The organism is Streptomyces sp. NPDC003456, assembly GCF_042878735.1.
Taxonomy (GTDB): domain Bacteria; phylum Actinomycetota; class Actinomycetes; order Streptomycetales; family Streptomycetaceae; genus Streptomyces.
The window spans coordinates 1,005,672-1,061,646 of the sequence record NZ_JBIAOK010000002.1 but is presented as its reverse complement, the minus strand read 5'-3'; the positions used below and the strand labels follow the sequence as shown (position 1 = coordinate 1,061,646).

The 55,975-nt window shown below is 73.8% G+C and carries 47 protein-coding genes (2 of these 47 only partly in view); 27 read left to right on the top strand and 20 right to left on the bottom strand.

Features of this window, described 5'->3' with window-relative positions; translation table 11 throughout:
• The 10 genes from ACFYWG_RS10200 to ppk2 form a co-directional block, all read left to right on the top strand.
• Positions 1–466 carry the 3' portion of a hypothetical protein gene (locus ACFYWG_RS10200; RefSeq protein WP_389200494.1) on the top strand. Its footprint begins 113 nt before the window's first position, so only the last 466 of its 579 coding nucleotides appear in the window; its start codon lies off the left edge, out of view; it ends in the stop codon at positions 464–466.
• Positions 463–2,052, top strand: coding sequence for an FAD-dependent monooxygenase (locus ACFYWG_RS10195; RefSeq protein ID WP_385420997.1), 1,590 nt, complete (start codon positions 463–465; stop codon positions 2,050–2,052). Before ACFYWG_RS10200 ends, ACFYWG_RS10195 begins: the two co-directional genes overlap by 4 nt.
• Before the next feature lie 130 nt (positions 2,053–2,182).
• On the top strand, positions 2,183–3,064 hold the full coding sequence (locus ACFYWG_RS10190) for a universal stress protein (RefSeq protein ID WP_385420995.1): 882 nt from the start codon (positions 2,183–2,185) through the stop codon (positions 3,062–3,064).
• 154 nt (positions 3,065–3,218) lie between these two features.
• A complete protein-coding gene (locus ACFYWG_RS10185) occupies positions 3,219–3,722 on the top strand; it encodes a hydrogenase maturation protease (RefSeq protein WP_376333087.1) in 504 nt (167 codons plus the stop codon).
• Positions 3,719–6,007 (top strand): carbamoyltransferase HypF, encoded by a 2,289-nt coding sequence (gene hypF / locus ACFYWG_RS10180; RefSeq protein ID WP_389200491.1) that lies wholly within the window; start codon positions 3,719–3,721, stop codon positions 6,005–6,007. The genes ACFYWG_RS10185 and hypF overlap by 4 nt, the downstream gene beginning before the upstream one ends.
• Before the next feature lie 5 nt (positions 6,008–6,012).
• The gene (locus ACFYWG_RS10175) at positions 6,013–6,270 is read left to right on the top strand and encodes a HypC/HybG/HupF family hydrogenase formation chaperone (protein ID WP_376333123.1); all 258 of its coding nucleotides are present in this window, start codon (positions 6,013–6,015) and stop codon (positions 6,268–6,270) included.
• A 144-nt stretch (positions 6,271–6,414) separates the two neighbouring features.
• Positions 6,415–9,111: a GNAT family N-acetyltransferase gene (locus ACFYWG_RS10170; protein WP_389200489.1), complete on the top strand. Its 2,697-nt coding sequence runs from the start codon at positions 6,415–6,417 to the stop codon at positions 9,109–9,111.
• A 40-nt stretch (positions 9,112–9,151) separates the two neighbouring features.
• A complete protein-coding gene (locus ACFYWG_RS10165; protein WP_389200487.1) occupies positions 9,152–9,874 on the top strand; it encodes a CBS domain-containing protein in 723 nt (240 codons plus the stop codon).
• A gap of 15 nt (positions 9,875–9,889) precedes the next feature.
• Complete coding sequence (locus ACFYWG_RS10160; protein WP_383503859.1) at positions 9,890–10,393, top strand: flavodoxin domain-containing protein; 504 nt, start codon at positions 9,890–9,892, stop codon at positions 10,391–10,393.
• A gap of 89 nt (positions 10,394–10,482) precedes the next feature.
• Positions 10,483–11,286: a polyphosphate kinase 2 gene (gene ppk2, locus ACFYWG_RS10155; RefSeq protein WP_383503860.1), complete on the top strand. Its 804-nt coding sequence runs from the start codon at positions 10,483–10,485 to the stop codon at positions 11,284–11,286.
• Between the two features lie 55 nt (positions 11,287–11,341).
• Here ppk2 and ACFYWG_RS10150 read toward each other — a convergent pair whose 3' ends face one another.
• The 4 genes from ACFYWG_RS10150 to ACFYWG_RS10135 all read right to left on the bottom strand — a co-directional run bounded on the left by ACFYWG_RS10150 (position 11,342) and on the right by ACFYWG_RS10135 (position 17,064).
• Complete coding sequence (locus ACFYWG_RS10150) at positions 11,342–12,247, bottom strand: universal stress protein (RefSeq protein ID WP_389200484.1); 906 nt, start codon at positions 12,245–12,247, stop codon at positions 11,342–11,344.
• 117 nt (positions 12,248–12,364) lie between these two features.
• Positions 12,365–13,435, bottom strand: a complete 1,071-nt coding sequence (locus tag ACFYWG_RS10145; protein WP_383503862.1) for a zinc-dependent alcohol dehydrogenase family protein — start codon at positions 13,433–13,435, stop codon at positions 12,365–12,367.
• A gap of 209 nt (positions 13,436–13,644) precedes the next feature.
• The gene (locus ACFYWG_RS10140; RefSeq protein ID WP_385420984.1) at positions 13,645–16,020 is read right to left on the bottom strand and encodes a glycoside hydrolase family 65 protein; all 2,376 of its coding nucleotides are present in this window, start codon (positions 16,018–16,020) and stop codon (positions 13,645–13,647) included.
• A 171-nt stretch (positions 16,021–16,191) separates the two neighbouring features.
• Entirely contained in the window at positions 16,192–17,064 is an 873-nt protein-coding gene (locus ACFYWG_RS10135; RefSeq protein ID WP_383503864.1) for a universal stress protein, read from the bottom strand.
• Between the two features lie 419 nt (positions 17,065–17,483).
• Here ACFYWG_RS10135 and ACFYWG_RS10130 point away from each other — a divergent pair, with 419 nt between their 5' ends.
• Genes ACFYWG_RS10130 through hypE form a run of 8 tightly spaced genes read left to right on the top strand, consistent with a single transcriptional unit; the run spans position 17,484 to position 24,820 of the window.
• Positions 17,484–18,647 (top strand): 4Fe-4S dicluster domain-containing protein, encoded by a 1,164-nt coding sequence (locus tag ACFYWG_RS10130; protein ID WP_389200481.1) that lies wholly within the window; start codon positions 17,484–17,486, stop codon positions 18,645–18,647.
• Positions 18,644–19,102 carry a Crp/Fnr family transcriptional regulator gene (locus tag ACFYWG_RS10125; protein WP_383503866.1) on the top strand — a complete coding sequence of 153 codons (459 nt, stop codon included), beginning with the start codon at positions 18,644–18,646 and terminating at the stop codon, positions 19,100–19,102. The genes ACFYWG_RS10130 and ACFYWG_RS10125 overlap by 4 nt, the downstream gene beginning before the upstream one ends.
• A complete protein-coding gene (locus ACFYWG_RS10120; protein WP_389200478.1) occupies positions 19,099–19,917 on the top strand; it encodes an FAD/NAD(P)-binding protein in 819 nt (272 codons plus the stop codon). The genes ACFYWG_RS10125 and ACFYWG_RS10120 overlap by 4 nt, the downstream gene beginning before the upstream one ends.
• A 1-nt stretch (position 19,918) precedes the next feature.
• Complete coding sequence (locus ACFYWG_RS10115) at positions 19,919–20,677, top strand: oxidoreductase (protein WP_389200476.1); 759 nt, start codon at positions 19,919–19,921, stop codon at positions 20,675–20,677.
• On the top strand, positions 20,674–22,005 hold the full coding sequence (locus tag ACFYWG_RS10110) for a Ni/Fe hydrogenase subunit alpha (RefSeq protein WP_385420979.1): 1,332 nt from the start codon (positions 20,674–20,676) through the stop codon (positions 22,003–22,005). Before ACFYWG_RS10115 ends, ACFYWG_RS10110 begins: the two co-directional genes overlap by 4 nt.
• 18 nt (positions 22,006–22,023) lie before the next feature.
• A complete protein-coding gene (locus ACFYWG_RS10105) occupies positions 22,024–22,689 on the top strand; it encodes a CBS domain-containing protein (RefSeq protein WP_389200474.1) in 666 nt (221 codons plus the stop codon).
• Positions 22,686–23,786 carry a hydrogenase formation protein HypD gene (gene hypD, locus ACFYWG_RS10100; protein WP_383503868.1) on the top strand — a complete coding sequence of 367 codons (1,101 nt, stop codon included), beginning with the start codon at positions 22,686–22,688 and terminating at the stop codon, positions 23,784–23,786. The genes ACFYWG_RS10105 and hypD overlap by 4 nt, the downstream gene beginning before the upstream one ends.
• Positions 23,786–24,820 (top strand): hydrogenase expression/formation protein HypE, encoded by a 1,035-nt coding sequence (gene hypE / locus ACFYWG_RS10095; RefSeq protein WP_383503883.1) that lies wholly within the window; start codon positions 23,786–23,788, stop codon positions 24,818–24,820. The genes hypD and hypE overlap by 1 nt, the downstream gene beginning before the upstream one ends.
• 203 nt (positions 24,821–25,023) lie before the next feature.
• Here the strand turns inward: hypE and ACFYWG_RS10090 are convergent, their stop codons facing one another.
• Complete coding sequence (locus tag ACFYWG_RS10090; RefSeq protein WP_389200472.1) at positions 25,024–25,743, bottom strand: CBS domain-containing protein; 720 nt, start codon at positions 25,741–25,743, stop codon at positions 25,024–25,026.
• Positions 25,744–25,966: 223 nt separating this feature from the next.
• Between ACFYWG_RS10090 and ACFYWG_RS10085 the strand changes: the two genes are divergently transcribed.
• Positions 25,967–26,419, top strand: coding sequence for a universal stress protein (locus ACFYWG_RS10085; protein WP_376333034.1), 453 nt, complete (start codon positions 25,967–25,969; stop codon positions 26,417–26,419).
• Positions 26,420–26,571: 152 nt separating this feature from the next.
• On the opposite strand, the gene ACFYWG_RS10080 is transcribed toward ACFYWG_RS10085, so the two are convergent.
• Both ACFYWG_RS10080 and ACFYWG_RS10075 read right to left on the bottom strand, forming a co-directional pair.
• Positions 26,572–27,228, bottom strand: a complete 657-nt coding sequence (locus tag ACFYWG_RS10080) for an OsmC family protein (protein WP_383503870.1) — start codon at positions 27,226–27,228, stop codon at positions 26,572–26,574.
• Between the two features lie 120 nt (positions 27,229–27,348).
• Positions 27,349–28,221, bottom strand: coding sequence for a pyridoxamine 5'-phosphate oxidase family protein (locus tag ACFYWG_RS10075; protein WP_383503871.1), 873 nt, complete (start codon positions 28,219–28,221; stop codon positions 27,349–27,351).
• 229 nt (positions 28,222–28,450) lie between these two features.
• On the opposite strand from ACFYWG_RS10075, the gene ACFYWG_RS10070 reads away from it, so the two are divergent.
• The 3 genes from ACFYWG_RS10070 (at position 28,451) to ACFYWG_RS10060 (ending at position 30,968) form a co-directional block, all read left to right on the top strand.
• Positions 28,451–29,125, top strand: a complete 675-nt coding sequence (locus ACFYWG_RS10070; RefSeq protein ID WP_383503872.1) for a CBS domain-containing protein — start codon at positions 28,451–28,453, stop codon at positions 29,123–29,125.
• A 69-nt stretch (positions 29,126–29,194) separates the two neighbouring features.
• Positions 29,195–29,779: a hypothetical protein gene (locus tag ACFYWG_RS10065; protein ID WP_383503873.1), complete on the top strand. Its 585-nt coding sequence runs from the start codon at positions 29,195–29,197 to the stop codon at positions 29,777–29,779.
• 244 nt (positions 29,780–30,023) lie between these two features.
• Entirely contained in the window at positions 30,024–30,968 is a 945-nt protein-coding gene (locus tag ACFYWG_RS10060; protein WP_389200469.1) for a universal stress protein, read from the top strand.
• Between the two features lie 70 nt (positions 30,969–31,038).
• Here ACFYWG_RS10060 and ACFYWG_RS10055 read toward each other — a convergent pair whose 3' ends face one another.
• The 11 genes from ACFYWG_RS10055 to ACFYWG_RS10005 form a co-directional block, all read right to left on the bottom strand.
• Complete coding sequence (locus ACFYWG_RS10055) at positions 31,039–31,923, bottom strand: universal stress protein (protein ID WP_389200467.1); 885 nt, start codon at positions 31,921–31,923, stop codon at positions 31,039–31,041.
• Positions 31,924–32,008: 85 nt separating this feature from the next.
• Positions 32,009–32,449 (bottom strand): pyridoxamine 5'-phosphate oxidase family protein, encoded by a 441-nt coding sequence (locus tag ACFYWG_RS10050; RefSeq protein WP_376333009.1) that lies wholly within the window; start codon positions 32,447–32,449, stop codon positions 32,009–32,011.
• Positions 32,450–32,603: 154 nt separating this feature from the next.
• Entirely contained in the window at positions 32,604–33,467 is an 864-nt protein-coding gene (locus ACFYWG_RS10045) for a universal stress protein (RefSeq protein WP_383503876.1), read from the bottom strand.
• Between the two features lie 5 nt (positions 33,468–33,472).
• Positions 33,473–34,495 (bottom strand): alcohol dehydrogenase AdhP, encoded by a 1,023-nt coding sequence (gene adhP / locus ACFYWG_RS10040; protein WP_376333004.1) that lies wholly within the window; start codon positions 34,493–34,495, stop codon positions 33,473–33,475.
• A gap of 39 nt (positions 34,496–34,534) precedes the next feature.
• Positions 34,535–35,440 carry a universal stress protein gene (locus ACFYWG_RS10035; RefSeq protein WP_383503878.1) on the bottom strand — a complete coding sequence of 302 codons (906 nt, stop codon included), beginning with the start codon at positions 35,438–35,440 and terminating at the stop codon, positions 34,535–34,537.
• Positions 35,441–35,592: 152 nt separating this feature from the next.
• Positions 35,593–36,222, bottom strand: a complete 630-nt coding sequence (locus tag ACFYWG_RS10030) for a hypothetical protein (RefSeq protein ID WP_389200464.1) — start codon at positions 36,220–36,222, stop codon at positions 35,593–35,595.
• A 328-nt stretch (positions 36,223–36,550) separates the two neighbouring features.
• Positions 36,551–38,308 (bottom strand): GAF domain-containing protein, encoded by a 1,758-nt coding sequence (locus ACFYWG_RS10025; protein WP_383503880.1) that lies wholly within the window; start codon positions 38,306–38,308, stop codon positions 36,551–36,553.
• Positions 38,309–38,578: 270 nt separating this feature from the next.
• Entirely contained in the window at positions 38,579–39,277 is a 699-nt protein-coding gene (locus ACFYWG_RS10020; protein ID WP_376332994.1) for a response regulator, read from the bottom strand.
• Positions 39,278–39,369: 92 nt separating this feature from the next.
• Positions 39,370–40,131, bottom strand: a complete 762-nt coding sequence (gene pflA, locus ACFYWG_RS10015; protein ID WP_376332991.1) for a pyruvate formate-lyase-activating protein — start codon at positions 40,129–40,131, stop codon at positions 39,370–39,372.
• On the bottom strand, positions 40,128–42,386 hold the full coding sequence (gene pflB / locus ACFYWG_RS10010) for a formate C-acetyltransferase (protein ID WP_389200461.1): 2,259 nt from the start codon (positions 42,384–42,386) through the stop codon (positions 40,128–40,130). Before pflB ends, pflA begins: the two co-directional genes overlap by 4 nt.
• A gap of 213 nt (positions 42,387–42,599) precedes the next feature.
• A complete protein-coding gene (locus tag ACFYWG_RS10005; RefSeq protein ID WP_383511498.1) occupies positions 42,600–43,541 on the bottom strand; it encodes a universal stress protein in 942 nt (313 codons plus the stop codon).
• A 227-nt stretch (positions 43,542–43,768) separates the two neighbouring features.
• Between ACFYWG_RS10005 and ppdK the strand changes: the two genes are divergently transcribed.
• From ppdK to adhE, 3 genes are all read left to right on the top strand, one after another.
• Positions 43,769–46,465: a pyruvate, phosphate dikinase gene (gene ppdK, locus ACFYWG_RS10000; RefSeq protein WP_385420947.1), complete on the top strand. Its 2,697-nt coding sequence runs from the start codon at positions 43,769–43,771 to the stop codon at positions 46,463–46,465.
• A gap of 56 nt (positions 46,466–46,521) precedes the next feature.
• Positions 46,522–47,166, top strand: coding sequence for a CBS domain-containing protein (locus ACFYWG_RS09995; RefSeq protein ID WP_389200458.1), 645 nt, complete (start codon positions 46,522–46,524; stop codon positions 47,164–47,166).
• 205 nt (positions 47,167–47,371) lie between these two features.
• Entirely contained in the window at positions 47,372–50,032 is a 2,661-nt protein-coding gene (gene adhE, locus ACFYWG_RS09990) for a bifunctional acetaldehyde-CoA/alcohol dehydrogenase (protein ID WP_389200456.1), read from the top strand.
• A gap of 266 nt (positions 50,033–50,298) precedes the next feature.
• Here adhE and ACFYWG_RS09985 read toward each other — a convergent pair whose 3' ends face one another.
• Both ACFYWG_RS09985 and ACFYWG_RS09980 read right to left on the bottom strand, forming a co-directional pair.
• Positions 50,299–52,683 carry a phosphoketolase gene (locus ACFYWG_RS09985; RefSeq protein ID WP_389200454.1) on the bottom strand — a complete coding sequence of 795 codons (2,385 nt, stop codon included), beginning with the start codon at positions 52,681–52,683 and terminating at the stop codon, positions 50,299–50,301.
• 198 nt (positions 52,684–52,881) lie between these two features.
• Positions 52,882–53,811 (bottom strand): aldo/keto reductase, encoded by a 930-nt coding sequence (locus ACFYWG_RS09980; protein WP_389200452.1) that lies wholly within the window; start codon positions 53,809–53,811, stop codon positions 52,882–52,884.
• Positions 53,812–54,273: 462 nt separating this feature from the next.
• Between ACFYWG_RS09980 and ACFYWG_RS09975 the strand changes: the two genes are divergently transcribed.
• A complete protein-coding gene (locus ACFYWG_RS09975) occupies positions 54,274–55,071 on the top strand; it encodes a DUF427 domain-containing protein (protein WP_383500814.1) in 798 nt (265 codons plus the stop codon).
• A 131-nt stretch (positions 55,072–55,202) separates the two neighbouring features.
• Positions 55,203–55,975, top strand: partial view of a multicopper oxidase family protein gene (locus tag ACFYWG_RS09970; RefSeq protein ID WP_389200450.1) — the beginning only. The gene runs 856 nt beyond the window's last position; 773 of the gene's 1,629 nt are visible here — the first part of the coding sequence; its start codon is at positions 55,203–55,205; its stop codon lies off the right edge, out of view.

The following is a 55,975-nucleotide window of genomic DNA, read 5'->3' as shown; positions in this document are numbered from 1 at the left end:
CGTGGGATCGACAGTCCGCTTCGCCGACGGCTCCTCGGCGCGGGTGTACCGCGAGACCCGCCTCGGCAGCGGTCTGGCCGCGGATCCGTGCACCTTGGTCGTCGTGTTCCGCCTCCGGCTGATCCGGGGCCGGGGGCACGCCTTCTTCCGGGCGGAGAGCTGGCTGAACACACCGCTGTTCGTCGGCTTCCCGGGCTTCACCTCCAAGTTGTGGCTGACGGACGACGAGCACGGCCGCTACCGCGGCGTGTACGAGTGGGACGGCCCGGAACGCGCCGAGCGGTACGCGCGCGCCCTGTGGCGGGTGCTGGCCCTGGTCAGCGTCCCCGGCTCGATCCGGTACACCGTGCTGCCCGGGCTGCGCCGCGACGCCGTCCTCGCGGACCCCGGCCTGGCCGGCACCGCGGCCCCCGACGAGGAGGTCCCCGCGTGGGCCCGGCCGGCGGGCGACGGAACACGGCGATGAGCCCGGACGTCCTGGTCGTCGGGGCGGGGCCCACCGGTCTGACCCTCGCGCTGGAGGCCCACGACCACGGTGCCCGGGTCCGCATCGTCGAGCGGCGGCCCGACGCCTTCCGCCCCTCCCGGGCCCTGATCGTGCATCCCCGCACCCTGGAGGTGCTGCGCCCCCTCGGCGTCACCGGCGCCGTGCTGGAGCGGGCCGACACCGCTCCGACCGTGCTCCTCCGGCTCGGTCCGCGCAGCGTCGAGACGGCGCTGGCCGACTTCGACCTGCCCGGAACGGCGTTCCCGCACCTGAGCCTCGTGCGCCAGGCGGACGTCGAAGCCGTGCTGACGCGGGCACTCGGCGACCGGGGAGTGCGGGTGGAACGGGATACCGAACTGCTCGGCGCCCGTGACGAGGGCGACGGCGCGAAGGCCGTCCTGCGGACCCCGGGCGGCGTGGAGGAGGTCCGCTGCCGCTACCTCGCCGGCTGCGACGGCCCGGCCAGCACGGTGCGCTCCGCCGCCGGCTTCGGGTGGCGCGGCAGGCCGTACCGGGTCGAAGTCGTCCTCGCCGACCTCGACCTGACGAGCGCCTCCGGCCGGTCCCTGGTTTCCGGCGCCCAGGTGTTCCCCGCGCGTGAGGGACTGGTGCTCCTCTTCCCGCTCGGCGAGCAGGCCGCCTGGCGACTGCTGGCGACACGGAGGAGCGCCGGCGGCACCGCCGAGGACTTCGGGCAGCCGGGTGACGCCGTCGCACGGGACGAGCTCCAGGAGCTGCTGACGGACGCGGGCACGCGGACCCGGATCGAGAACCTGGCGTGGTCCGCGCGAGTCCCCCTGCGGTGCGGTCTGGCGCGGCGCTTCCGCATCGGACGGCTGTTCCTGGCCGGGGACGCGGCCCACAACTACTCGCCGGCCACCGGCCAGGGCATGAACGCCGGCGTCCAGGACGCGGTCAACCTCGGCTGGAAGCTCGCGCTGGCGTCGCAGCGGGCCGGAGGGGACTCCCCCACCCGAGCCGACGGCGACCCGCTGCTGGACTCGTACGAGCAGGAGCGCAGGCCGGCCGCCCACCACCGGCTCCTGCTGACGCACGCGGCGTTCTGGGCGGAGGCGTCCTCCGGGCGGATCCCGTCCTGGCTGCGTGGTGCGGCCGCCCCGTACGCGGCTCCGGTCGTGCCCGCGCTGCTGCGGCGGCGCCGCCTGGTCGCCGAAGCCGTACGCGTGGTGTCGCAGCTGCGGGTGACGTACCGGCGCAGCCCTCTGTCGGTGCAGGGAACGCCCGTGCTGCGCGGCGCCCCCCGCCCGGGCGACCGCGTCCCGGACGCCGCTGTCGACGTGGCCGGCTCCCCCGGGCGGCTGCACGAGCTGCTGGCGCACCCGGGTGCGCACCTGCTGCTGCAGCGCGACGCCGCTGCCCCGCCGCCGGCACCGACCGGGTCCTACGTCTCCGTCCTGCGCCTGACGAGCAGCCCGGGCCGCGGCATGGTGGCGGTCCGCCCGGACGGACACGTCGGCTTCCAGTGCGGTGGCGCGGATGCGGCGGGGCTGATCCGCTGGCTCCGGCTGGCCGGCCTCGATCCGTCGGCCCCGGACCGGGAGTGACGGGGCCCGCCGGTTCCGGACCCGTCCGGCTTCTGGCGGCCACGGCCGGCCGTCGCCGCGCCCTGGAGGCAGGAGGGCCTCGCCGGGGTGAAGCTGGAGAGGTGGAACCGGCTTCGGCGGCGAGGGAGTCATGGTGCCTGGTCTGGTGATCGTGGGGGTGGACGGTTCGGCGTCGGGGCTGGCCGCGACCGAGCAGGCAGCCCGGGAGGCACGGTGGCGCCGGGCCGAACTGCGCGTCGTCCACGCGTTCGTCCTGCCCGCGCCGTTCGCACGGTCGGCGTCGTCCACCGGGCTGCCGGAGTCCGAGCTGCGCGGTGCGGCCGAGCAGCACGTGGACGAGGCGGTCGAACGGGCCCGGGCGGTGGCGCCCGGCGTCGCCGTGCACCCGGTCGTGATCGACGCCGAGCCCGTGACCGTCCTGGAGGCACAGTCACGGGGTGCGGACCTGGTGGTCGTCGGCTCCGGGGGCCGAGGCGGCTTCGCGGGGCTCCTCACGGGCTCGAAGGCGGTGCACCTGGCCGCACACGGTGCGTGTCCCGTGCTCGTCGTGCGCGAGGCGTCGCAGGCCGACGGCCCGGTCGTGCTCGGAGTGGACGGCTCGGTCACCGGGGCGAAGGCCGTCGACTTCGCCTTCACGGAGGCGGCCCTGCGCAAGGCACCGCTGGTGGCCCTGCACTGCTGGACCGTGTGGAGTCCCACGGCGCCCGCGCCGCCGGCCGCCTCGGGGTCGCCGGTGGATCCCTCGGAGGCGCTCGCCGAGAGGGCGGAGATCCTGCTGCGGGAGGCACTGGCCGACGCCCGGGAGCGGTACCCGGGTGTGACGGTGCGGGGCGAGGCGGTGCACGGCGGGACGAGGGAAGCCCTCATCAGGGCGAGCCGGTCGGCTCAGCTCGTGGTGGTCGGCGCGCGCGGGCGCGGCGGGTTCGCCGGGCTGCTGCTGGGTTCGGTCAGCCAGGCGGTGCTGCATCACGCTCACTGCCCGGTCGCGGTGGTGCGGGGCATGCACCCGTGAGGTGCGCGCTGGACGGCTTCTCCGGCCGGAGGAGTCCTCAGCCGGCGACCCGCTCGCCGCTGCCCGCGCTCCACCAGCCTCATGGGCGCTCCGCCCGGTGCATCGGGGCCCTTCGGCCCTGGATCGGCGCGCGGGCAGGGCCCAGCGTGGAGTCATGGGGTCAGGACGAATCGTCGTGATCGGCGTCGGGAACGAGTTCCGGCGCGACGACGGTGCGGGCCGGGCGGTCGCCGCTCTGCTGGCGGAGCGGGCCACCACCGGGGCCCTCCCGCCGGGCACCGTGGTGTCGGTGTGCGACGGGGACCCGGCCCGGCTGATCGGGTTGTGGGAAGGCGCCGGGCTGGCTGTGGTCGTGGACGCCGCGTACGCGCAGCCGGCGACTCCGGGCCGGATCCACCGCATCTCACTGGGCGACGAACGGCCGGGGCGGGCCGCGACGACCAGCTCGCACGGGCTCGGTCTCGGTGAGGCCGTCGACATGGCCCGTGCACTGGGGCGGTTGCCGGGGCGCCTCGTCGTGTACGCGGTGGAGGGCTCGGACTCGTCCCTGGGCACCGGCCTGACGCCTGCCGTGGCGGACGCCGTCGACATCCTCGCGGACGCGATCGAGGGCGAGCTGCTCCGTCACCGTGCCGCGGAGACGGGGAGCGGGCGATGACCGTACGGGGTTTCCGTGTCTTCGGGGTCGTGCAGGGTGTCGGCTTCCGCCCCTTCGTGTACCGCACCGCCCACGCCCTCGGACTGGACGGCTGGGTCGCGAATGTGGCGGGCCATGTGGAGGGCGAGGTCGCCGGCGACTCCCGGGTCATCGACGAGTTCGCCGCCCGCCTCGGCACGCAGGCACCGCCCCTGGCCCGCGTGCGGCGGGTCGAACTGACCGGCGCCGACGACAGCCCGGGCGCGGGATTCCGGGTCCGGGAGAGCACGTCCTGCCGCGCGTCCGGCCGCACGGGCAGCCCGGTTCGGGAGATCCCGCCCGATGCCGCGATCTGCGACGCCTGTCTGCGGGAGCTGTACGACCCCGCCGACCGGCGCTACCGCTATCCGTTCATCAACTGCACCGACTGCGGCCCCCGGGCGACGATCATCGAGGATCTCCCCTACGACCGTGCCCGCACCACCATGCGGCACTTCCCGCTGTGCCGCGACTGCGCCGCCGAATACGCCGACCCCGGCAACAGGCGCTTCCACGCCGAGCCGGTCGCCTGCCCCGCGTGCGGGCCCCGGATCGCCTACGGCGGCCTGAGGGGCCCGGCTGCCCTGCGGGCCGCTGCGCAGGCGCTCTCGGCGGGAGCCGTCGTCGCGCTGAAGGGACTCGGCGGTTACCAGCTGGTGTGCGACGCCACGGACAGCGAGGCCGTGGCGGCGCTGCGCGAGCGGAAGCACAGGCCCGCCAAACCGTTCGCGGTCATGGTCCGCGACATGGAGGCGGCCGTCCGGCTGGCCCGCGTCAGCCGCACCGAGCGGGCGGTGCTCGTCTCGCCGGCACGTCCGGTGGTGCTGCTGGCGCCGCGGCGCGAGCACCTCATCGCGCCCGAGGTCGCCCCCGGAGTCCCGCGCACCGGCCTCTTCCTCCCCACGACCGGCCTGCACCACCTCCTGCTGGACGAGGTGGACCGCCCCCTGGTGGTGACGAGCGGCAACCTCGCGGACGAGCCGATCGCCGTCGGGGAGGCCGAGGCGTTCGGTGCGCTCGCCTCCGTCGCCGACGGGTTCCTCACCCACGACCGGCCCATCCGGGCCCGTTACGACGACTCGGTGGTGCTGATCGGGGGCCGGCAGCGCATCACCGTCCGCCGGGCCCGCGGGCTGGCGCCCGCGCCCCTCCCCCTCACCGTCCGGACGCCGCTGGCCGGGGTGGGCGCCCAGCTGAAGCACACGTTCACGCTCGCGGGAGACGGGCGGGCGTACCTGGGGCCGCACACCGGCGACCTGGCCGACGCGGCGACGTACGAGGCCTTCCTGCGGTCCTGGGCCGACCTGAAACGGCTGACCGGGATCGAGCCGGTCGCGCTGGCGCACGACCTGCATCCCGGCTACCTGTCCACTCAGTGGGCGCAGGAGCAGGACCTGCCGCGCATCGGGGTCCAGCACCACCACGCGCACGTGGCCGCCGTCGCCGCCGAGCACGGGGTGAGCGGCCCCTTCCTCGGGGTCGCCTACGACGGTCTCGGCCTCGGCGACGACGGCACCCTGTGGGGCGGTGAGATCCTGCTCGCCGGGCTGAGCGGCTACCGCCGGGTGGGCAGGTTCGCGACCGCACCCCTGCCCGGCGGTGACGCGGCCGTGCGCCACCCCTCCCGTGCCGCCCTGGGCCACCTCCTGGACCCCGAGCCCTTGGGCACACCCCTCCCCTCCCCCGCGCTCGTCCGCCGCGCCACCGAGCAGCTCGACCGGGATGAGGCCGCCGTGGTGCGGGCGATGGTGGCCCGCCGGGTCAACTGTCCCCGGGCGTCCAGTGCGGGACGCCTGTTCGACACGGTGTCGGCGCTCCTGGGGACGGCGGCCGGTCCCGTCAGCTACGGAGGCGAGGCGGCCGTCCGGCTGGAGGCCATGGCGGGGGCGGCGCACGCCGTGCCGCTGGCCCACCGGGTGGTCCGGGTGCGCGGCCTGTGGGTGTACGACTCGGCCGTCACCCTCACCGAGCTGCTGGAGCGGCTGGCCGACGGCGAAGAGGCGCGGGACCTGGCTGCCGCCTTCCACCTCACGCTCGCGCGTGTCACGGCCGACCTCGTCGCCCGGGCCGTCGAGGGCGGCGCGCCCCGCACCGTCTGCCTCGGAGGGGGCTGCTTCGTCAACGGCCGCCTGCTGGCGGAGGTGCGGCGCCTGCTGCGCTCCCAGGGGCTGCGGGTCCTGGTCGGGCACGAGGTGCCGGTCGGTGACGGCGGCATCAGCTACGGCCAGGCCGCGGTGGCGGCGGCCCGGCTCGGAACGGAGAGGTGAGCACGATGTGCCTGGGCATCCCCGGTCAGGTCCTGCGCGTGCGGGAGGAGAGCGGACTGCGGATGGCGACGGTCGACTTCGGCGGGGTACGGCGCGAGGTCTGCCTCGCCTACACACCCGGTGCGGGCGTCGGCTCCTACGTCGTCGTGCACGTCGGTTTCGCCATCACCGAGATCGACGAGGCCGAGGCGCGGCGCACGCTCGACGTGCTGCGGGCCATGGCCGACGCCGTCGAGACCGAACTCGGCGAGCCCCTGCCCTGAGCCGCCGTCCCGGGCCGTCGGACACGGGCCGGTCGGACACGGGCCCGGGCCGGTGGACCCGCCGGCGTGCCCGACCGGCCCATCGATCCCGCGCCGCGCGCGAGCGAGGCTGAGTGGTGCGGACCTGCCGACGAAAGGCACGCCATGACCGTCATCCCGGCATCCGGCGAACGGGTGCACGCTCTGCTCACCGACGGTACGACGGTGTGCGTCCGGCCGGCCCGGCCGGACGACCAGGAGCCCGTCCTCCAGCTGTACGCGGACATGTCGCAGGCCGACCTGCGCCTGCGCTTCTTCTCCGTGAGCCGCCGCTCCGCCGAGCAGGCCGCCGCGCGACTCGCCCGGCCCCCGGAATCCGGCTACCACGCGCTGGTGGCCGAGCACGCGGGCCGGATCATCGGGATCGCCGAGTATCAGACCGAACCCGGAAGCACCGAGCGGTCCGCCGAGGTCTCCGTGGCGGTCTCCGACGGACGCCACCACCGCGGAGTGGGCACGCTCCTGCTGGAGCACCTCGTCTCCGCCGCCCGCGCGCGGGGGGTCACGACCTTCACCGCGGTCGCACTCGCCGAGAACCACGACATGCTCAAGGTCTTCTCCGACCTGGGTCTGCGCACCGACCGGCGGTTCGACGGGCCCGAGGTGCACTGCGTGATCCCCCTGGACGAGACCGAGGACTACCTCCGGCGTGTCGAACTGCGCGGGCAGGCCGCCGACGTGGCCAGTCTCGTGCCGCTGCTGCGGCCCCGGTGCGTCGCGGTCGTCGGGGCGGGGCGCCGGCCGGGATCGGTGGGCCGGGCCGTGCTGCACAACCTGACGACCGGCCGCTTCCCGGGTGATCTGTACGCGGTGAACCCGACGGCGACGTCCGTCCACGGCGTCCGCTCCTACCCGTCGGTGGGTGCCCTTCCCCAGGTTCCCGACCTGGTGGTCGTCGCCGTCCCGGCCGCGGCGTGCGCGCAGGTCGCCGAGGAGTGCGGGCGATCGGGTGTCCGAGCGCTGCTGGTGGTCTCCGCCGGTCTCGACGCCCGTCAGGCGCGAGACCTGCTCGCCGCCTGCCGCAATCACGACATGCGTCTGGTGGGCCCCAACTGTCTGGGGCTGGCCAACACCGAGGAGGGGGTGCGTCTCGACGCGACCTTCGCCGCCGCCCACCCCGCACCCGGCAGCGCCGGCGTCGCCGTGCAGTCCGGTGGCGTCGGCATCGCCCTGCTGGGCGGTCTGGCACGACTCGGCATCGGCGTGTCCAGCTTCGTCTCGCTCGGGGACAAGTACGACGTCAGCGGCAACGACCTGCTGCAGTGGTGGGAGTCCGACGAGCGGACCGAACTGGCCCTGCTGCACCTGGAGTCCTTCGGGAACCCGCGGGCCTTCTCCCGTACCGCGCGCCGCGTCACCCGCCGCATGCCCCTGCTGACCGTCGACGCCGGCCGCACCGAGGCGGGCCGCCGGGCCGCCGCCTCCCACACCGCGGCTGCCGCCACGACGACGATGACCCGGCGTGCCCTGTTCCTCCAGGCCGGGATCACCGCCACCCGCACCGTCCCCGAACTGCTGGAGGCCGCGGCCCTGCTGCACGCCCAGCCGCTGCCCGCCGACGGCCGGGTCGCCGTGGTCACCAACGCGGGCGGCGCGGGAGTGCTGGCCGCCGACGCCTGCGCGGAGGCCGGACTGGTCCTGCCGCCGCTGCCGCCCGGGCTCGTCGACGACCTGAGGAGCCTGCTGCCACCGGGGGCGAGCACCGCCAACCCCGTCGACGCGACGGCGGCCGTCTCGGAGGGACAGCTGCGCTCCTGCGTGGACCGGCTGGCCGCCCACGACGGCATCGACGCGATCCTCGTCGCGCTGGTCCCGACCGCCGTCGCGGCGGCCACCGGCGACGATCTGGTCCGCGCCGTCACCCGTGCGCCGGCGCGGCGCTCCCGCACGACCGCTGCCGTCCTGCTCGACCAGGAGGTGCCGGTGCGGCTGCTGCCGACGGACACGGGCCGGTTGCCGGCCTACGCCGATCCGCAGGCGGCGGCCCGCGCCCTCGCCCACGCCGTGGAGCGTGCCCGCCGGCTGGCCCGGCCGCCGGGCACCGTCCCCGCCCTGGACGGCGTCGACACGCCACGGGCGCGGAGCCTGGTGGACCGGTTCCTGCGGAAGCGTCCCGACGGCGGGTGGCTGGACCCGCGCCTGTGCGCCGAACTGCTCGGCTGCTACGGCGTCCCGCAGGCGCCGTGGGCCTGGGCCGAGACCGAGGACGAGGCGGTCCGGGCCGCCGACCGGCTCGGAGGTGCGGACGGGCGGGTCGTCCTGAAGGCGCATTGGCCGGGCCTCGTGCACAAGACGGCCCACCACGCGGTCCACCTGGACGTGCGCGGCGAGGCACAGGTGCGCGCCGCCTTCCGGGACTTCGATGTCCGCTTCGGTCACGTCATGACCGGGGTGGTCGTCCAGCCGCTCGCTCCGCGCGGCATCGAACTGTTCGCGGGCGTGGTGCAGGACGAGGTGTTCGGGCCGCTGGTCCTGTTCGGTCTCGGTGGGACGGCGACGGAGGTCCTGGCCGACCACGCGGCACGGCTCGCCCCGCTCACCGATCTGGACGCGCGCGACCTGATCACCGCACCGCGTTGCGCACCGCTGCTGTTCGGGCAGGACGGCTCCCGCCCCGTCGACGTCACCGGGCTGGAACACCTGCTGCTGCGGCTCTCGCGCCTGGCGGGCGACCTGCCCGCACTCGCGGAGCTGGACCTCAACCCCGTCCTCGCACGGCACGAGGCCGTCACCGCCCTCGACGCGCGGATCCGGCTCCTGCCGCGCCGCGCCCACGACCCCTATCTGCGCAGGCTCCGCTGAACCCGAACGTCCGGGTGTGGACCGAAGGAGGCGCAAGACCATGAAGCACAGCAAGGTCGGTGCGCTCATGACGGCCGAGGTCGTTCGCGCCGAACCCGGGACGTCGTTCAAGGAGGTCGCCCGGCGACTCGCCCGGCACGGAATCAGCGGTCTGCCGGTGGTGGACGACGACGAGAAGGTCCTCGGTGTCGTCTCCCGAACGGACGTGCTGCTCAGGCAGGCCGAGGTTGCCGGCCCGTACGGGCCCGCGGGCGGGCGGCGCCGGCTGCCGGGGGCGGGGGCCCGCCGGAGCGGGGCACGCGCGCGTACGGCGGGACAGCTCATGTCCACGCCCGCCGTCACGGTCCGCAGCGACGCGACCGTGGTGGAGGCCGCCAGGATCATGGCCCGGCACGACGTCGCGCGACTGCCGGTCGTCGACGACGAGGAGCGCCTCGTCGGGATCGTCTCCCGCCGCGACCTCCTGCAGGTGTTCATGCGCCCCGACGCGGAGATCCGGGACGCGATCCGGCACGAGGTGCTGGGCCGGGCGCTGTGGCTGCCGGCCGACGCCGTCGACGTGGACGTGCGCGAGGGCGTCGTCACGCTGAGCGGGCAGCTCGAACGCCGGGTCGAGAGCACCGCGGCGGTGGAGATGTGCCGGCACCTGGACGGGGTGGTCGCCGTCGTCGACCACCTCACCCACCGCTTCGACGACTCCCGGTCGTCGCCCGGCGAACCCGCCCTGCACGTGATCCCCCACCACTGGCAGCACAAGCCGTGAGGAGGCTCGACGATCATGGACAAAAAGGTACTGGTGGCCTACGGCTCCACCAACGGATCGACGGCCGAGATCGCCGGCCGTGTCGGTGAGGTCCTGGCCGGCCGCGGCCTGGACGTGGAGGTGCGGGCCGCCTCGGAGGTCACCGATGTCGCCGGCTACGACGCGGTCGTCCTCGGCGGAGGCCTCTACGCGGGCCGCTGGCAGCGCGATGCCCGGCGCTTCGCCCGGAGGTACCGCACGGCGCTCGCCGCACGGCCGGTGTGGCTGTTCAGCAGCGGCCCGCTGGACCCGTCGGCGTCCGAACGCGACATCCCTGCGGCGCCGGGGGTGCAGCGCGTGGCCGACCGCATCGGTTCCCGGGGCCACATCACGTTCGGAGGCCGCCTGGAAGGCGAGGTCAAGGGCCGCCTGGCCCGGATGATCGTGAACTCGGGGAAGGGCGGCGACTACCGGGACTTCGACCGGATCAGCGCCTGGGCGGCCGGGGTCGCCCGGGAGCTGACCGTCCCCGCGGAGTGACCCGGCCGAACGGCCCGCCGTGCGTTGCCGCCCGTCCGACAGTACGGTGCCTGCACGGTGTCGCGACCAAGCCCCGAGCGGGAGACGGCATGACGGACAGCAAGGCGGCGAAACTGCCCCGCAAGACCTACGAGAAGGAACTGACCCGTCTGCAGATGGAGTTGGTGAAGCTCCAGGAGTGGGTGCGTGCGCAGGGCGCACGGCTGGTCGTCGTCTTCGAGGGGCGGGACGCGGCGGGCAAGGGCGGCACGATCCAGCGGGTGACCGAGCACCTCAACCCGCGTGTCGCGCGGATCGCGGCGCTGCCCAGGCCCACCGAGCGCCAGCGCAGCCAGTGGTACTTCCAGCGCTACGTCGAGCACCTGCCCGCCGGCGGGGAGATCGTCCTGTTCGACCGGTCCTGGTACAACCGGGCGGGCGTCGAGCACGTGATGGGCTTCTGCACGCCGGAGGAGTACCGGCTCTTCCTGCGCCAGTGCCCGCTCTTCGAGCGGATGCTGGTGGAGGACGGCATCCTGCTGCGCAAGTACTGGTTCTCGGTCAGCGACACCGAGCAGCAGGAGCGCTTCCGCAAGCGCCTCGAGGACCCGCTGCGCCGCTGGAAGCTGTCGCCCATGGACCTGGAGTCCATCACCCGCTGGGAGGCGTACTCGCGCGCCAAGGACGAGATGATGGTGCACACCGACATCCCGGAGGCTCCCTGGTACGTCGTCGAGAGCGACGACAAGCGGCGAGCCCGGCTCAACATGATCGCGCACCTGCTGGACACCGTGCCGTACCACGAGGTGCCCCCGCCGGTGCTGGAACTGCCCGACCGGCCGCCCTCGACGGGATACCGGCGTCCTCCGCGCGATCTGCAGGCCTACGTCCCCGACCACGCGGCACACCTGTGAGGGGGCGGCCTCCCGGGCCGCCCCCTGTCGATGCCACGCCGCCCGCCGGGCCGGGTCAGCCGTGGGCCACCACGGCGACGGGGACGACGGCGTGATGCAGCACGGCGTGCGCGACGGGGCCGATGTGCACCCCGAGAGGGCTGCGCCGTGTCCGCCGCCCCACCACGACCAGCGAGGCGTAGCGGGAGGAGCTCACGAGCTGGTCCGCGGCGCTGCCGGCGCGGGAGGCCTCGATGACCTCGACCGCCGGGTACTTCTCCCGCCAGGGACGCAGTGCCTCGCTGAGGTCGGCCGCGTACTCCCGGGCGAGTTCGTCGCGGACACTCACGTGGTCGGACAGGCCGTGCAGGGTGTACGGCGGGGGTGTCCAGGCGTGCAGGACGCGCAGGGAGGTGTCGCGGCGGGCCGCCTCCTCGAAGGCGAACGCGACGACCGTGTCGTCGGGGCTGCGCGTGTCGAGCCCCAGCAGCACGGGACGGAACCGCGTCGCCGCGGACGGTATCCCGGCCGGATCCATGGCGTGCTCGTCCGCCGCCTGCTCTCCCGAGCGCACCAGCACCACCGGTGTCTCGGTCCGCGCGATGACGGCCTGTCCGACGGATCCGATCATGAACCCGCCGAGCCCGCTCAGTCCCCGGGACCCGAGGACCAGCAGTTCGGCGTCCCTGGCCACGTCCACCAGCACGTCGCCCGGTACCCCGTTCAGCCGGATCGCGCTCACGTCGACTCCCGGGTGACGCGCCGCCAGCCCTTCGGCGGCTCCGCGCGGAACCTGCTCGCTCCAGTGCTTGAGGGTCTGCGTCCCGAGCAGCGGTGCCTGCGCCATCGGTTGCGCAACCGGCTCCCAGACGTGCACCAACCGCAGGGACAGCCCACGCAGATCGGCCTCACGGGCCGCCCATTCGGCGGCCGCCCGGCTCTCGGAGGAGCCGTCGAGGCCCACGATGATGTAGCGCAACATGCTGTCCACCTCCTGACTCGCTTCCCACCTTCAGCTTCGCGCCGGGCGGCGGCCGCGGGGCAGGGGTCGCAGGTCCCGCCCCGGGACCGTTCGGCCCCATGGGCGAGGGCCGGTCGCTCACGCGGCCGGGACGGCCAGTTCGTCGTGCGGCTTGCCGCCCAGGACGACCTTCAGCGCGCCGGTGTCGGCGGCGCGGGCGAAGACCTCGTACGCCTCCTCCATCTGGTCGAGGGCGAAACTGTGCGTGACCAGATCGGTGGTCGGCATCCGCCCGGAGGCCGCCATCCTCAGCAGCGTCGGGGTGGAGGACGTGTCCACCAGACCGGTGGTGATGGTCACGTTCTTGATCCACAGGTCTTCGAGGTGGAGGGCCGCGGGCTTGCCGTGGACGCCGACGTTGGCCACGCGTCCGCCGGGCCGGACCATGCGCGTGCACATCTCGAAACTCTCGGGCACGCCCACCGCCTCGATCACCACGTCGGCACCGATACCGCCGGTGAGATCGGCGACCAGTTGCTCCGGTTCGTCGCGCACCGGGGCGACGGCATCGGCACCGAACCGCCTGGCGGCCTCCAGCCGCGCGTCGGCGAGGTCCACCGCGATGATCCGTTCCGGCGAGTACAGGCGGGCGGTGATGATCGCGGCCAGCCCGATGGGGCCGGCACCGACGACGGCGACCGTGTCACCGGGGCGTACAGCGCCGTTGAGCACGCCCACCTCGTACGCGGTGGGGAAGATGTCCGCGAAGAGCACCGCGTCCTTGCTCTCCAGTGCGCCGGGCAGCGGGTGCACGGAGAGGTCGGCGTGCGGCACCCGGACGTACTCCGCCTGTGTGCCGTCGATCAGGTGGCCGAGGATCCAGCCTCCACCGCCCCGGCACTGCCCGTAGGCGCCGTCCTTGCAGAAGCGGCAGCGGCCGCAGGCCGTGATGCAGGAGACGAGGACCCGGTCTCCCGGCCGGACCGTGCGCACGTCGCTGCCGGTCTCGACGATCTCCCCGACAGCCTCGTGGCCCAGCACCGTCCCGGGGGGTACCTCCGGCACGTCGCCTTTCAGGATGTGCAGATCGGTTCCGCAGATCGTGACGGTGTCGACCCGCACGATGGCGTCGGTGGGGTCCTTGATCCCCGGGTCCGGAACGTCTTCCCAGGCGGACTTCCCGGGGCCGTGGAAAACGTAGCCCTTCATGTCCGTTCCTCCTCGGTCTCCGGCCCTTCGTTCATCGTCGGCGAACCGCTGGGGCGGGCACGGAGCACATGGGGGATGCCCCATGAACCCATGTTCGGCCAGAACCGCGGCCACCGCTCGGGCCGGGTGACCCCGGGGCGGGGCCGTCCGGCCCCTGCCGTCGGCACGGGACACCGCGAGCCGGCGCGGAAGTCCGCACGGGGGCGGACTCACGCCCCGTCGGCGAGCAGCAGGTGGCTCGTCTCGCCGGGGCCGACGCCCACGGCCCGGTCGGGCAGCCGCACGTCGATGGGCGCGCCGCTGGACGCCGGGACGGCGATCTCCAGCCGTCCGCTCTCCAGCCGCACCTTCACTCCCCAGTGCCCCTGGTACTGCAGCGAGAAGCCGTACGACGACAGCTCGGGCAGCGGCACCGGGTCCAGCCAGAGCGCCCCCTGACGCGTCTCCAGCCCGGTCAGGCCGCGCTGGACGAGGTCGAGGGTGCCGGCCATCGCCCCGAGGTGGATGCCCTCGCCCGTGGTGCCGCCCTGCAGGTCGGCCACGTCGCCCCGGAGCGCCTCCTGGCAGAACGACCAGGCCTCGCTGCGCCGCGCCCGGGCGAGGATCCAGCCGTGGACCAGCCCGCTGAGGGTGGAGCCGTGGCTGGTCCGGGCCAGGTAGTAGTCGACGGTCCGCGACCAGGTCTCCCCGTCCAGGCGGATGCCCAGGCGCTGGAACAGACCCTGCAGTTCACCGGGTGAGAAGAGGTACCCGAGCATCAGCACATCCGCCTGCTTGGACGCCTTGTACCGGTTGACGGTGTCGCCCTCGGCCTCCAGGATCCGGTCCAGCCGCCGGATGTCGTCGTACCGCTTGCGGTAGCCGTCCCAGTCGAGTTCGGCCAGCTCGCCGTATCCGTCGAACTGGCTGATGACCTCGTCGTGGAAGGGCACGTGCAGCGCGCGGGACACCGCCTCCCAGCGCTCCAGTTCGCCGTCTTCCAACGCGACCCGTTCGAGGAGCTCGCGTCGGCGCGGTTCGGGCAGGTCCCGCAGCACCTCGAGCGTGCGGGCGATGACCCAGGCCGCCGTCACGTTGGTGTAGGCGTTGTCGTCCAGGCCGGGCCGCTCGGCGTCGGGGTACGCCTCGTGGTACTCGTCGGGGCCGACCACCCCCCGGATGCGGTAGCGGCCCAGTCCGCCGTCCCAGCCGGCCGAGTCGGCCCAGAAACGCGCGATCTGCACCAGCATCTCGGATCCCTTGGTGTGCAGGAACTCCGCGTCGCCGCTGGCCTCGCAGTACTGCCACACGTTGTAGGCGATCGCCGAACCGACGTGGTGCTGGAGGTGGGTGTGGTCGGGCAGCCAGCGGCCGGAGCGCGGGTTGAGGTGCAGTCGCTGGGTCTCCTCCCGCCCGTCGCTGCCGCTCTGCCACGGGTACAGGGCGCCGCGCCGGCCCGTGGCGCGGGCGGCCGCCCGGGCCCGGTCCAGCCGGCGGTGGCGGTAGTGGAGGAGCGCCCGGGACACCTCGGGGAAGTGCAGGTTCATGTAGGGCAGGACGAAGAGTTCGTCCCAGAAGACGTGCCCGCGGTAGGCCTCGCCATGCAGGCCGCGGGCGGGCACCCCCACGTCGAGGTCGGCGGTGTGCGGGGACAGGGTCTGCAGCACGTGGAACAGGTGCAGCCGCAGGATGGCGCCGGCTTCCCCGGGGACGTCGATCTGCGCCCGCCGCCACAGCTGGCCCCACGCGGTCAGGTGGGATCGCGACAGGGCCTCGAAGCCGGGGGCGGCGCTCACCCGGTCCACGGCCGTCTGCAGGGGGTCGCTGATCGCGGGGTCGCGTGAGGTGTGCAGGGCCACCGTCTTGTCGACGGTGACGGTGCGGCCCGGTTCCAGCGCCAGGCGCACCCGCTGCACGGCACGCGGCTGCTCGTGCGTCCCGGTCACGGGTGTGGCGCAGGTCAGCCGGGCGGCCATGCCGATCCGGATGTCCGAGGTGCGCGTACGGCAGCGCAGCCACACCGTGGCGGGGTCGGCACTGCCCGCGTGGACATGGGTCAGATGGCGTCCGTCCAGACCGCGGTAGCGTCCGACACCGCCGTTGGTCACCCCGCCGTCCAGCGCCGCCTCCACCTCCAGTTCCGTCGGCTCGCCCTGCACGGTGAACTCGGTGCGCAGGGCCGCCAGGTGCGGATCGGCCATGTGCACGAGACGCTGCTGGCGGACGGCGAGGACCCGTCCTTCGTCCAGGCCGTATCGGGTGACACGCTCCAGGATCCCCGCGTCGAGGTTGAGTGCCTGCCGGTGGGCCAGCACCGGCGCGGTGTCCGGTGTGAGCCAGGCACCGCCGGGGCGCCGGAAGCGGAGCGGCAGCCAGTTCGGCAGGTTGACCATGTCCTCGTTCTCGACCCGGCGGCCCGCGACCGACGAGGTGAGGCGGTTGTAGCAGCCGGCCGCGTAGGTGCCGGGATAGTGCACGTCGTCGGCGGTGCACTCGGGCAGCGCCCCGCGGGTCGCGAAGCAGCCGTTGCCCAGGGTGCACAGGGACTCCCTCAGCCGCTCCTGTGCGGGGTCGTACCCCTCGTACTCCCAGGTCCAGGCCGTCATTCGGCTGCCCCCTTCACGGCTGAGCGGTCGAGAGGGCGGGCTCATCGGGTGTCGAGCCCGCGAGACCAGTGTCACCCGGAACGGACGACGCCCCGGTGTCCCGCGGCACGCTGTCGTCCGTGTCGCGGGACACCGGGACGCCCCATCGGCGCGCCAAGCTCCGGCGCCGTCTCAGACGTGCTGCGGGACGACGGCCACCGGGCAGGCCGCGTGGTGCAGCAGGGTGTGGCTCACCCGGCCGAGCTGGAGGCCGAAGTGACCGGACCGGCGCCGCGCGCCGACGATCACCAGGTCGGCGGCCTGCGACCGGTGCACGAGGACCTTGCGGGCCGGTCCCTCGACCGTCACCCGGTTCGTCCGCACGGCCGGATGGTCGGCCGCCACCTCGGCGACCAGGGAGTCGAGCAACCGCGACGCCCGCGCCTCCTGTCCGGCGGTCTCGTCGGTGCCGACCGGGTGGTCGGCGTACTCGCGTCCGGGGCTGCGCCAGGTGCGCACGATGTCGAGCACGCAGCCGCGCGCCTCGGCCTCCCGGAAGGCGAACCGGACGGCTTCGTGGCTGGAGTCGGGGTCACCGGCACCGAGCAGGATCCGCTCATGGGTGCCCTCGATGCCCGCCTTGTCGCCGCGCACCACGATGACCGGGCAGTACGCGCGGGCCGCGACAGCGAGCCCGACGGAGCCCAGCAGGGCCCCCTTGAGCTCTCCGCGCCCGCGCGAGCCCGTCACGAGAGCAGTGGCGTTGTCCCCTTCGCCGAGGAGCGCGGAGACCGCTTCGGCGGCCACCGCCTCGACCGACACCTTGACGTCGGGAGCGAGACGGCGGACGCGTTCCTCGGCGGAGGCCACGATGTGCTGCGCCAGTACCCGCTCCGAGGGCCGTTGCAGAGTCACCGAGGGCAGCGCACCTTCGTACCGCTCCCACAGAGATCCGTACACCAGGCGCAGCGGCAGGCCGTGGCGCACGGCCTCGTCCACCGCCCAGTCGACGGCCAGGATGCTGCCGTCGGACCCGTCGACGCCCACGACCAGGGGCAGTTCCATGATCCCCACCACCAATCCTTCGGGCTGCCACGTCGTGCAGCAGGGGCATTACTGTCACGGTCGCACGTCGGCGCCCCGGGCGGCAGGGGCGCTTCGGCCCTCACCGGGGACGTTCGGCCCAGCGGGCCGGTCGAGGCCGACCGGCCCTGCCGGCCGCACCGTCCGGGTGGTGTGCTGGAAGCGGCGGGAAGGACGAGAACAGACGCGGGGAAGCGGGCTCCGACCGCGCACCGCGCAATCCGGATCCGCGAGAAGCGGATGTCCTTCCCGCCCTGCGCGGCCTGTCCCGGCACGGACCGGGCTCACCGTCCCGAAGAGGCCGAAGGGCCCCATGTCCGTGCCCGAGCGGCCCGTGGTGGCGCACCCCCCGGGGGGAACAGGCTGGGAGCAGGGGGACGGAGAGGTACGCGGAGGGCGTCATGACGAACAGTCCGGTGGCCGGCGTCCTGGACAAGGGCGGGCTCAGCGCCCTGGTGCGGGTCCTCGCCACCCGGGGACACACCGTCGTCGGCCCGACGGTCCGGGACGGTGCGATCACTCTGGCCGAGATCGAGTCGGCCGACGATCTCCCGTTCGGCTGGGGCTCGGAGGTCGAGGCCGGCCGCTACCGCCTCGTGCCGCGCGCCGATGGTGCCGCCTTCGCCCACACGGCAGGACCCCAGTCGTGGAAGACCTTCCTGCATCCCCAGCGGGAGAGGGTGTGGAGCGCCGAGCGCGGGCCGGACGGTGCCCTTTTGGTCACCGAGGAGAAGCCGGTGCAGACGTCCTACGCGTTCCTGGGGGTGCGCCCCTGCGATCTGCGGGCCGTCGCGATCCAGGACCGCGTCCTCGCCGGCGGGCGCTTTCCCGACCGCGGATACCGGCAACGGCGGACCGGGGCCTTCCTGATCGCCGCCGAGTGCACCGAGCCCGGCGCCACCTGCTTCTGCGTGTCCATGGGCGGCGGACCGGCGGCGGACCGCGGCTTCGACCTGGCGCTGACCGAGGTCCTCGACCGGGACGGCCACCGCTTCCTCGTCCGCGTCGGCACCGAGGCGGGGCGGGAGGTTCTCTCCGCCGTCCCCCACGGCCCCGCGGACCCGCGGACACGGCACGCGGCACGAGCCGCCGTCGACGCCGCCCGGGACCGCATGGGCCGGGCCATGCCGCCGGTGGACCTGCGCACGCTCCTGGGCGAGAGCCTCGAGGCCGACCGCTGGGACGATGTCGCCGCCCGCTGCCTTACCTGCGGCAACTGCACCCTGGTGTGCCCGACCTGCTTCTGCACCACCACCGAGGAGGTCACGGACCTCACCGGTGATCACGCCGAGCGGTGGCTGCGCTGGGACTCCTGTTTCGACCTGGCCTTCTCGCGCCTTCACGGCGGGCCCGTCCGGGCCTCGGCGCGCAGCCGCTACCGGCAGTGGCTCACCCACAAACTCTCCACCTGGCACGAGCAGTTCGACAGCTCCGGCTGCGTGGGGTGCGGGCGCTGCGTCACCTGGTGCCCCGTCGGCATCGACATCACCGAAGAAGCCGCGGCGCTGCACGACGAACGTGCCGGCCGACCACGGCTCGCGCAACAGAAGGGGACGGGACGATGACCTCCACGACCACTCTCTCCATGGCTCTTCCGGCCGAGCACCGCGACCGGTTGATGAGCCTCGCTCGTGAGGTCTCCTTCGAAGCCGGTACACGCATCTTCGAAGAAGGCCGCCGCGCGGACCGGTTCTGGATCATCCGGACCGGCACCGTCCAGCTCGACCTGCACATCCCCGGCCGTAGCTCCGCCGTCATCGAGTCCTTGAGCCACGGGGAACTGCTCGGCTGGTCCTGGCACTTCGCGCCGTACACGTGGCAGCTGGGCGCCGAGACCCTGAGCCCCGTCCGCGCCTGGGAGTTCGACGCCGAGGCCGTGCGGGCCGCCTGCGCCCAGGACCCGGAGTTCGGGCGGGCCATCGCGACCTGGGTGGGCCGGGTCGTGGCACACCGGCTCCAGGCGTCCCGGATCCGGCTGCTCGACCTGTACGCCCCCTACGGGAGCGGGCGGTGGGCATGAACGCCGTTCCCGTCCCCCACCTGGTGAGCGGCGTGCGGCGCGAGACGGCCGACACCGTCAGCCTCACGCTGGCACCCGCGGGTGCGGAGCGGCTCCCTCCCTTCGCCCCGGGGCAGTTCGCCATGGTGTACGCCTTCGGGGTCGGGGAGATCCCCGTCTCGGTCTCCCGCATCGGGCAGGGGACGCTCGTCCACACCGTCCGCTCCGTGGGGGCCGTCTCGGCCGCACTGTGCGCGCTCCGCCCGGGCGCGCAGGCCGGTCTGCGCGGTCCGTTCGGCACCGGCTGGGAGCTGGAGCAGGCGGCCGGGCAGGACGTCGTGGTGGTCACCGGCGGCATCGGCCTGGCCCCGTTGCGGCCCCTCGTCCTCGCCGCCGCCCGGGGCCGCACGGCCTACGGTCGGCTGAGCCTCCTCGTCGGAGCGCGCGCGCCGGAGGACCTGCTCTACGGCGGCGAGCTCCGGGTCTGGACGGACCCCCACGGCCCCGTGGACTGCCGTGTCACCGTCGACCGCCCCTCCCCCGGCTGGCGCGGGCACGTCGGGGTCGTCACCACGTTGCTGCACACCGCGCGTTTCACCCCGGAGAACACCACGGCGTTCGTGTGCGGGCCGGAGGTCATGATCCGTGCCACCGCCCGCGACTTGGTGGACCGAGGAGTCCGCGCGGACCGCGTCCGTGTCTCCCTGGAACGCACCATGCGCTGCGCCACCGGGACGTGCGGCCACTGCCAGCTCGGCGGGGTGCTGATGTGCCGCGACGGTCCCGTGATCGGCTGGAACCGGGCCGAGCCCTTGCTTGCGGTCAGGGAGTTGTGAGATGTCCTCCGTGCCGACCCTCGCCGTCTTCAAGCTCGCGTCGTGCGACGGCTGCCAGTTGACGCTGCTCGACTGCGAGGACGAGCTGCTGGCACTCGCCGGTGAGGTACGCATCTCCCACTTCCTGGAGGCGTCCAGTGCGGTCGCCCCGGGGCCGTACGACCTCGCTCTCGTGGAGGGCTCGGTGACCACCGCCGCGGACGTGGAGCGGGTCCGGGAGATCCGCGCGCGGTCCCGCCGCCTGGTGACGATCGGGGCCTGCGCCACCGCCGGCGGCATCCAGGCGCTGCGGAACTTCGCAGACGTCGAGGAGTTCACCCGTGCCGTGTACGCCCGGCCCGATCACATCGACGCGCTCGCCACCTCCACGCCCGTCTCGGACCACGTGCGCGTCGACTTCGAGCTGCGCGGCTGCCCCGTCGACCGGGCGCAGCTCCTCGAAGTGATCACGGCCCACCTGGCCGGCCGCGCGCCGGACATCCCCGATCACAGCGTGTGCTTCGCCTGCAAGCGCCGGGGGATCGTCTGCGTCACCGTGGCCCACGGGACGCCCTGCCTGGGTCCCGTCACGCACGCCGGGTGCGGTGCCCTGTGTCCCGCGTACGGTCGCGGCTGCTACGGCTGCTTCGGCCCCTCGGGGTCGCCGAACCTGCGTGCGCTGATCCCGTTGCTGCACCGCGACGGCATGGACGACAGGGCGGTCGAGCGCCTGCTGCGGACCTTCAACGCCTCCGCCTTCGACAAGGAGGTGCGGTCATGACGCACCGCGGCTCCCGCGTCCTGCGCGTCGGTTCGCTCTCCCGCGTGGAGGGCGAGGGCGCACTCCACCTGCGCGTGGCCGGCCGCCGGGTCGAGGAGGCGCATCTGCGGATCTACGAACCGCCGCGGTTCTTCGAGGCGTTCCTGCGGGGCCGTGCTCACACCGAGCCGCCCGACATCACCGCCCGCGTGTGCGGGATCTGCCCCGTGGCCTACCAGATGAGCGCGTGCCGGGCGATCGAGGACGCGTGCGGTGTCACCGTCGATCCTGCCGTCGGTGCCCTGCGCCGGCTGCTGTACTGCGGCGAATGGATCGAGAGCCACGCCCTGCACATCTACCTGCTGCACGCACCCGACTTCCTCGGCTGCGCCGGCGCGGTTGAACTCGCCCGTACCCGGCGCGCCGACGTGGAACGGGGGCTGCGGCTGAAGCAGGCCGGCAACGCGGTCGTCGAACAGCTCGGCGGGCGGGCGATCCACCCCGTCAACGTCCGGCTCGGCGGCTTCCACCGGGTACCGGCACCCGACGAACTCCGGCCCTTGCGGGAGCGGTTGCGGCGGGCCGCCGACGACGCCCGGGAGACGGTCGGCCTGGTGGCACGCTTCGACTTCCCGGACGCTTCCCTCGACGCCGACTTCCTGGCTCTGGCCGCTCCCGCGACGTACGCGATCGAGGACGGCACGCCCTGCGTGGTGAGCGGTGACGGCTCCCGGCGCCGCTTCCCCGTCGGTGACTTCTCCCGCCATGTGCGCGAGGAGCAGGTGCCGCACTCGACCGCCCTGCACTCCCGCCTGGACGGGCGGCGCCACCTCACAGGTCCGCTCGCCCGGTTCGCCGTCAGCGGCCGTCTGCTGCCGGGCGCGGCACGAGAGGCGGCCCGCGACGCCGGCCTCGGCGATCCCGCCCTGGGCGCGGTGTGCCGCAATCCCTACCGTTCGGTGCTGGTCAGGGCCGTGGAGGTGGTCTACGCGGTCGACGAGGCCCTGCGGATCATCGCCGCCTACGAGCCGCCGGCCCGTCCCCATGTCGACGTGCCGGCGCGTCCGGGCACGGGGCACGGGGCCACGGAAGCGCCGCGCGGCCTGCTGTACCACCGGTACCGGCTGGACGCCGAGGGCACCGTCGTCGACGCGGTGCTGGTGCCGCCCACCGCGCAGAACCAGGGCGCCATCGAGGACGACCTGGCCCGCACCGTCGGACGGGCGCTCGCCGAGGGCGAGCCCACCGACGAGGAACTGACGCGACTGTGCGAACGGGCGGTCCGCAATCACGACCCGTGCATCTCGTGCTCCGCGCACTTCCTCGACCTGACCATCGACCGCACCTGACGCACCGAGGAGGACGCCATGGGTATCGGTCCCCACATCGTCAGTGACGTCATGACCCACACCGTCGTGGCGGTGGGCCGTGACGCCCCGTTCAAGGATGTCGTCACGCTGATGCAGGAGTGGAAGGTCAGCGCCGTGCCGGTCCTCGCGGGCGAGGGGCGGGTGATCGGTGTCGTCTCCGAGGCGGACCTGCTGCTCAAGGAGGAGTTCCGCGACAGCGACCCGGACCGGTTCACCCAGCTGAGCCGGCTGTCGGACCTGGCCAAGGCCGGCGGCATGACGGCCGCGGATGTGATGAGCACGCCCGCCGTCACCGTCCACCCCGGCGCCACGCTCGCTCAGGCGGCTCGCATCATGGCCCAGCGGAAGGTCAAACGGCTGCCCGTCGTCAACGACGAGGGACTTCTGGAAGGCGTGGTCAGCCGGGCGGATCTGCTCAAGGTCTTCCTGCGCACCGACGACGACATCGCCGAGGAGATCCGCGAGGAGGTCCTCGCTCCGCTCTTCCCCGCCACGGCGGAGCCCCTGCGGGTGGATGTCGCCGACGGCGTCGTCACACTCACCGGCCGCGTCCGGGACACGTCGCTGGTCCCGGTCGTCGCCCGCCTCGTACGTTCCGTCGAGGGCGTCGTCGACGTCGACGTGGCGCTGTCGGGCGGCATGCGGGTGAGGGACCCCGGATGAGGTATCTCGACGAATACCGCGACCCGGTGCTCGCCCGGCGACTGCTCGACGAGCTGCGGCGTACCGCGACGGCACCCTGGCGGATCATGGAGGTCTGCGGCGGCCAGACCCACACCCTGGTCCGTCAGGGCATCGACGAACTGCTGCCGGCCGGGATGCGCATGATCCACGGCCCCGGCTGCCCGGTGTGCGTGACGCCGCTGCAGACGCTGGACCGCGCCATGGCCATCGCCGCCCGGCCCGGTGTGGTCCTCGCCAGCTTCGGCGACATGCTCAGGGTGCCCGGCACGGACACCGACCTGCTGTCACTGCGGGCCCGCGGCGCCGACGTGCGGATCGTGTACACGCCGATGGACGCCGTGGGACTGGCCCGCGACCACCCGGAGCGCCACGTCGTCTTCCTGGCGGTCGGGTTCGAGACGACCGCGCCCGCCAATGCCATGGCCGTCCTGCACGCCGCGCGGCTGCGCCTGGACAACTTCTCGATGCTCGTCAGCCACGTCCTGGTCCCTCCGGCCATGACCGCCCTGCTGGAGGACCCCGACTGCGAGGTGCAGGCCTTCCTCGCTGCGGGGCACGTGTGCGCGGTGATGGGCTGGCGGGAGCTGGAACCGATCGCCGCCCGCTACCGGGTGCCGATCGTCGTGACCGGCTTCGAACCGCTCGACCTGCTGGAAGGGATCCTCATGGCGGTCCGCCAGCTGGAGCAGGACCGCCACGAGGTCGAGAACCAGTACGTGCGGGCCGTACGGCGTTCGGGCAACACCGAGGCGCAGCGCGCGGTGCGTACCGTGTTCCGCGTCACGGACCGGGCCTGGCGGGGCATCGGGCAGCTGCCCGGCAGCGGCCTGGAACTGGCCGAGGAGTTCACGCGGTTCGACGCGGCGCGCCGGTTCGACGTCGGCCGGCTGCACGTGGCCGAGGACGCGGAATGCATCGCCGGCGCCGTGCTCAAGGGCGCACGGCTGCCCACGGACTGCCCCGCGTACGGCACCCGCTGCACGCCCCGACACCCGCTCGGCGCGCCGATGGTCTCCGCCGAGGGCACCTGCGCCGCCTTCCACGCCGCCGGCCGCACCAAGGAGGTGCTTCCGTGATGACCCTCGCCTGCCCTACTCCGCATCACGAGGACGACGTCGTCCTGCTCGCCCACGGCGCCGGGGGCCGGCTCACCGCGGAACTCCTCGACACGCTGGTGCTGCCCACGCTGGACGGGCAGCACGGCGCCCTGGAGGACGCGGCCCTGCTGCCCGGGCACCCGGACCTGGTGATCAGCACCGACAGTTTCGTCGTCAGCCCGCTGTTCTTCCCCGGCGGCGACATCGGTTCCCTGTCCGTGCACGGCACGGTCAACGACCTGGCGATGCGGGGAGCGCGCCCGATCGCCCTGTCCGTCGCCCTGATCATCGAAGAGGGGCTGCCGCTCGGGCAGTTGCGGGACGTGCTGGGTTCCCTGGGCAAAGCGGCTCGTGAAGCCGGCGTGCCGGTCGTGACCGGTGACACCAAGGTGGTGGGCCGCGGCGCCGTGGACAAGATCTTCGTGAACACCACGGGCATCGGCCAGCGGCATCTGGCCCTGCGTCCGTCCGCGGCGCTCGCCCGGCCGGGGGACGCCGTGCTGCTGTCCGGTCCGATAGGGCTCCACGGCACCACGGTGCTGTCCACCCGCGAGGGGCTCGGCTTCGAGAGCGACATCGTCTCCGACAGCCGCCCGCTGCACCGTCTGGTCGACGCCCTGGCCCCCTTCGGACAGCAGGTGCACACCCTGCGCGACCCCACCAGGGGCGGACTCGCCGCGGCCCTCAACGAGATCGCCCGCGACGCGTCCGTCCCGGTCGAGATCGACGAGGAGGCGGTACCGGTCCCCCGCGCCGTCGCCGCGGCCTGCGACCTGCTGGGACTCGACCCCCTCGTCGTCGCCAACGAGGGGTGCCTGGTGGCCTTCGTCGCCGCGCCCGCCGCCGACGGGGCGCTCGACGCCCTGCGTTCGCTGCCGGAGGGCCGGGAGGCGGCGCGCATCGGGCGGGTTCTCGCGTCCGGCGCCGAAGGCAGGGTCACCCTGCGCACCCTGGTCGGGGCGCGCCGGGTGGTGGAGATGCCGCTCGGCGAGCAACTGCCGCGCATCTGCTGAGCCGGCCCGCCGGTGGTCTGCCGGTGGTGAGGCAGGTGGTCTGCCGGTGGTGAGGCAGGTGGCCTGCCGGTGGTCCCGCCGGTGGCCTGCCTGCGGTGACAGGTGACCGGTCGCCTGCCGGCGGTGACGCAGGTGCGCGGCCGGTGCCCGCCGGCCGCGCACCCGGTGTGGTGCGCACATCCGCCACCGCTCCCGGACGGGCGTCACACGCTGGTGCGGGAGGCCGGCCGCTCGGAGTCCTCCTGCTGCGCCAGGTCCGGTTCGAGGGCCGGGCGGTGCGGAGGCCCGGTGAGTTCGCCGCGGACGTCGACGACGCCTTCGACGGAGCGCACCAGGCGCAGGACCAGAGGGACGACGGAGGTGTCGCGGACGCGGCCGGTGAGGCGGACGACTCCTTCGCGGACGGCGACGTCGATCCCTTCGAGGCCGTCGGGCAGCCGGCCGGCCAGCACGTCCCTGCGCACCTCCTCCTCGATGGCCTCGTCCGGGCGGAGGAACACCCGGAGCAGGTCGGAGCGGCTGACGATGCCGCGCAGCACGCCGTCGTCGCCGACGACCGGCAGGCGCTTGACCCTGCGCCGGGCCATCACGCGGGCGGCCGTGCCGAGCGTCGCGTCCGGGTGGACGGTGACGGCCGGCGCGGTCATGAGGTCCGCCGCCGTCACGGCCCGCGCCTTGTCCAGGCCGGCCGGGGGCCGCGCCCGCTGCCCCCTGTCCGGGGCGCTGTCGCGGAACTCCTCCTTGCGCAGCAGGTCGGCTTCGGACACGACGCCGATCACCCGGTTCCCGGTGTCGACGACGGGCAGCGCGCTGATGCGGCGTCCCTCCATCGTCCGGACGATCTCCTTGAAGGCCGCACCGGCGGCCAGAGCGACGACGGTTCGCGTCATCACGTCGCTCACGGTGTACACGGTGCCGTGCATGACGTCCTCCCAGGCACGCGGCGAGGCTTGCGACACCTACAGCCTCGCTCACGGCTCGCGTGCCGGCATGGGCCGAACGGCCCGGCGCCCGGGTCGCGCCGCCACGGCATCGGGGGACTCCTCCGGGCCGGTCGGCCCTACTCCCGGCGTGCTCTCGGGCGCGAAGCTGGAGATGACCGGGGGGGCTGCATCTCCTGGGGGGCGACTACTGAGTGAGGCGACCATGGAATCCTCGGAGCCGGTGCCCCGGCTGGTTGTGGGTGTGGACGGATCTCCTTCGTCCCATGCGGCATTGCGGTGGGCCGAGCGCTACGCCCGGATGACCGGTGCCGTGGTGGACGCCGTCCATGTGTGGGACACGCCGTCGAGCGTCGGATACAGCGGACCGGCGATCGATCCTGATTTCGATCTCCAGCAGGCGCGGGAGCGTGTCGCGAAGGAGCTGGACGCCGTCTTCCCCGGTGCGCGCCCGGCACGGTTGCGGAGCCACCTCGTCGAAGGGGACCCGTCGGAGGTGCTGATCCAGGCCTCGGACGGGGCCGAGCTCCTCGTCGTGGGCCGCCGGGGCCGGGGTGCGTTCGCCCGGGCGATGCTCGGTTCCGTCAGCCAGCGCTGCGCCCAGCACGCGCCCTGCCCCGTCGTCGTGGTCGGGCAGCAGGCGGATCCCGCGCACTGAACAGGACCGGGCAGCCACCTTGCGAGCGGCTGCCGGGAGCGTTCCACGCCCCGGCGGCCGCATCCGTGACCCGGACCGGCCCGGGCCCGGGCCACCGCCGCTCCGCGGACGCGCGTTCCCATGGCGGGCCGGCGGAACCCCGGCCGCCGTGTTCACCGGGTTCCGGGATCGGCATCGACGGTGGCCGGGTGCTCGGGTCCGCACCGCACGTCCAGTTCGATCTCCGGGGCCCGGGCGAGGGTGTCGGTCACGGCGCAGTGCGCGACCACCGTTCGCAGTGCCGCTGCCCGTTCGGGCTCCAGAGCAGGGGCGTGGACGGTCAGCGTGAGGGTGTCCACGCGTGCCGGCCGGTCCTCGGCCATGCGGTACTCCGCGCGGACGGCGAGCCCGTGACGGTCCGCGCCGTGGCGGTCGAGGAAGCGCCCCGCGCAGTGGGCGGCGCAGGAGGCGACGGCGGCGACCAACAGCTCCACCGGTGCGGGCGCCGTGTCCTTGCCCCCGTCGGGCAGCGGCTGGTCCACCGTCAGCACATGGCCGCGGACCCGTACCTCGAAGGCGTCACCGGCGATCGGCACCACGTCCACCACGCCGGGAGGGCCGACGGGTCGCGGGTCCACCGCCTCGGCCTGGAACAGCAGCAGCCCGGCCAGCCGCCGGGCCTCCTCCGCCGTCAGGGACGCCCACAGCTCGCCTTCGTCGTGCGCCGCGAACGAGGTGTCCAGGACGACGCGCCCCATCGAGGGCGGCAGACCCTGCGGGGCGAAACGGGTGACGTTGATGGTGCGTCCGCACCGCGTTCTCAGGTTCATCTCGGCTCCCCTGTCGCCTGCGTCCGCCGTACCGGCCGGACGCGTTCCGGTGCGTTCGGGTGCACCGGCGGCCCCCGGGCCGAACGGCCCCGCTCGGGAGCCGAACGGTCTCCGGGACGCTCAGACTTCGTCGGCGGGGGCGATGCGCCGTCCCGTCAGCCGGTCGATGCCGATCGACACCCACAAGGTGCGCCCGCCTCCCACCCAGGGGGGAGTGTGCGCCAGCTCGTCGAGCCGGTGGATCTCGTCGGGATCGCCGACGGCGCGGGCACGGCCCCTCAGCAGCACGCTCCAGCCCTGGCCCATCGCGTCGTCGACGTGGTCGACCTCGAATGCCACGTGGTGTCCCACCGCACCGGCCGGCGCCGTCCCGGGCGCGGTGCGGAAGACGACGGCCTCGTCGACGACGTCGTAGTTGACGGGGAAGACCGCCGGCCCGTCGGCCGTGGTCAGGGAGATCCGCCCCACCCCGTGCGTCGAGAGCAGCGCCCGGCATTCCCGCTCGTCGAGAGGGACCATGCGGGGACGGAGAAGTGCCTGTCCCTGTCCCGGAGGCCGCTCCTGGTCCCCGCCCTGCAGTTCGAGGAGCGTGGTCCCGAGAGCGTCGGCCAGGCGCAGCAGGGTGCCGAGGCCGGGGTCCGAGGCGTGCGTCTCGAGGTAGTCGAGGTACTGGGGCGACATGCGCGCGCGGCGGGCGGTCTCCTCCAGGGCGAGGCCCTGCCTCTTGCGCGCCCGGGCGAGGCGCCGGCCGAGGTCGCCGGGCGCGGCGGCGGCCGCCGTCTCCGTCTCGGCGGTGGCCTGCGCGCTCGTGCTCTCCTGGATGTGGGCGTCCGGGCCCGGAAAGACCAGGGTGACGTCGCCGGTGTCGGACCAGCGCACGTCGTACGGCGGTGTCCCGTCGTCATGGTGCAGGCCGATGATCTCCCCGTCGCGCCGGACGACGCCGGTGGCCGGGCTCTCCACGATCAGCCGGTCGCCAAGGTGGGCGTGCATGGCCGTGCCCTCTCCGTCGGCAGCTGTCTTCCTCCAGCATCACGCCGGCACCCCCCGTCCGCACCAGGGCCCGGAGGTCCCCACCGTTGCGGGACGTATGGCCCCTCGGTCTGCACCGAAGCCCCCAGCCGACGCGGGTGCACGCGGAGCAGGCTGAAGGTGAGAACCCATGCGGAGGACCGCCGGGCCACGCGCGGCGCGGCGGCCGCGGACCCGAGGGAGGCGCGTCATGCAGCACCGCACGATCGGAGAGCTGATGACCCGGGGCGTCGTCCGGGTACGACCGGACACCCCCTTCAAGAGGCTCGTCGAACTGCTGGCCGACCACGGCGTGACCGCGCTGCCCGTGGTCGACGACCTCGATCAGCCCGTGGGAGTGGTGTCGGAGGCCGACCTCCTGCGCACCGTCGCGTCGCGGCCCGACCCCGCCGGAGCACCGCTGCCGGCGGGCAGCGGGAACGGCGCCGTCCCCGCGGACGTCGGCGCCACGGCCGGGGACCTCATGACCGCGCCGGCGGTCTGCGCCCGGCCGGAGTGGACCGTCGTGGAGGGCGCGCGCCAGATGGACGACGAAGGCGTCAAGCGACTGCCCGTGGTCGACGAGGCGGGCACGCTGGTCGGCATCGTCAGCCGTGGCGACCTCCTGCGGGTGTTCCTGCGGCGCGACGAGGCCCTGCGCGACGAGATCACCCGCGACGTACTCGACCGCACCCTCCGTCTCGCGCCCAACGACGTGGCGGTCGACGTGCAGGACGGCCGGGTGGTCCTCAAGGGCCGGGTGGAGACCGAACGGCTCGTCCCCGTCATCGAGCGGCTGTGCCGCGGTGTCGACGGCGTGGTGTCGGTCGAGGCGCATCTGACGTGGCACGACGACGCCCTGCCGGACACCGCTCCCTCGGACTGAACGCTCCGGCTCGTCACGCTCCGTGCCGTGACCGGTGGATCTCGAGCCGAAGCCGGGAGGTGAGGCGCCATGGGTACGAGTGCGACCGTCCGGTGTTCGCCGCTGTGGCGGTGGCGGCGGAACCCGTTGCGCCGCCGCGAGGACGTCTGGGAAGCGTGGATCCTGCTGGGTGCGTGTGTCCTCGTCGCGCTGTTCGGCCCGTTGGCGGCGGTCCTCAGCGCCCGGGCCACGGTGGACAGCCTCGCGCAGCGACGCGCGGAGCGGCATCCGGTGACCGCCACGCTGCTGCGCGACGCACCCCGCACGGCCTGGGGTGACGGGGGCACGGTCGAGCGCGTCTTCGCGTCGGTGCGCTGGATCTCCGCCGACGGGACGTCCCGTACGGGCCGGGCGCAGGTGGAGGCCGGTCACGAGGCCGGTGAGCGGGTCGTCGTGTGGCTCGACCGGAGCGACCGGCCCACCCTCGCACCGCAGAGCCCCGGCGAGGCGGACGTCGAGGCGGCCTTCCTGGGCGCCGCTTCCTTCGCGGCCGTCGCCGCGACGGCCGCGGCCGGTGTCCGGGGCGCGCGAGTCGTCCTGGACCGGCGGCGCGGCCGGGCCTGGGAGGCCGCATGGCGCAGGTACGGGGCCGAGTGGGGGCGAACCGGCGGATGAGTCGAGGAAGGGCGACCGCGCTCCTCGACCGCGTGGTCGTCGACGCTGATCCGGGTAGACAGAAGAAGACCGACGCCTTCGTGGGAGCCCGCCGTCCCGGACGGACGTCTCCGCTCCGGCGGCCGGGCGCCCGCCGCGACGCGGTGCCGGCGGCAGCGCGCGTCCGGCAGCCGCTCCCCTCTCGTCGAGGCGCCCTCACGAGGTCGTCGAGGTCACCCGGTCCAGGTGCCGAAGGAGCTCCGTCATGACGAAGCCGGTGGTGGTGGGCGTGGACGGTTCGCCCTCGAGTCTGGACGCGGTCGAGACGGCGAGCGGGGAGGCCCGGATCCGTGGGGCGGAGCTGCGTCTGGTGCACGCGTTCGGACGGTCGTCCGCGCACCTGCCGGCCGGGGGTCCCCCGTGGAGTCCGGCCGGGACGGGGGTGCGCGAACTGGTCGACGGCACTCTGGCGGTGGCCGAACGGCGAGCGCGCGACGCCGCACCCCACGTGGCCGTCACCCGCGATGTCACCCTGGGCGATCCCCTGGCGGTGCTGGAGATCGCCTCCCGCACGGCATCCCTCGTGGTGGTGGGCAGCCGTGGACTCGGGGCCGTCGGCGGCCTGCTGCTCGGGTCGACGTCCGTGCACCTGGCCGCGCACAGCCACTGCCCCGTGCTGGTGGCCCGGGGGCGGCCCCACCCGGCGGGTCCTCTGGTGCTGGCGGTCGACGAGTCCCCCGGGTCCGGGCATGCCGCCCGTTTCGCCTTCACCGAGGCGCACCTGCGAGGCGTCGGCCTCACCCTGCTCCATGTGTGCCGGCCAGGAGACCCCGAAGCCTATGACGGGCCGGCCGATCCTCCCTTCGTCACCTATGACGAGGCGCTCCTGCGCACCAAGGCCGAGCACGTCCTGGATACGGTGCTGGCCGGCCGGGCGGAGAGGTACCCCGACGTCACGGTCACGCGGCGCACCGTCGTCGGCCGCGTCCGGCACAGCGTCGTCGAAGCGAGCGCGGGGGCGCAGCTCCTCGTCGTCGGAGCACGCGGCCACGGCGGCTTCACCGGCCCCTTGCTCGGCTCGGTCAGCCAGGCGGCCCTGCACCATGCGCACTGCCCCGTGGCCGTGGTGCGGCACCGCAGCAGCGCCCCGGAGGCCGACGGGCCCCCGCCGGACCGCACCGGAACGGCGACCGGAGAGCCGCGCCCGTGAGCGGGTGACGACGGTGCGGGCCGACGTCACGGCCTCGGCCCCGGCACGCGCATCGGCCGGCCGGGGAGGATCAGCCCGGTTCGGGCACGACCGCCACGGGACAGGGCGCCCGGTGCAGCGCCGCGTGGGTGACACGGCCGAGCTGGTGGCCGAAGTGTCCCCGCGGGCGTCGGGCACCGACCACGAGGAGGGCGGCACCGGCCGAGGCGTCGAGGAGGGCCGAGGGGGCGGGGCCCTCGACGACGCTCCGGCGGACGTCGAGCCCCGGATGCTCGCCCGCCGGTGCGCGCACCTGGCTCCGCACGGTCTCGGCGGCCCGCTGCCGGTGCGCATGAGCGGGTTCGCCGGTGAACGGGGCGTGGTCGGCCGCCTCGTACGCCGGGACGTGCCACGCCCGCACCGCCTCCACCGGTACGCCGCGGCGGGCCGCCTCGCGGAGGGCGAAGCGGACCGCCTGCGAGTCCGCCGGCAGGTCGGGGACTCCCACGACGACGCGCCACCCCCCGCTCCCCGGCTCGATCCGGGGATCGTGCTCGCCCCGCACGACGACGACCGGACCCTCGGCATGCCCGGCCACAGCCAGGCTGACCGAGCCCAGCAGCAGCTCGGCGGCCCTGCCCCGGCCCCGTGACCCGAGGACCAGAGCGGACGCCTTGCCCGCCGCACGGCGGAGCACCGGCACCGGTCCCTCGGGCACGACCCGGGTGGTGACCTCGATACCGGGGACGCGCCGCCGGGCGCGTTCGGCAGCGGCCACCACGAGGACGTCGGTGAGCAGCTGCTCCGACCGTCCCGAGGCGGTCGGGAACACCGCCTCCTCGTAGCGCTGCCACAGCGAGGCGTACACCACGTGCAGGGGGACCCCGTACAGCGCGGCCTCGTCGGCGGCCCAGTCCACGGCCCGAAGGCTGGACGGGGAGCCGTCCACGCCGACGACGAGCGGCTGGTCGGTCATCCTGATCCCTTCCTCCGGGCGGTGGCGGTCCGGCGCGACGACGGCGACCGGGAGGGACGCCTCGTCCCGGTGGCGCATCCGGTTCTCACGTCGGAAGGTCGATGCCGTAGAGGGTGCGTCCGCCGACCAGCTCCCGGCCGGTGACCAGTTCCGGTTCGATCCGCACGAAGACCTCCGCCGGCCAGGGGACCCAGGACCGGGGGCCGGTACGGACCAGATGCGCGTGCTCGTCCGGATCGGTCACCACCGAGGCGGGGCCGGTGACGACGACGCTCCAGCCGGAGTGCGCCGCGACATCGACCTCGTCGGCCTCGAAGGCGACCACGGCGCCGTCGACCGCCCGGACCAGCTCCGAGGAGGCCGATGTGCGCAGCAGCACGGCACCGCTCGCTTCCAGGAGGAAGTTGACCGGCAGGACGGCGGGCAGGGCGTCGCGTGTGTGCACGACGCGGCCCACGGTCGCCCGGGCCAGCCGGCGCAGGCTCTCCTGCCGGTTCAGTTCGCGGAATCCGTCATTGCGGTACATCAGCCGGTCGTCTTTCCGTGTGTCGTCCGGTGTGCCTTCCATCCTCGGCGCGTGCGCCGGCCGGCGGGGAGGGCCGATGGTCCCTGGCTTGTCGCGGTCCGACCCTCGTCCCGGCGGGGCCGGCCCCCGCCCGCGCGGTGGCTGCGCGGTGTCGTCACGGCGTGTCGGGCACGACCGCGACCGGGCAGGCGGAGTGGTGCAGGAGCGTGTGGGCGATCCGGCCGAGCCGGTGCCCGTACTGCCCGGGTCGGTGCCGGCCGACGACCAGCAGGTCCGCCTCCCGGGACGCGGTGAGCAGCACCCGGCGGGCGGGTCCCTCGACCGTGTGCCGGCGCAGGCGCACGTCCGCGGGGGCGTCGGCGAGCGCTGCCTCCAGTTCCTCGGCCGCCCGTTCCTCGTGCAGCCGCTCGGGCGTCCCGGTGAGCAGCGGATGATCGGCCGTCTCGCGGGTGGGGCATCGCCACGCCCGTATCGCGTCCAGGGCGGCACCGCGCCGGCGGGCCTCCTCGCAGGCGAAGCGCACGGCCGCCGTGGGCGCGTCGGACACGCCGACGACGACGCGGCCGTGCCGGCCTTCTGCGGCCCGGTTGCCGTCGTCTCCGCGGATCACGATGACCGGGCAGGTCGCCGCGGTGGCGACGGACAGGCTGACGGAGCCGAGCAGGAGGTCGGCGACCTCGCCGCGCCCGCGGGTGCCCACGATCACGGCGGAGGCGTGGCGGGCCTCGCGCAGCAGGACGTACTCCGGTTCCTCGGCCACCGCTTCGAGGGTGACGGCGAGGTCCGGGTGGTGACGGCGGGCCCGGCGGCCGGCGGCGACGAGGATGTCGTCGGGGGTCACGCTCGCGGACGGCAGGCCGATCTCCCGGGCGAGCGCGGCGCCCTCGTAGCGGTCCCAGCGGTAGGCGTGGACGATCCGCAGGGGCACGGCGCGCAGCGTGGCCTCGTCGGCCGCCCGGTCGACGGCCCGCAGGCTGGGTTCGGAGCCGTCGACTCCCACGACGACGGGCAGGTGCATCGCCGTCAGCCTTCTTCCTGGAGATCGAACACGATGCGGGCCTTGACGTGACCGCGCAGGACCTCGTCGATGCAGTCGTTGACCGCGGCGAGCGGGCGGGTCTCCCTCACGACCTTCGTGCGGCCCTCGGCGTGGAGCTGGAAGACCTCGGCGAGGTCCTGCCGGGTGCCGACGATGGAGCCGATCACCGAGGTCCCGTTGAGGACGGTGTCGAAGATCGGCACCTCGAGGGTGCCGTGTGCGGGCAGGGCCACCATGACGAGCTTCCCGCCGCGCCGCAGGCCGGAGTTGACGGCGGCGAAGGCCGCGGGGTGCACCGCGAGGGCGAGGGCGGCGTGGGCGCCGCCGTGCCGTTTCAGCTCGGCGGCGACGTCCTGGGTGCGCGCGTCGATGACCAGGTCGGCGCCGAGCTCCCGGGCGAGTCGCAGCTTGTCGTCGGTGACGTCGATCGCGGCGACCCGCGCTCCGGCGATCTTCGCGTACTGCACGGCGAGGTGGCCGAGTCCGCCGACGCCCGAGATCGCGACCAGTTGCGCGGGCCCGACGCCGGCGACCTTCAGCGCCTTGTAGGTGGTGACTCCCGCACAGGTCAGCGGGGCGGCGTCCAGGGCGCTGACGCCCTCGGGCACCGGCTGGGCGAAGTCGGCCCAGGCCAGCATCTTCTCGGCGTATCCGCCGTCGCAGCCGTACCCGGTGTTGACCTGGCTCTCGCACAGGGTCTCCCAGCCGGACCGGCAGTGCTCGCACCGTCCGCAGGCCCGGCCGAGCCAGGGCACGGCGACGCGTTGTCCGACGGCGAGGTGGGTCACGCCCTCGCCCAGCTTCTCGACCACCCCGACACCCTCGTGGCCCGGGACGAACGGAGGGGTGGGCTTGACCGGCCAGTCGCCGTGGGCGGCGTGGATGTCGGTGTGGCACAGGCCGGACGCCTCGACGCGTACCCGGACCTGGCCGGGTCCGGGGTGGGGATCGGGACGGTCCTCGATGACCAGGGGTTCGCCGAACTCCCGGACGACCGCTGCCTTCATGGTGGCTGCTCCTTCAGTGCTTCCGTGCGGTGGGCGGCGTCAGTCGTGGGCGACGACGGCGACGGGGGCGGTGGCGTGATGCATCACGGCGTGGGTGACGGCACCGATGTGCACGCCGAACGGGTTGCGGCGCATCCGGCGGCCGACGACGACGAGAGAGGCGTCGCGGGCCGCCTCGACGAGGTGGCTCGCGGGGCTGCCGAGCCGGGACTCCTCGGTGACGCGGACGTCGGGGTACTTCTCCCGCCAGGGCAGCAGCGCCTCGGTGAGCGCTTCGGCCTGGGCCCGGGCCAGTTCCTCGCGCGGGTCCCAGCCGGCGGCCACGCTGTAGGCGTACGAGGACGGCAGGTTCCACACCCGCAGGGCGGTCAGCGCGGCACCGCGGCACCGTGCTTCCTCGAACGCGAAGGCGAGGACGGCCTCGTCGGGGCGGCCGGTGTCCAGCCCGACGACGACGGGCCGGAAGCCCGTGGCGGCGGACGGTATGCCCGAGGGGTCCTTCACGTGCTCGTCGGCGGCCTGTTCGCCCGCTCGGACGAGGACCACGGGCGTCTCGGCGCGGGCGATCACCGACTGGCCGACGGATCCGACCAGGAAGCCGGTGAGGCCGCCGAGAGCGCGCGAGCCCAGCACCAGCAGGTCCGCGTCACGGGCGGCTTCGAGCAGGACGTCCGCCGGAACTCCGGCCCGCTGCTCGGTGGCGACGTCGACGCCCGGGTGCCGCAGCGCGAGGCCCTCGGCGGCCTCGCGGGGGATCCGCTCGGTCCAGTGCTGGTGGGTCTCGGCGCCCAGGAGCGGGGCCTGGGCCATGGGCTCGGGGACCGGCTGCCACACGTGGACGAGCCTCACCGGCACGCGGCGCAGCGCCGCTTCGCGGGCCGCCCATTCCGCCGCGGCGCGGCTCTCCAGCGAGCCGTCGAGTCCTACGGTGATCGTGCGGGCCATGGCGCCCACCTCCTGAGTGATCGGTTGTGCTCTCAGCGTCTTGTGCCGGGGCCTCACGGGGCAGGGCCCTTGAGGCCCCCGGGCGGGGCCGACAGTCCCTGCCGGCGGGCCGGGGGGCGGATTCCCGGACGGGCCCGCCCCGCCGGCCGAGTTCAGCGCAGCCATCCGTGGTCGCGCACGATCGGCAGGCGCGCCCACAGGCGGCCCAGGCCGAGCGCGTCACCAGCCGCCGTCACGGCCAGAGCGATCAGCACCACCGCGTACACCAGGTGGTAGTCGGCGAACGGGTTCGTCGACATGCTCGCCGACCCGTCGGACAGGTGCTTGGCCGGCGGCCACTCGGCCACCCACATCAACGCCATCATCACCGTGCCCGCCAGAGCCGCCGGGCGCAGCGCCACCCCGGCGGTCAGCGCGAGCCCGATCCCCAGCAGGCCGAGCATGAACAGCCAGTCCGCCCACGCCGCCCCGGCCCATGCGTGGAACGTCGACTCCATCGGCCCGACCGCCACGTGGCCGAGGAAGCCCTCGGTCGGCGAACCACCGTCGATCCAGCCCTGGCCGGACCGGGTGGCGTAGCCGAAGCCGAACGTCTTGTCGAGGAACGCCCAGAGGAAGACGAAGCCCATGACCACACGCGCGCAGGCCAGGGCCGCGGCCCGTGCGGTCAGCGTGCCGGCATCCGCCGACGCGGCCGGCCCGGGCGCGGGGACGGCGTGGTTCGTGCGGAACGACGGCAGGTGGAAACCCGAACTGCGGTGCGTGCTCTGCTGCACGGCCATGACGGTGACTCCTTGGGAGAGGGCCCGGTCGGTTCCGGACACCCCTCACTCTCCCGTCCTCCCCCACTCCGCGCCCGACGCCGAAGGTCCGCAGCGGAGGTCCCGACGGCCTTGGTCCGTAGGGACGTTCGGCCCCGACCGCCCACAGGGCCGAACGCGCCCGCGGTGCGGTGCCCGGCGTGCGCCCCGAGCCGGGTCCGGCTTTCCTCCCCGGCGCGGACGCCGCCCGGGCGGGTGGAGGCCGCCGACCGGTTCCCGGCCCCGCGACCGCCCCTCGCCGACGCCGTGACGGTGCGTCAAAGGGCCGCGGGTCCGCCGGCGCCGGGCGTCACCGGGCGGCCGGGTCGCCCTTCACGGGGTCCGGGGCGAGAGCCAGCGGCGCGTACCACATCAGCCGTGTCCCCGTGCCGCCGGGGCTGTCCAGCTCCAGGCCGCCGCCGAGCTTCTGGGCCCGTTCGGCCATGTTGGCCAGACCGCTGCGGCGGCCGCCCTCGGGGATGCCGACGCCGTCGTCCGTGACGGTCAGGCGGACGTGCTTGCCGTCGGTCTCGAGCACGACGTCGACGCGGTCCGCGTCGGCGTGCCGGGCGACGTTGGTCAGGGACTCGGTGAGGACCGCGATGACGTGGTCGGCGGTCGGAGCGGGTACGTGCGTGTCGAGCAGGCCCTCCATGCGGACGCTGGGGGCGAAGCCGAGGAGCGGGGCGACCTCGCCGATCGCGCGCACCGCGCGGGAGCGCAGGCCGGGCGCCGCGTCGTCGTCCCGGGAGCGCAGGCCGAAGATCGTCGACCTGATGATCTTGATGGTCTCGTCGAGGTCGTCCACCGCGCGCAGGATGCGCTCGGAGGCCATGTCGTCCTGGACCCGGCGACCGGCGCTCTGCAGGGTCATGCCGGTGGCGAAGAGCCGCTGGATGGCCAGGTCGTGCAGGTCGCGTGCGATGCGGTCGCGGTCCTCCAGGACGGCGATCTGCTCGGCGTCCCTGCGGCGTTCGGCCAGTTCCATGGCGACGGCGGCCTGCGCGGCGAAGACCTTGAGCGGCTCGGTCTCCTTCTCCGAGAACTCCTGGCCGCCCGACCGCCGGACCAGCAGCACCACACCGCGGGCCTCGTCGCCCGAGCCGATCGGCACGGCGACGGCCGGCCCGAGCCCGTCGAAGCGTGGCGGACCGACCGAGACCCGGGAGTCGCAGGAGATGTCCTGGCTGCTCACGGGCTCCCGCTGGGCGAACGCCTGCCCGAGGAGAGTGCCCTTGACGGGCAGCACGATCCCGCGCCACGCGTCGGCCTCCTGGCCCAGGGCGAGCTCCACGGCGAGTGTGTCGGTGCCGGTCACCGGGATGGCCACCACGCTCAGGGCGGAACCGGTGATCTCCCTGGCCCGTTCGGCGATCAGGGGCAGCACCCCGCCCTGGTCCGCGCCGGACATCAGGGTGTGCGTGATCTCCGCGTTCACCTGGAGCCAGCGTTCGCGCAGCCGGGACTCCTCGTAGAGGCGGGCGTTGTCGATCGCCACGCCGGCCGCCACGGCCAGCGTCGCCAGCACCGACTCGTCGTCCTCGTCGAACTGCTGCCCGCCGCGCTTCTCGGTCAGGTAGAGGTTGCCGAAGATGTGGCCGCGCACCCGGATGGGCACCCCGAGGAAGGTGTTCATGGGCGGGTGGTGGGCCGGGAACCCGTAGGACGCGGGGTGGTCGGACAGCTTGGCCAGGCGCAACGGCTCGGGGTGGCGGATCAGTTCACCCAGGATGCCGTGGCCTTCCGGGTAGGGGCCGATGCGCGCGATCTGCTCCGCGTCGACGCCCACCGTGTGGAAGGCGGACAGCCGCTTGCCGTCCGGGCCGATCACCCCGAGCGCCGCGTACTCCGCGTCGACCAGGGCGGCCGCGGCCTCGACGATACTGCGCAGCGCCTGTTCCAGGTCGAGCTCGCGGCCGACCGACAGCACGGCTTCCAGGAGGCTGTGGACGCGGTCCCGGGTGCCGCGTGCCGCGTCCAGACGGGCCTGCAGTTCCTCCAGCAGCTCGTCCAGCCGCAGCTGCGGCAGTCGAACCCGCGCCTCGCTGGCTTCCCCGGCGTTCTGCACCGCTGCTCCTCCAACGCCTCACGGCCTGCCGGACCGGACCGTCCCACTGCCACGGTAGCGGCTCGAACAGGAAGACGAGGAAAGATCGGCGCCGCCGTGGTGATGATCACCACGTCCCCTTCGGGTCGTCCTCGGCCGCACGGGTGGGGCGGGCGGACGGGGGCGCGGTGGGCGGCCCGTCCACCGGCCCTCGTCCGGTACCGGCCGCGGGCGTCGTCCGGTGGCGGTCCTCATGTCTCACCCGGTCTACCGGCCCGGGCCCCACCCGGTCTACCGGCCTTCGGGCCGCATCCGGTCGCGTGCCTGGGTGGCGATGACGGCGGCCTGGATGCGGCGCTCGACCCCGAGCTTGGCGAGCAGCCGGGAGATGTGGTTCTTCACCGTCTTCTCGGCGAGGTAGAGCCGCTGACCGATCTGCCGGTTGGTCAGTCCTTCGCCGATGAGGTCCAGGATCTCGCGCTCGCGGTCGGTGAGACCCGGCAGTGTCTCCGGCTCCTCGGCGGGCTGCTGCCCGCCGCCCCGCAGCCGTGCCATGAGCTTGGTCGTGGCGCTGGCGTCCAGCAGGGACTGGCCCCGGGCCACCGTCCGCACCGCCGAGACCAGGTCGGAGCCCTGGATCTGCTTCAGGACGTATCCGGCCGCGCCCGCCATGATCGAGTCCAGCAGTGCCTCCTCGTCGTCGAAGGAGGTCAGCATCAGGCAGGCGAGGTCCGGCATCTTCGACCGCAGCTCACGGCAGACGGTCACGCCGTCCCCGTCGGGCAGGCGCACGTCGAGCACGGCCACGTCGGGCCGCAGGGCGGGGACCCGCACCAGCGCCTGCTCCACCGTCGCCGCGTCTCCGACGACGGTGATGTCCGGTTCGTCGTCCAGCAGGTCGTGCACCCCTCGTCGCACCACTTCGTGGTCGTCCAGGAGGAAGACCCTGATCGGGCTTCCCGCGCCCTCGCCCTGCTCGCCGTACGCCATCGAGTACTCCTAGTGCTGCCTCGGCCTGTGTCGGAATCCTTTCTTCCCAGGATGGCCGAGGTCCAGGGCCGGTCGGCCCTGTTTCACCTGCCTCAGTGAGCCACGAGCCCGCGCCGGCTGAACCGGTCCCGCACCCGGTCCAGCAGCGCCGCGTCGGGGACCGGGGTCTCGCGCAGCGGGAACGGGATGCCCAGGGCGTCGTACTTGGGGGCGCCGAGCTTGTGGAACGGCAGGATGTCGACCCGTTCCACGCAGTCCAGGCCGGAGAGGAATCCGGCGAGCCCGTCGACGGCGTCCTCGTCGTCGGTCCAGCCCGGCACCAGGACGTACCTGATCCATACGCGCCTGCCCAGCCGGTCGAGCCGGGTGGCGAAGTTCAGGGTGGGGGCCAGCGCGCCGCCGGTCAGCTCCCGGTAGGTGGTGACGTCGAAGGACTTGACGTCCAGCAGCACCAGGTCGGTGTCGGCCAGCAGCGCGTCCGAGGCACGGGCGCCGAGGAAGCCGGAGGTGTCGAGGGCCGTGTGCAGCCCGGCCTCCTTGCAGCGGCGCAGCACCGCCGCGCTGAAGGCCGGCTGGAGCAGCGGCTCGCCACCCGTGAGGGTCACGCCCCCGCCGGCCGTGCTCACGAAGCCCCGGTACCTGCCGATCTCCGCCATCACCTCGTCCACGGTGACCACCCGGCCGTCGCGCAGGTGCCAGGTGTCGGGGTTGGCACAGTAGAGGCAGCGCAGCGGGCACCCGCTGGTGAAGAGGACGAACCGGGTCCCGGGACCGTCCACGCCGGTGGACAGGTCCCAGGAGTGGATGCGGCCGGTGACCGGTCCCGGCGCCGCGGTCGGGGGCACGGTGTTCACAGCGATCCGTGGAAGGTGCGGCTGATCACGTCGAGTTGCTGCTCGCGGGTCAGGCGGACGAAGTTGACGGCGTAGCCGGAGACCCTGATCGTCAGCTCCGGGTACTTCTCCGGGTGCTCCATGGCGTCCTCCAGCACGGCGCGGTCGAGGACGTTGACGTTCATGTGGAACCCGCCCGCGGACATGTAGGCGTCGAGGATGCCGACCAGGTGGCCGGGCCGCTCCCCGGGCACGTGGCCCAGTCCCTCGGGGGTGATCGTCGTCGTCAGGGAGATCCCGTCGCGGGCCGCTTCGTAGGGCAGCTTGGCCACCGAGAGGGCGGAGGCGGCCACACCGTGCCGGTCCCGGCCGTTCATCGGGTTGGCTCCGGGGGCGAAGGGCTGTCCGGCGCGCCGGCCGTCGGGGGTGTTGCCGGTGTGCTTGCCGTAGACGACGTTGGAGGTGATGGTCAGCACGGACTGGGTGTGCTCGGCGTCGCGGTAGGTGGGGTGCTCGCGCACCTTCGCCATGAAGGACTCCACCAGTTCGACGGCGAGGGCGTCCGCACGGTCGTCGTTGTTGCCGTACGCCGGGAAGTCGCCTTCGGTGCGGAAGTCCACGGCGAGTCCCGTCGCGTCGCGGATGACCTTCACCCTGGCGTGCTTGACGGCGGACAGGCTGTCCACGGCGACCGAGAGCCCGGCGATGCCGCAGGCCATGAAGCGGTGGACCGGGTGGTCGTGCAGGGCCATCTCGATGCGCTCGTAGGCGTACTTGTCGTGCATGTAGTGGATGACGTTGAGGGCGTCGACGTAGGTCTCGGCCAGCCAGTCCAGTACGCGGTCGTAGGCGGCCGCCAGCTCCTCGTACTCCAGCTGATCGCCGGTCAGCGGCTCCATGGGCGGGGTGATCTGGTCGCCCGTCATCTCGTCGCGGCCGCCGTTGACGGCGTAGAGCAGGGCCTTGGCGAGGTTGACGCGTGCGCCGAAGAACTGCATCTGCCTGCCCACCGCCATCGCGGACACGCAGCAGGCGATGGCGGTGTCGTCACCGGTGCGCGGGCGCATCAGGTCGTCCGACTCGTACTGGACGGCGCTGGTGTCGATGGACACCCGGGCGCAGAACTCCTTGAAGCCGGCGGGCAGCCGCGGCGACCACAGCACCGTCAGGTTCGGTTCCGGGGCGGGGCCCAGGTTGTACAGCGTCTGCAGGAACCGGAAGGAGGTGCGGGTGACCAGGGGCCGGCCGTCCGCGCCGATGCCGCCGATCGACTCGGTCACCCACGTGGGGTCGCCGGAGAAGAGCGCGTCGTACTCGGGGGTGCGCAGGAACCGCACGATGCGCAGCTTGATCACGAAGTCGTCGATCAGCTCCTGGGCGTGGCTCTCGTCGAGGATCCCCTCGTCCAGGTCCCGTTGCAGGTACACGTCCAGGAAGGTGGACGTGCGGCCCAGTGACATCGCCGCGCCGTTCTGCTCCTTCACCGCGGCGAGGAAGCCGAGGTAGAGCCACTGGATCGCCTCGTGCGCGGTGGCGGCGGGGCGGGAGACGTCGCAGCCGTAGGTCGCGGCCATCTCGGTCAGCTCGCCCAGTGCCCGGATCTGTTCGGCCAGCTCCTCGCGGTCGCGGATGACCTCCGCCGTGGAGGGCCGGGCGTCGAGCAGGGCGCGCTCGGCGCGCTTGGCCTCGACGAGCCGGCCGGTGCCGTACAGCGCGACGCGGCGGTAGTCGCCGATGATGCGTCCGCGCCCGTAGGCGTCCGGCAGGCCGGTGATGATGCCGACCTTGCGGGCGGCCCGCATGGCCGGTGTGTAGGCGTCGAAGACGCCGTCGTTGTGGGTCTTGCGGTACGTCCCGAAGACCGTCGACACGAACGGGTCCGCCTCGTAGCCGTACGCCGCGAGGCCGTTCTGCACCATGCGCAGTCCCCCGTTTGGCATGATCGCGCGCTTGAGGGGGGCGTCGGTCTGCAGGCCGACGATCAGTTCGCGGTCGCGGTCGATGAAGCCGGGGGCGTGCGAGGTGATCGTGGAGGGCGTGGCGGTGTCGACGTCCAGGATCCCGCGGCGCCGCTCCTCGGGGAACAGCGCGCTGACCTTCTCCCAGACCGCGCGCGTGCGGTCCGTGGGCCCGGTCAGGAAGGAGGCGTCTCCCGTGTAGGGCGTGTAGGTGGCCTGGATGAAGTCGCGCACGTCGATCCGGGCACGCCATGCGTCGCCGGCGAACTGCCGCCAGGGGTCGGCGGTCCGGGGGCCGGCTGTCACCGTCGCGGTCATCACAGGTCCTCTCCTCGTACGGTCTCGTCACTGCCGATGCTCGTCGTGCGGGGCCACGGCGCGTAGTGCCGGACAGGGCACCGGGCGGTCCCGTGCGGCCCCGCCGGGCCGGGACCTTCGGCCCGGCTCCGGGGCCGCGCGGCGCGCCACCGGCCGGACGGCCCGGCGAGCGGGCGGCGGCCGGCCGGAGCGGGAGGTCAGGCGTGCGGGAGGTCAGTCGTGCGGGACCACGGCGACGGGACATCCGACGTAACGCAGGACGGCGTGCGTGACGGCCCCGGTGTGGAAACCGGCCCGGTGATCGGTGCCGCGGCGGCCCACCACGAGCAGGCCCGCGTCGTGGGCGGCCCGTATCAGGACGGCCGCGGCGCGCCCCTCGGCGACCGTCTCGGTCACGGCGACGGACGGGTACCTCGCCCGCCAGGGACGCAGCACCGCCGCCACGGTGCGCTCCGCCTCGGCCAGTTCATGGGCCGGCGGCCGCGGCACCGGGGGCGGGCCCTCGGGGGCCGCGGCGACCAGGACGGACGGAACGGGTGCGGGCCGGAACGCCGTCCGGAAGGCGTGGACCACGCGCAGGCCGGTGCCGCGCCGGAGGGCGGCGTCGAAGGCGAACTCGATCAGTCCGTCGCAGGGACGGTCCGTCTGCAGCCCGAGAACCACCTGGCGGTAGGGCGTCTCCGGTATCTCCTCGGGGGCGACGCCGTCCGTGGCCGGCAGGTGCTCGTCGGCGGCGGACCGCCCCGCGCGGACCAGCACGACCGGGCGGGCGGAGCGGCCGACGACGCGCTGGGACACGGAGCCCGCGACGAATCCGCCCACGGCTCCGAGACCGCGGGAGCCGAGGACCAGCAGGTCGGCGTCGGCCGCGGCCGCGAGCAGGGCGGCCACCGGCGCGTCGCACACGAGCCTGTCGGTGATCCGCAGTCCCGGGTGGGCGGCACGGACGCTGCGCACCGTCCCGGCCAGGAGCTTCTCGGCCCACTCCCGCTCGGTGCTGTCCAGGGGGATGTACGGCGCGGGGCGCGGACGGCGGTGCCAGACGTGGACGACGCCGAGCCCCGCCCCCCGCCGCCGTGCCTCCCGGGCGGCCCAGTGCGCGGCGGCGAGCCCTTCAGCCGATCCGTCGACCCCCACCACGATGTCGTGCGCCATGACGTGTCCCCTCCCGGGTCGAAGGCTTCCTGTGCTTCGAGCCTCCTCCCCGCCGTCCCCGCGTTCCACGGGCCGTACAGCCCCGGCAGGGCGCCGAAGGTCCCGCCGGGACGGCACGCCCGAAGGGGGCCGACCGGTCCCCCGCACGGGACGGCCGGCACCTCCCACCCGGCACGACCGCGTCCGACGCTGGAATCGTCAGGCCCCCACGCGAGGAGCGCAGCGTCATGGTCCGTTACGTGTACGACTTCACCGAGGGCGGCCGTGACATGGCCGGTCTCCTCGGCGGCAAGGGATCGAACCTGGCGGAGATGACCCGGCTGGGACTTCCCGTGCCCCCGGGCTTCACCCTCACCACCGAGGCGTGCCGCGCCTTCCTGGACACGGGGGGCGAGCCCGAGGGGCTGTGGGCGGAGGTCTCGGCGCACCTGTCGGCCCTGGAGGCGTCCGCGGGCCGCTCGCTGGGGCAACCGGACGACCCGCTGCTGCTGTCCGTCCGCTCCGGCGCGAAGTTCTCCATGCCGGGCATGATGGAGACGATCCTCGACATCGGCCTCAACGACGACTCCGTCCTCGGTCTGGCCAAGGTCTCCGGCAACGAACGCTTCGCCTGGGACTCCTACCGCCGCCTCGTCCAGATGTTCGGCAGCACGGTCATGGGCGTCGACTCCTCCCGCTTCGAACGGTCGCTCGCCCTCCTCAAGGACGAGCGCGGTGTCCGGGACGACGTGCAGCTGACCGCGGCGGACCTGGCTCGGCTGGTCGAGACGTACAAGAACCTGATCCGGGTCGAGACCGGTGACCACTTCCCCCAGTCCCCCGCCGAGCAGGTGCGCCGGGCGGTCCTGGCCGTCTTCCGCTCCTGGAACGGCGAGCGCGCCCGCCTCTACCGGCGCCGCGAGCACATCGCCGACGACCTGGGCACGGCCGTCAACGTCCAGCGCATGGTCTTCGGCAATCTCGGCGACGACTCCGGCAGCGGTGTCGCCTTCACCCGCGACCCGGCCACCGGGCGCCCCGGTCCCTACGGCGACTACCTGCCCGACGCGCAGGGCGAGGACGTCGTCGCCGGCGTTCGCAACACCGTGCCGCTGGCCGACCTCGAGCGCCTGGACGCCACCTCCTACGACCGGTTGTGCGCGCACCTGCGCACGCTGGAACGCCACTACCGCGACCTGTGCGACATCGAGTTCACCATCGAACGCGGCACCTTGTGGATGCTGCAGACCCGGGTCGGCAAGCGCACCGCCGACGCCGCGTTCGTGATCGCCGCGGAGCTGGCCGACGAAGGGCTCATCAGCCCCGACGAGGCGCTGGCCCGGGTGAGCGGCGAGGGCCTGGCCCGGCTGATGTTCCCCGCGTTCGACACGTCGGCGAGCACCACCGTGCTCGCCCGCGGCGTCCCGGCGTCTCCCGGTGCAGCGGTCGGCGCGGTGGTCTTCGACTCCGCCGAGGCCGTACGCCGTGCCGCCGCCGGCGAGAAGGCGGTCCTCGTCCGGCAGGAGACCACCCCCGACGACCTGCCCGGCATGATCGCCGCCCAAGCGGTCCTCACCGGCCGGGGCGGCAAGACCAGCCATGCGGCCGTCGTCGCCCGGGGCATGGGCAAGGTCTGCGTGTGCGGCGCGGAGGAGCTCACCGTGGACGTCGAGGCCCGCTGCTTCACCACCGCGGACGGCACCGTCGTCGAGGAGGGCACCGTCGTCTCCGTGGACGGCTCCACCGGAGCGGTGTACGCGGGCCCGGTCCCCCTGGTGGACTCGGCGGTCATCCGGTTCCTGGAGGCCGGCCGGAGCGAGGACGGCACGCGGGGCGTGGTCGAGGCGGTGGCCCGCGCCCTGGCCCGCGCGGACACCGTGCGGCGCCTGGAGGTCCGGGCCAACGCCGACACTCCTCAGGACGCCGCCCGGGCCCGCCGGTTCGGAGCGCAGGGCGTCGGCCTGTGCCGCACCGAGCACATGTTCCTCGGCGAGCGGCGCAAGCTGGTCGAGCAGATGATCCTCGCCGGCACCGGCACCGAGCGCGACCGGGCCCTGGCGGACCTGCTCCCCCTCCAGCGACAGGACTTCGTCGGCATCCTGGAGGCCATGGACGGTCTGCCGGTCACCATCCGGCTGCTGGACCCGCCCCTGCACGAGTTCCTGCCCGACCCCACCCGACTGGCGGTGCGGATCGCCACCGCCCGGGCCCGTGGCGAGCAGCCGGACCCGCACGACGTCGAACTGCTCGGCGCCGTGAACCGCATGCACGAGGAGAACCCGATGCTCGGGCTGCGGGGCGTACGCCTGGGGCTGGTCGTTCCCGGCCTGGTCGCCATGCAGGTGCGGGCGATCGGTGAGGCCGTCGCCGAGCGCCTCCTCGCCGGAGGCGCGCCGAAGGCGGAGATCATGGTCCCTCTCGTGGGTGACGTCCGTGAGCTGCACCTGGTGCGCGAGGAAGTGCGACGCGTGCTGGCCGACGTCTCCCGGGCGTCCGGGGTCCGGGTCGACTGCCCCGTCGGCACCATGATCGAGCTGCCCAGGGCGGCTCTGACGGCGGGCCGGATCGCGGCGGAAGCGGAGTTCTTCTCCTTCGGCACCAACGACCTGACCCAGACCACGTGGGGCTTCTCCCGCGACGACGTCGAGGCGGAGTTCTTCTCCGCCTACCTCGACAAGGGCGTCTTCCCCGCCTCGCCCTTCGAGACCTTGGACCGCGAGGGAGTAGGCCGGCTGGTGGGCATCGCGGTCGCCGAGGGACGCGCCACCCGACCCGATCTCACGATCGGGGTCTGCGGCGAGCACGGCGGCGACCCCGACTCGGTGCACTTCTTCCACACCGCCGGACTGGACTACGTCTCCTGCTCGCCGTTCCGCGTCCCGGTGGCGCGGCTGGAGGCGGGCCGGGCGGCCGTGGAGCGGACCGCGGGAGACGACAGCAGGTGAGGCGGGGGCCGCTCGGCCCTGGGGCAGGGGCCCGTGTTCGAGAAGGAGATTGCGCCATGGCCGCTCACATCGTCGGTGAGGTGATGACCCGGGACGTCGTGCCGGCCCGCCCGACCACACCGTTCAAGGAGGTCGTGCGGTTGCTCGACCGGCACCGCATCAGCGGGCTGCCGGTGGTCGACGCCGACGACAAGGTCCTCGGCGTGCTGTCCGGAAGCGACCTGGTGCGCACGCAGGCGCACCGGGAGGGCACCGCCCCTCCTCCCGCCGTGACAGCGGGCGACGTGATGTCGAGCCCCGCGATCACCGTGCATCCCGAGCAGAGCGTGCCGGACGCCGCCCGGGTCATGGAGCGCCACGGCGTCGAGCGGCTCCCCGTGGTCGACGAGGCCGACCGTCTCATCGGCATCGCCACCCGCCGCGACCTCCTCCGGGTCTTCCTGCGGGAGGACGACGACCTCGCCCGCCAGGTGACCGAGGAGATCGTCGTCGCGATGCTGCGGCTGCCGTCCGAGGCGGTTCGCGTCTGCGTCCGGGACGGAGTGGTCACTCTGGACGGCTGCGTGGAACTGCGCAGCCAGGTACCCGTGCTGGTGCGAGCCGCCTGGCGCCTCGACGGTGTGGTCGGCGTCGTCAACTGCCTCGGGTTCCGCGTCGACGACTGCGCACCCCGCCCGCCGGCGGGGACCGGCGCCCCTTAGCCGCCGGGCGACGCGAGCCGCGTCGACCCGGGACCGATGGTCCCTGCCGGGGCGGGCCGGACGGACGCGGGAGAGGTCCTTCGGCGGCTGCCGCGAGCGGCCGTCCGCGAGGAAGGTGAAGGCACGGAGCGGCACGGGACCCTGTACCGCTCCTCCCGGCTCGGCCGTGCAGCACGGCGGTCCCCGACAACGGAGGCACACCACCATGACCCGACAGGACGCGAGGACCGAGGAGCGCGTGCGGAGCCGGGACCACGTCCGGACCGACGCCCCGTCCGACACGGCCGTCGCCGTGGACCGTCTGGTCACCGCCGGCCTCAAGGCCCTCACCGACTACGACTCGCTGTCCCAGGAGCAGGTCGACCACATCGTCAGGAAGGCGTCGGTCGCGGCCCTGGACCGGCACACCCCACTGGCCCGCCTGGCCGTGGAGGAGACCGGGCGCGGTGTGTTCGAGGACAAGGCCGCCAAGAACATGTTCGCGTGCGAGCACGTCACGCACAGCATGGGCCCCATGAAGACCGTCGGGATCATCGGCCGGGACGACATCGAGGACATGATCGAGATCGCCGAACCGGTGGGTGTGGTGGCGGCGATCACCCCCGTCACCAACCCGACCTCGACCACCGTCTTCAAGGCGCTGATGGCGCTCAAGACCCGCAACCCGGTGATCTTCGCCTTTCACCCCTCCGCCCAGCGGTGCAGTGCCGAAGCGGCCCGCATCGTGCGGGACGCGGCGGTCTCGGCGGGAGCCCCGGAGAACTGCGTGCAGTGGATCGAGGCTCCGTCCGTCGAGGCCACCCGCACGCTCATGCACCACCCCGGCGTCTCGCTGATCCTCGCCACCGGCGGCAACGCCATGGTCAAGGCCGCCTACTCGGCGGGCAAGCCCGCCCTCGGGGTCGGTGCCGGCAACGTCCCGGCCTATGTCCACCGCAGCGCCCAGCTGCGCCGGGCCGTCCACGACCTGGTGCTGTCCAAGTCCTTCGACAACGGCATGATCTGCGCCTCCGAGCAGGCCGTCATCCTGGACACCGAGATCTACGACGCGGCGATCACCGAGTTCCGCACGCTGCACGCCCACCTGGCCACCCCGCGCCAGAAGGCGCAGTTGGAGGCCTTCCTGTTCCCGGCCGCCGGCGGTTCGGGCGCAGGCTGCGAGCCGAAGGTCAACGCCGCGGCCGTGGGGCAGAGCCCGGCGTGGATCGCCGAGCATGCCGGGTTCTCGGTGCCGGCGGACACCTCGATCATCCTGGTCGAGGCCGAACGGGTGGGCCCGGAGGAGCCGTTGACCCGTGAGAAGCTCTGCCCGGTCCTCGCCGTGCTGCGCGCCGAGGACGAACGGCACGGCTTCGACCTGGCCGCCGACATGGTCGCCTTCCACGGCCAGGGCCACAGCGCCGTCCTCCACGCCGAGGACACGGCCGTGGCGGCGGCGTACGCCATGCGGATGAAGACCGTGCGGATCATCGTCAACTCCCCTTCCTCGCAGGGCGCGATCGGCGGCATCTACAACAGCCTGCTGCCCTCGCTCACCCTCGGCTGCGGCTCCTGGGGCAGCACCTCGGTGTCCGACAACGTCTCGGCCGCGCAGCTGCTGAACATCAAGAGGGTCTCCACCCGGCGCAACAACCTCCAGTGGTTCAAGGTGCCGCCGAAGGTGTACTTCGAGCCCCAGGCCATCCGCTACCTGACGTCCATGCCGGACGTCCACCGCGTCACCGTCGTCACCGACGCGACCATGACCCGCCTCGGCTTCGTCGACCGGATCAGCCGCGTGCTGCAACGGCGCCGTGAGCCGGTCACCCTCCAGATCATCGACAACGTCCAGCCCGAACCCAGCATCGACTCCGTGCAGCACGGCGCCGGCCTCATGCGGGACTTCCGCCCCGACACGATCATCGCGCTCGGCGGCGGCTCCCCCATGGACGCCGCGAAGGTCATGTGGCTGCTGTACGAGCAGCCCGGCATCGACTTCGCGGACATGCGGCAGAAGTTCTCCGACATCCGCAAGCGTGCCTTCCGCTTCCCCACCCTCGGCAGGCTCGCCCGCCTGGTGTGCGTGCCCACCACCTCCGGCACCGGAGCCGAGGTCACCCCGTTCGCCGTCATCTCGGACCCCGAGTCCGGCAAGAAGTACCCCCTCGCCGACTACGCCCTCACCCCGAGCGTCGCGATCGTCGATCCCCTCCTCACCACGGCCCTGCCCCCGGCGCTCGCCGCCGACAGCGGCTTCGACGCCCTCACCCACGCCGTCGAGGCGTACGTGTCCGTCTACGCCAACGACTTCACCGACGGGCTCGCCCTGCACGCCGTCCGCCTGGTCTTCGGCCACCTCGAGGCGGCCGTGAACGACCGCGCGGGAGCGGCCGAAGCCCGGGAGAAGATGCACAACGCGGGCACCATCGCGGGCATGGCCTTCGGCAACGCCTTCCTCGGCATCGTCCACGCCATGTCGCACACCCTCGGCGCCACCTTCCACATCGCGCACGGACGCACCAACGCGGTCCTGCTGCCGCACGTCATCCGCTACAACGGCACCGTCCCCACGAAGCTGACCGGCTGGCCGAAGTACGAGACCTACCGGGCCCCCGAACGCTTCCAGGACATCGCCCGCACCCTCGGGCTGCCCGCGGCCACTCCGGCGGAGGGCGTGGAGTCCCTCGCTGCGGCCGTCGAGCGGCTGCGTGACGCCGTCGGGATCGAGCCGACGTTCCGGGCGCTGGGTGTCGAGGAGCAAGCCTTCCTCGACGCGCTGCCCCAGCAGGCCCTCAACGCCTACGAGGACCAGTGCGCGCCGGCCAACCCGCGCATGCCGATGCTCGACGACATGCAGGAGCTCATGCGCAGGGCGTACCACGGCTGAACGCGGCCGCGGCCCCAGCCGCCGCGCCGAAGCCGTCAGGCTTCCGCGCGGCGGCTGCGCCGTGCCGGTTCGAGCCGCACGAGTCGCGGACGGACGCCATGAGCCGTGCGCGCTGCGAGGCGCCCCCGGCCGCCCTCGGCATGACCGCCTGCGCCGGCCGCCCGGGCTCGCCCCCCGGCCGGCGGCCGTGACGAGGAGGCGGCCACCGGACGACAAGGGCCCGGGCCGCGGACGTGACGTCCGCGGCCCGGGCCCTCGAGCCGGGTTCAGCCGTCCCAGGACCAGTCGGCGACCTCGGGCAGGTCGACACCGTGCTCGCGGATGTACGCGTGGTGGCGCAGCCGGGCGTCCTCCATCTGCTGGCGCACGGCCGCGGCGCGCACCGCGAGGCCGGGGACGCGGTCGACGACGTCCATGACCAGGCGGTAGCGGTCGAGGTCGTTGCGCACGACCATGTCGAAGGGCGTGGTGGTGGTGCCCACCTCCTTGTAGCCGCGCACGTGCAGGTTGCGGTGGCCGGTGCGGCGGTAGGCGAGGCGGTGGATCAGCCACGGGTAGCCGTGGTACGCGAAGATCACCGGCTTGTCGGTGGTGAACAGCCCGTCGTACTCGAAGTCGGTCATGCCGTGGGGATGTTCCTCGCTCGGCATCAGCCGGGCGATGTCGACGACGTTCACGACGCGGACGGCCAGCTCCGGCAGGTGGCGGCGCAGCAGGTGCGCGGCGGCCAGTACCTCCTGGGTGGGGACGTCCCCGGCTGCCGCGAGCACCACGTCCGGCTCCCGCTCGCCGTTCTCGGTGCCGGCCCACTCCCAGATGCCGGCGCCGCGCGCGCAGTGCGCCTCGGCCTGCTCCATCGTCAGCCAGTCGAAGCAGGGCTGCTTGCCGGCCACGATCACGTTGACGTAGTCGCGGCTGCGCAGCGCGTGGTCGGCGACGGAGAGCAGGGTGTTGGCGTCCGGCGGCAGGTAGACCCGGACGGCCTCGGGGCTCTTGTTGAGGACGTGGTCGACGAAGCCGGGGTCCTGGTGGGAGAAGCCGTTGTGGTCCTGGCGCCACACGTGCGAGGTCAGCAGGTAGTTGAGGGAGGCGATGGGGGCGCGCCAGGGCAGGCGGCGGGTGGTGCGCAGCCACTTGATGTGCTGGTTCACCATCGAGTCGACGATGTGCACGAACGCCTCGTAGCAGGAGAACAGCCCGTGCCGGCCGGTGAGCAGGTACCCCTCCAGCCAGCCCTGGCAGGTGTGTTCGGAGAGGATCTCCATCACCCGGCCGTGCCGGTCCAGGTGTTCGTCCACGTCGAGGGTGCCGGCCTGCCACGCCTTGCCGCTGGCGGCGTAGACGGCCTGGAGGCGGTTGGAGGCGGTCTCGTCGGGACCGACCAGGCGGAAGTCGCGGCGGTCGGCGGTCTCCCGCATCACGTGCTCCAGCAGGTCACCCAGGACGCGGGTGGGTTCGTGGAGGGTTGCGCCGGGTTTGTCGACCGGGACGGCGTACCGCTCCAGCGGCGGCAGCGGAAGGGCCCGCGTCAGCAGGCCGCCGTTGGCGTGCGGGGTGGAGCCCAGCCGGCGGGCGCCGGCGGGGACGCACGCCAGGACGTCGGGGCGCGGTGCTCCGTGTTCGTCGAACAGCTCCTGCGGCCGGTAGGAGCGCAGCCATTCCTCGAGCTGCCGCAGGTGGCCGGGGTTGTCCCGGACGGCGGACAGGGGGACCTGGTGGGCTCGCCACGTCCCCTCGACGGGAGCGCCGTCGACCTCGGCGGGCCCCGTCCAGCCCTTGGGCGTGCGCAGCACGATCATCGGCCAGCGGGGCCGCTCGGCCGCCCCCTCCTCGCGGGCGGCGCGCTGCAGCGCGGCGATGCGGTCGGCCGCGGCGTCCATGGCCCGGGCCATCGCCCGGTGGACGGCGTGCGGGTCGTCGCCGGTGACATGGATCGGCTCGTGGCCGTACCCCTTGAGGAGGTCGTCGAGTTCGGACTCCGGCAGGCGGGACAGCACCGTCGGGTTGGCGATCTTGTAGCCGTTGAGGTGCAGGACCGGCAGCACCGCGCCGTCGTGCACCGGGTCCAGGAACTTGTTGGAGTGCCAGGAGGCGGCCAGGGGACCGGTCTCCGCCTCGCCGTCGCCGATGACGCAGGCGACCAGCAGGCCGGGGTTGTCGAAGGCCGCACCGTAGGCGTGCGAGAGCGCGTATCCCAGCTCGCCGCCCTCGTGGATGGAGCCGGGCGTCTCCGGCGCCACGTGACTGGGCACCCCTCCGGGGAACGAGAACTGCCGGAACAGGCGGGCCATCCCGGCGGCGTCCCGGGTGATGTCCGGGTAGGTCTCCGTGTAGGACCCCTCCAGCCAGGAGTTGGCCACCACCGCGGGTCCGCCGTGGCCGGGTCCCCAGATGCAGAGGGCGTCGAGCCCGCGGGAGGCGACGAGCCGGTTGAGGTGCGTGTACACGAGGTTCAGGCCGGGCGAGGTGCCCCAGTGACCGAGCAGCCGCGGCTTGATGTGCTCCGGACGCAGCGGTTCGGTGAGCAGGGGGTTCGCCATCAGGTAGATCTGGCCGACGGACAGGTAGTTCGCGGCACGCCAATGGGCGTCCAGCGTCCTCAGTTCCTCGTCCGTGAGTGAACCGGACTCCTGCTGGAGATCTACGGACATGCCGGGTTCCCTTCGGGTCGAAGGCACGGTGGGTGGGGGGCTGTGCGGGGCCTGCGACCCTCACCCTCCCCCGTTCGGCGAGGGCTCGACAGGGCCGACCGGCCCCTGCTTGCCACGCCGTTCGGATCCGCCCGTTCCCGGCGGAGCCGGGGCGGAGGTCCCGGTCTGCGGCGGCCGGCAGGACTGCGGTGCCCCCGCCTACCGGTTGACGGAGCGCATGCCTGCCTCGTCGTACCGCTCACCGGCCGCCTCGGGCAACTCGGCGTCGATGCGGGCGAGGTCGTCCTCCGTGAGGTCGATGCCGACGGCTGCGGCGTTCTGCTCCAGGTAGGTACGGCGCTTGGTGCCCGGGATCGGCACCAGGTCCTCGCCCTGGGCCAGCACCCACGCGATGGCCAGCTGAGCCGGCGTGACGTCCTTCTCGGCGGCGATCTCCTTCACCTTCGCCGCCAGCCGCAGGTTCGCCTCCAGGTTGGCGTCCTGGAAGCGCGGGTTCTGGCGGCGCCAGTCGTCGGCGTCCAGGTCGTCCGGGGAGGTGAACCGCCCGGCGAGGAAGCCGCGACCGAGAGGCGAGTACGGCACGAAGCCGATGCCCAGTTCCCTGCAGGTGGGCAGTACCTCGGCCTCCACGTCCCGCGACCACAGGGAGTACTCGCTCTGCACGGCCGTGATCGGGTGCACGGCGTGCGCGCGCCGGATGGTGTGGGCGCCGGCCTCGCTCAGGCCGATGCAGCGCACCTTTCCCTCGGCGACCAGTTCGCCCAGGGCGCCGACCGTCTCCTCGATCGGCACGTTCGGGTCGACCCGGTGCTGGTAGTACAGGTCGATGTGGTCGGTTCCCAGCCGTTTCAGGGAGCCGTGGACGGAGCTGCGGACGTGCTCAGCCGAGCCGTCCTGCGGGCCCACCGTGGAGATGTCGCCCGGCACAGCGCCGTCCATCCGGTAGTTGAACTTCGTCGCGATCACGTACTCGTCGCGGTGTCCCCGGATCGCCTCGCCGACGAGGGACTCGTTGGTGAGCGGGCCGTACATCTGTGCGGTGTCCAGGAAGGTCACCCCGAGGTCGAGGGCGTGCCGGATCGTCGCGATGCCCTCCTCCTCGTCGGCGGAGCCGTAGAAGGCGGACATGCCCATGCACCCCAGCCCGATGGCCGACACCTGCAATTCCCGCAACCACGCTTGTGCATGTCGTGTCCCAGCCTTCCCTGCGCGTGTGATCGTCCTCCGGGCCGCGCGAAGTCCTGCGTCCATCCAGACACAGATGCCACCACCCGGCATCCCAGGAGGAGCGGGCGCCGGGAGCGGCTTCGCGCGCCGTCGTGTCCCGACGCTATGACCTGGAGCGCACTCGAGGGCAAGTGCGCCTCCCGGACGCTGCCGACGTGGCCGGTGCCGGGGGCGCGTGCTTCCGGCGCGCGGCCTCGCCGCCGGGGACGCACTCTCCGGTGGCCTGCATCCTCCGGGCGGTGCCGGGGCGAAGCAGTACGAGGACCAGGACCGCAGAGGAGTGAGCGTGAGCGACACGGACGTGGGCCGGGGAGCCGTACTGCCGGGACGTGTGAGGCCGACCGCACCGGCAGGTGATCACCGATGACGAGATGGACGCCCAGGCCCGATGGCGGACGGCCCGGGGGGAAAGCCTGCTCCCACACCTGGACGGCGGACCCGCGCCCGCTGAGCGGGACGTGCGCGTCCTGCGCGGCGCGCGGACGTGCACCGGCCGACCTGCTGCTGTGCCTGACCTGCGGCCACGTGGGCTGCAGCGACAGCCGGCCCGGCGCTCACGCCACGGCCCACTTCGAGTCCAGCGCGCACCCCGTGGCACGCACCCTGGCAGACGGTCCGGGCTGGGCCTGGTGCTACGAGGACGAGGTGTATCTGGACCCGCCGGAAGAGCCCGTGGCGCGCTCCTCCGCGCGGCCGCCGGAGTCGGTCTGGGACTACCCGCGCCCGCCCGCCCTGCGGGAGGACGGCCGTGACGTGCGGGTGGAGTGCGCCGGCCAGGTGGTGGCCGAGACCCGCAGGAGCGTGCGGGTACTGGAGACCAGTCATCCGCCCGTGTTCTACATCCCTCCGCAGGACGTCCGCACGGAGCTTCTGTTCCCGGCGGTCGCGGGCCGGACGTGGTGCGAGTGGAAGGGCTCGGCCCGGTACTGGGACGTCATCGTGGGAGACGACGTACGCGCTCGTGCCGCGTGGAGCTATCCCCGTCCCGAGCCCCGCTACACGGCCCTCGCGGACTTCTTCGCCTTCTACCCGAGCCGCATGGACCGCTGCACGGTCGACGGAGAGGAGGTCACCGCGCAGGAGGGCGACTTCTACGGCGGTTGGATCACCGCGGAGGTGCGGGGGCCGTTCAAGGGCGCCCCGGGCACCCTCCTGTGGTGAGGCGGGAGCCCTCGCCGGGGGCTCGGCGCCACGGGTGAGCGTTGCGCCTGCCGGTGGAATCGGGTCACGGCGCTGCGGGCATTCGGCGGCATGGAAGAGCTTGGTGACCAGCCGCCCTGTCTCATGGGGGCATGTCCCACCCTTCTCGGCGCACCGTGCTGCGCGCCTCGCTCGCCGCGTCCGGCGGGGGCCTGCTGTCCTCCTGCACCGGCTCCGCCGGTGACGCGCGCTCCGGACCCCAGGGGTACGGCAGCCGCCGGACGTTCGTCCCGGACGGCCCGCGCGGGTACGTCGATCCGTCCGGCCCGGAGGTCCTCGCCGCCGAGCGCGCCCGGGGCTCCGGGCGGGTGCGCACGTACCGCATCACCGCGGCCGAGGCGTCGCTGGACCTGGGCGGGCGCACGGTGCGGACCTGGGCGTACGACGAGGCGGTTCCGGGGCCGCTGGTGCGCGCGAGCGCCGGCGAGGTGCTCGACCTGACGCTCGCCAACCGGCTGCCGGCCCTGACGACACTGCATCCGCACGGGATCCGGCTGCGCTGCGACATGGACGGTGTCCCCGGCCTCACGCAGCCGCCCGTCCGGCCGGGCGCCGACTTCCGCTACCGCTTCACCGTCGCCCACCCCGGGACGTACCTGCTGCACTCCCACGTCGGGATGCAGTCGGACCGGGCCCTGTACGCGCCGCTGGTCGTGGACGACCCGCGGGAGCCCCTCGCCTACGACGCGGAGTGGATCGTGGTGCTGGACGACTGGCTCGACGGTGTGGAGGGCTCCACCCCGGACGAGGTCATGGGCCGGCTCAGACCCGGCGGGGCGATGGCCCCGGGGCACGGGGCCATGGGTGCGGAGCGCCCCGGCCGGGGCTCCGGCGGAGCGCCGTCGGACCGTCCGGCCACCGGCCG

Excerpts from the sequence above, each read along its gene's own strand:
- ACFYWG_RS10195 (WP_385420997.1), top strand. The coding sequence starts at position 463 with ATGAGCCCGGACGTCCTGGTCGTCGGGGCGGGGCCCACCGGTCTGACC.
- ACFYWG_RS10190 (WP_385420995.1), top strand. The coding sequence starts at position 2,183 with ATGGTGCCTGGTCTGGTGATCGTGGGGGTGGACGGTTCGGCGTCGGGG.
- ACFYWG_RS10185 (WP_376333087.1), top strand. The coding sequence starts at position 3,219 with ATGGGGTCAGGACGAATCGTCGTGATCGGCGTCGGGAACGAGTTCCGG.
- hypF (WP_389200491.1), top strand. The coding sequence starts at position 3,719 with ATGACCGTACGGGGTTTCCGTGTCTTCGGGGTCGTGCAGGGTGTCGGC.
- ACFYWG_RS10175 (WP_376333123.1), top strand. The coding sequence starts at position 6,013 with ATGTGCCTGGGCATCCCCGGTCAGGTCCTGCGCGTGCGGGAGGAGAGC.
- ACFYWG_RS10170 (WP_389200489.1), top strand. The coding sequence starts at position 6,415 with ATGACCGTCATCCCGGCATCCGGCGAACGGGTGCACGCTCTGCTCACC.
- ACFYWG_RS10165 (WP_389200487.1), top strand. The coding sequence starts at position 9,152 with ATGAAGCACAGCAAGGTCGGTGCGCTCATGACGGCCGAGGTCGTTCGC.
- ACFYWG_RS10160 (WP_383503859.1), top strand. The coding sequence starts at position 9,890 with ATGGACAAAAAGGTACTGGTGGCCTACGGCTCCACCAACGGATCGACG.
- ppk2 (WP_383503860.1), top strand. The coding sequence starts at position 10,483 with ATGACGGACAGCAAGGCGGCGAAACTGCCCCGCAAGACCTACGAGAAG.
- ACFYWG_RS10150 (WP_389200484.1), bottom strand. The coding sequence starts at position 12,247 with ATGTTGCGCTACATCATCGTGGGCCTCGACGGCTCCTCCGAGAGCCGG.
- ACFYWG_RS10145 (WP_383503862.1), bottom strand. The coding sequence starts at position 13,435 with ATGAAGGGCTACGTTTTCCACGGCCCCGGGAAGTCCGCCTGGGAAGAC.
- ACFYWG_RS10140 (WP_385420984.1), bottom strand. The coding sequence starts at position 16,020 with ATGACGGCCTGGACCTGGGAGTACGAGGGGTACGACCCCGCACAGGAG.
- ACFYWG_RS10135 (WP_383503864.1), bottom strand. The coding sequence starts at position 17,064 with ATGGAACTGCCCCTGGTCGTGGGCGTCGACGGGTCCGACGGCAGCATC.
- ACFYWG_RS10130 (WP_389200481.1), top strand. The coding sequence starts at position 17,484 with ATGACGAACAGTCCGGTGGCCGGCGTCCTGGACAAGGGCGGGCTCAGC.
- ACFYWG_RS10125 (WP_383503866.1), top strand. The coding sequence starts at position 18,644 with ATGACCTCCACGACCACTCTCTCCATGGCTCTTCCGGCCGAGCACCGC.
- ACFYWG_RS10120 (WP_389200478.1), top strand. The coding sequence starts at position 19,099 with ATGAACGCCGTTCCCGTCCCCCACCTGGTGAGCGGCGTGCGGCGCGAG.
- ACFYWG_RS10115 (WP_389200476.1), top strand. The coding sequence starts at position 19,919 with ATGTCCTCCGTGCCGACCCTCGCCGTCTTCAAGCTCGCGTCGTGCGAC.
- ACFYWG_RS10110 (WP_385420979.1), top strand. The coding sequence starts at position 20,674 with ATGACGCACCGCGGCTCCCGCGTCCTGCGCGTCGGTTCGCTCTCCCGC.
- ACFYWG_RS10105 (WP_389200474.1), top strand. The coding sequence starts at position 22,024 with ATGGGTATCGGTCCCCACATCGTCAGTGACGTCATGACCCACACCGTC.
- hypD (WP_383503868.1), top strand. The coding sequence starts at position 22,686 with ATGAGGTATCTCGACGAATACCGCGACCCGGTGCTCGCCCGGCGACTG.
- hypE (WP_383503883.1), top strand. The coding sequence starts at position 23,786 with ATGACCCTCGCCTGCCCTACTCCGCATCACGAGGACGACGTCGTCCTG.
- ACFYWG_RS10090 (WP_389200472.1), bottom strand. The coding sequence starts at position 25,743 with ATGCACGGCACCGTGTACACCGTGAGCGACGTGATGACGCGAACCGTC.
- ACFYWG_RS10085 (WP_376333034.1), top strand. The coding sequence starts at position 25,967 with ATGGAATCCTCGGAGCCGGTGCCCCGGCTGGTTGTGGGTGTGGACGGA.
- ACFYWG_RS10080 (WP_383503870.1), bottom strand. The coding sequence starts at position 27,228 with ATGAACCTGAGAACGCGGTGCGGACGCACCATCAACGTCACCCGTTTC.
- ACFYWG_RS10075 (WP_383503871.1), bottom strand. The coding sequence starts at position 28,221 with ATGCACGCCCACCTTGGCGACCGGCTGATCGTGGAGAGCCCGGCCACC.
- ACFYWG_RS10070 (WP_383503872.1), top strand. The coding sequence starts at position 28,451 with ATGCAGCACCGCACGATCGGAGAGCTGATGACCCGGGGCGTCGTCCGG.
- ACFYWG_RS10065 (WP_383503873.1), top strand. The coding sequence starts at position 29,195 with ATGGGTACGAGTGCGACCGTCCGGTGTTCGCCGCTGTGGCGGTGGCGG.
- ACFYWG_RS10060 (WP_389200469.1), top strand. The coding sequence starts at position 30,024 with ATGACGAAGCCGGTGGTGGTGGGCGTGGACGGTTCGCCCTCGAGTCTG.
- ACFYWG_RS10055 (WP_389200467.1), bottom strand. The coding sequence starts at position 31,923 with ATGACCGACCAGCCGCTCGTCGTCGGCGTGGACGGCTCCCCGTCCAGC.
- ACFYWG_RS10050 (WP_376333009.1), bottom strand. The coding sequence starts at position 32,449 with ATGTACCGCAATGACGGATTCCGCGAACTGAACCGGCAGGAGAGCCTG.
- ACFYWG_RS10045 (WP_383503876.1), bottom strand. The coding sequence starts at position 33,467 with ATGCACCTGCCCGTCGTCGTGGGAGTCGACGGCTCCGAACCCAGCCTG.
- adhP (WP_376333004.1), bottom strand. The coding sequence starts at position 34,495 with ATGAAGGCAGCGGTCGTCCGGGAGTTCGGCGAACCCCTGGTCATCGAG.
- ACFYWG_RS10035 (WP_383503878.1), bottom strand. The coding sequence starts at position 35,440 with ATGGCCCGCACGATCACCGTAGGACTCGACGGCTCGCTGGAGAGCCGC.
- ACFYWG_RS10030 (WP_389200464.1), bottom strand. The coding sequence starts at position 36,222 with ATGGCCGTGCAGCAGAGCACGCACCGCAGTTCGGGTTTCCACCTGCCG.
- ACFYWG_RS10020 (WP_376332994.1), bottom strand. The coding sequence starts at position 39,277 with ATGGCGTACGGCGAGCAGGGCGAGGGCGCGGGAAGCCCGATCAGGGTC.
- pflB (WP_389200461.1), bottom strand. The coding sequence starts at position 42,386 with ATGACCGCGACGGTGACAGCCGGCCCCCGGACCGCCGACCCCTGGCGG.
- ACFYWG_RS10005 (WP_383511498.1), bottom strand. The coding sequence starts at position 43,541 with ATGGCGCACGACATCGTGGTGGGGGTCGACGGATCGGCTGAAGGGCTC.
- ppdK (WP_385420947.1), top strand. The coding sequence starts at position 43,769 with ATGGTCCGTTACGTGTACGACTTCACCGAGGGCGGCCGTGACATGGCC.
- ACFYWG_RS09995 (WP_389200458.1), top strand. The coding sequence starts at position 46,522 with ATGGCCGCTCACATCGTCGGTGAGGTGATGACCCGGGACGTCGTGCCG.
- adhE (WP_389200456.1), top strand. The coding sequence starts at position 47,372 with ATGACCCGACAGGACGCGAGGACCGAGGAGCGCGTGCGGAGCCGGGAC.
- ACFYWG_RS09985 (WP_389200454.1), bottom strand. The coding sequence starts at position 52,683 with ATGTCCGTAGATCTCCAGCAGGAGTCCGGTTCACTCACGGACGAGGAA.
- ACFYWG_RS09980 (WP_389200452.1), bottom strand. The coding sequence starts at position 53,811 with ATGTCCGCCTTCTACGGCTCCGCCGACGAGGAGGAGGGCATCGCGACG.
- ACFYWG_RS09975 (WP_383500814.1), top strand. The coding sequence starts at position 54,274 with ATGACGAGATGGACGCCCAGGCCCGATGGCGGACGGCCCGGGGGGAAA.